The sequence below is a fragment of the Pararhizobium sp. genome, assembly GCF_035497515.1.
Taxonomy (GTDB): Bacteria; Pseudomonadota; Alphaproteobacteria; order Rhizobiales; family Rhizobiaceae; genus Pararhizobium.
Genome location: NZ_DATJDJ010000038.1, coordinates 1 through 54,430, shown reverse-complemented (window position 1 = coordinate 54,430; position 54,430 = coordinate 1). Strand labels below are relative to the sequence as shown.

The 54,430-nt window shown below is 62.0% G+C and carries 60 protein-coding genes, 1 tRNA gene, 2 pseudogenes and 1 riboswitch (1 of these 64 cut by a window edge); of the genes and pseudogenes, 29 read left to right on the top strand and 34 right to left on the bottom strand.

What is annotated here, in order from left to right; translation table 11 throughout:
• Positions 1-682, bottom strand: partial view of an MDR family MFS transporter gene (locus VL202_RS03875; protein WP_325462849.1) — the beginning only. The gene continues 821 nt to the left of window position 1, outside the view; only the first 682 of its 1,503 coding nucleotides appear in the window; it begins with the start codon at positions 680-682; the stop codon falls past the left edge of the window.
• Positions 683-816: 134 nt separating this feature from the next.
• Between VL202_RS03875 and VL202_RS03870 the strand changes: the two genes are divergently transcribed.
• From VL202_RS03870 to VL202_RS03860, 3 genes are read left to right on the top strand one after another with little or no spacing between them, the layout of a single operon-like run.
• Positions 817-1,335, top strand: a complete 519-nt coding sequence (locus VL202_RS03870) for a MarR family winged helix-turn-helix transcriptional regulator (RefSeq protein ID WP_325462848.1) — start codon at positions 817-819, stop codon at positions 1,333-1,335.
• 58 nt (positions 1,336-1,393) lie between these two features.
• The gene (locus VL202_RS03865) at positions 1,394-2,044 is read left to right on the top strand and encodes a thiamine diphosphokinase (protein ID WP_325462847.1); all 651 of its coding nucleotides are present in this window, start codon (positions 1,394-1,396) and stop codon (positions 2,042-2,044) included.
• 2 nt (positions 2,045-2,046) lie between these two features.
• Positions 2,047-3,876, top strand: coding sequence for an ABC-F family ATP-binding cassette domain-containing protein (locus VL202_RS03860; RefSeq protein ID WP_325462846.1), 1,830 nt, complete (start codon positions 2,047-2,049; stop codon positions 3,874-3,876).
• A gap of 19 nt (positions 3,877-3,895) precedes the next feature.
• Here VL202_RS03860 and VL202_RS03855 read toward each other — a convergent pair whose 3' ends face one another.
• On the bottom strand, positions 3,896-4,759 hold the full coding sequence (locus tag VL202_RS03855) for a DMT family transporter (RefSeq protein WP_325462845.1): 864 nt from the start codon (positions 4,757-4,759) through the stop codon (positions 3,896-3,898).
• A gap of 87 nt (positions 4,760-4,846) precedes the next feature.
• Here VL202_RS03855 and VL202_RS03850 point away from each other — a divergent pair, with 87 nt between their 5' ends.
• A complete protein-coding gene (locus tag VL202_RS03850; RefSeq protein ID WP_325462844.1) occupies positions 4,847-6,265 on the top strand; it encodes a PLP-dependent aminotransferase family protein in 1,419 nt (472 codons plus the stop codon).
• Here VL202_RS03850 and prmB read toward each other — a convergent pair.
• Positions 6,262-7,185, bottom strand: coding sequence for a 50S ribosomal protein L3 N(5)-glutamine methyltransferase (prmB, locus tag VL202_RS03845; protein WP_325462843.1), 924 nt, complete (start codon positions 7,183-7,185; stop codon positions 6,262-6,264). The genes VL202_RS03850 and prmB overlap by 4 nt on opposite strands.
• 163 nt (positions 7,186-7,348) lie before the next feature.
• Here prmB and VL202_RS03840 point away from each other — a divergent pair, with 163 nt between their 5' ends.
• Positions 7,349-8,140, top strand: a complete 792-nt coding sequence (locus tag VL202_RS03840; RefSeq protein WP_325462842.1) for a pseudouridine synthase — start codon at positions 7,349-7,351, stop codon at positions 8,138-8,140.
• Between the two features lies 1 nt (position 8,141).
• On the opposite strand, the gene VL202_RS03835 is transcribed toward VL202_RS03840, so the two are convergent.
• Positions 8,142-8,567, bottom strand: a complete 426-nt coding sequence (locus tag VL202_RS03835; RefSeq protein ID WP_325462841.1) for a DUF4345 domain-containing protein — start codon at positions 8,565-8,567, stop codon at positions 8,142-8,144.
• A gap of 143 nt (positions 8,568-8,710) precedes the next feature.
• Positions 8,711-8,788: riboswitch (SAM riboswitch) on the top strand.
• Between the two features lie 80 nt (positions 8,789-8,868).
• Between VL202_RS03835 and metA the strand changes: the two genes are divergently transcribed.
• The 5 genes from metA to VL202_RS03810 all read left to right on the top strand — a co-directional run bounded on the left by metA (position 8,869) and on the right by VL202_RS03810 (position 12,542).
• Positions 8,869-9,795 carry a homoserine O-acetyltransferase MetA gene (gene metA, locus VL202_RS03830; RefSeq protein ID WP_325462840.1) on the top strand — a complete coding sequence of 309 codons (927 nt, stop codon included), beginning with the start codon at positions 8,869-8,871 and terminating at the stop codon, positions 9,793-9,795.
• Positions 9,792-10,244 (top strand): GNAT family N-acetyltransferase, encoded by a 453-nt coding sequence (locus tag VL202_RS03825; RefSeq protein ID WP_325462839.1) that lies wholly within the window; start codon positions 9,792-9,794, stop codon positions 10,242-10,244. The genes metA and VL202_RS03825 overlap by 4 nt, the downstream gene beginning before the upstream one ends.
• 143 nt (positions 10,245-10,387) lie before the next feature.
• Positions 10,388-11,404, top strand: a complete 1,017-nt coding sequence (locus VL202_RS03820; protein ID WP_325462838.1) for an aldose epimerase family protein — start codon at positions 10,388-10,390, stop codon at positions 11,402-11,404.
• 40 nt (positions 11,405-11,444) lie between these two features.
• Positions 11,445-12,218 carry an SDR family oxidoreductase gene (locus tag VL202_RS03815; protein ID WP_325462837.1) on the top strand — a complete coding sequence of 258 codons (774 nt, stop codon included), beginning with the start codon at positions 11,445-11,447 and terminating at the stop codon, positions 12,216-12,218.
• A 51-nt stretch (positions 12,219-12,269) separates the two neighbouring features.
• Complete coding sequence (locus VL202_RS03810; RefSeq protein ID WP_325462836.1) at positions 12,270-12,542, top strand: terminase TerL endonuclease subunit; 273 nt, start codon at positions 12,270-12,272, stop codon at positions 12,540-12,542.
• 51 nt (positions 12,543-12,593) lie between these two features.
• Here VL202_RS03810 and VL202_RS03805 read toward each other — a convergent pair.
• Positions 12,594-12,668 (bottom strand) — tRNA-Gly (locus VL202_RS03805).
• Positions 12,669-12,919: 251 nt separating this feature from the next.
• On the opposite strand from VL202_RS03805, the gene VL202_RS03800 reads away from it, so the two are divergent.
• The 4 genes from VL202_RS03800 (at position 12,920) to VL202_RS03785 (ending at position 15,468) form a co-directional block, all read left to right on the top strand.
• Positions 12,920-13,429 carry a prolyl-tRNA synthetase associated domain-containing protein gene (locus tag VL202_RS03800; protein ID WP_325462835.1) on the top strand — a complete coding sequence of 170 codons (510 nt, stop codon included), beginning with the start codon at positions 12,920-12,922 and terminating at the stop codon, positions 13,427-13,429.
• Positions 13,430-13,486: 57 nt separating this feature from the next.
• On the top strand, positions 13,487-14,473 hold the full coding sequence (gene trxA, locus VL202_RS03795; protein WP_325462834.1) for a thioredoxin: 987 nt from the start codon (positions 13,487-13,489) through the stop codon (positions 14,471-14,473).
• Positions 14,474-14,588: 115 nt separating this feature from the next.
• Positions 14,589-15,269 carry an LON peptidase substrate-binding domain-containing protein gene (locus tag VL202_RS03790; protein WP_325462833.1) on the top strand — a complete coding sequence of 227 codons (681 nt, stop codon included), beginning with the start codon at positions 14,589-14,591 and terminating at the stop codon, positions 15,267-15,269.
• 10 nt (positions 15,270-15,279) lie between these two features.
• Positions 15,280-15,468 (top strand): Trm112 family protein, encoded by a 189-nt coding sequence (locus tag VL202_RS03785; RefSeq protein ID WP_325462832.1) that lies wholly within the window; start codon positions 15,280-15,282, stop codon positions 15,466-15,468.
• Positions 15,469-15,680: 212 nt separating this feature from the next.
• Here VL202_RS03785 and VL202_RS03780 read toward each other — a convergent pair whose 3' ends face one another.
• Positions 15,681-16,895 (bottom strand): ubiquinone biosynthesis hydroxylase, encoded by a 1,215-nt coding sequence (locus tag VL202_RS03780; protein ID WP_325462831.1) that lies wholly within the window; start codon positions 16,893-16,895, stop codon positions 15,681-15,683.
• A gap of 129 nt (positions 16,896-17,024) precedes the next feature.
• Between VL202_RS03780 and tesB the strand changes: the two genes are divergently transcribed.
• The 5 genes from tesB (at position 17,025) to VL202_RS03755 (ending at position 23,645) form a co-directional block, all read left to right on the top strand.
• The gene (tesB, locus tag VL202_RS03775) at positions 17,025-17,921 is read left to right on the top strand and encodes an acyl-CoA thioesterase II (RefSeq protein WP_325462830.1); all 897 of its coding nucleotides are present in this window, start codon (positions 17,025-17,027) and stop codon (positions 17,919-17,921) included.
• Positions 17,922-18,146: 225 nt separating this feature from the next.
• On the top strand, positions 18,147-18,497 hold the full coding sequence (locus VL202_RS03770) for a P-II family nitrogen regulator (RefSeq protein ID WP_325462879.1): 351 nt from the start codon (positions 18,147-18,149) through the stop codon (positions 18,495-18,497).
• 29 nt (positions 18,498-18,526) lie between these two features.
• On the top strand, positions 18,527-19,891 hold the full coding sequence (locus VL202_RS03765) for an ammonium transporter (RefSeq protein WP_325462829.1): 1,365 nt from the start codon (positions 18,527-18,529) through the stop codon (positions 19,889-19,891).
• 272 nt (positions 19,892-20,163) lie between these two features.
• Positions 20,164-22,830 (top strand): DNA translocase FtsK, encoded by a 2,667-nt coding sequence (locus VL202_RS03760; protein ID WP_325462828.1) that lies wholly within the window; start codon positions 20,164-20,166, stop codon positions 22,828-22,830.
• A gap of 146 nt (positions 22,831-22,976) precedes the next feature.
• Positions 22,977-23,645, top strand: a complete 669-nt coding sequence (locus VL202_RS03755) for an outer membrane lipoprotein carrier protein LolA (protein WP_325462827.1) — start codon at positions 22,977-22,979, stop codon at positions 23,643-23,645.
• A gap of 15 nt (positions 23,646-23,660) precedes the next feature.
• Here the strand turns inward: VL202_RS03755 and VL202_RS03750 are convergent, their stop codons facing one another.
• A complete protein-coding gene (locus VL202_RS03750) occupies positions 23,661-24,167 on the bottom strand; it encodes a GNAT family N-acetyltransferase (protein ID WP_325462826.1) in 507 nt (168 codons plus the stop codon).
• Between the two features lie 165 nt (positions 24,168-24,332).
• Here VL202_RS03750 and VL202_RS03745 point away from each other — a divergent pair, with 165 nt between their 5' ends.
• Complete coding sequence (locus VL202_RS03745) at positions 24,333-25,139, top strand: exodeoxyribonuclease III (protein WP_325462825.1); 807 nt, start codon at positions 24,333-24,335, stop codon at positions 25,137-25,139.
• A 27-nt stretch (positions 25,140-25,166) separates the two neighbouring features.
• On the opposite strand, the gene VL202_RS03740 is transcribed toward VL202_RS03745, so the two are convergent.
• From VL202_RS03740 to VL202_RS03725, 4 genes are all read right to left on the bottom strand, one after another.
• Entirely contained in the window at positions 25,167-26,330 is a 1,164-nt protein-coding gene (locus VL202_RS03740; protein WP_325462824.1) for an ATP-binding protein, read from the bottom strand.
• Between the two features lie 106 nt (positions 26,331-26,436).
• Positions 26,437-27,453 carry an LLM class flavin-dependent oxidoreductase gene (locus tag VL202_RS03735; RefSeq protein ID WP_325462823.1) on the bottom strand — a complete coding sequence of 339 codons (1,017 nt, stop codon included), beginning with the start codon at positions 27,451-27,453 and terminating at the stop codon, positions 26,437-26,439.
• A gap of 126 nt (positions 27,454-27,579) precedes the next feature.
• Complete coding sequence (locus VL202_RS03730; protein WP_325462822.1) at positions 27,580-28,035, bottom strand: cyclic nucleotide-binding domain-containing protein; 456 nt, start codon at positions 28,033-28,035, stop codon at positions 27,580-27,582.
• Between the two features lie 31 nt (positions 28,036-28,066).
• Entirely contained in the window at positions 28,067-28,750 is a 684-nt protein-coding gene (locus tag VL202_RS03725; protein WP_112406340.1) for a response regulator transcription factor, read from the bottom strand.
• A gap of 146 nt (positions 28,751-28,896) precedes the next feature.
• On the opposite strand from VL202_RS03725, the gene VL202_RS03720 reads away from it, so the two are divergent.
• The gene (locus VL202_RS03720) at positions 28,897-29,448 is read left to right on the top strand and encodes a L,D-transpeptidase family protein (protein WP_325462821.1); all 552 of its coding nucleotides are present in this window, start codon (positions 28,897-28,899) and stop codon (positions 29,446-29,448) included.
• 119 nt (positions 29,449-29,567) lie between these two features.
• On the opposite strand, the gene VL202_RS03715 is transcribed toward VL202_RS03720, so the two are convergent.
• From VL202_RS03715 to rplS, 10 genes are all read right to left on the bottom strand, one after another.
• Complete coding sequence (locus VL202_RS03715; RefSeq protein ID WP_414692798.1) at positions 29,568-30,101, bottom strand: SixA phosphatase family protein; 534 nt, start codon at positions 30,099-30,101, stop codon at positions 29,568-29,570.
• Between the two features lie 83 nt (positions 30,102-30,184).
• On the bottom strand, positions 30,185-30,997 hold the full coding sequence (locus VL202_RS03710; protein WP_325462820.1) for a class I SAM-dependent methyltransferase: 813 nt from the start codon (positions 30,995-30,997) through the stop codon (positions 30,185-30,187).
• Positions 30,998-31,136: 139 nt separating this feature from the next.
• On the bottom strand, positions 31,137-32,546 hold the full coding sequence (gene leuC, locus VL202_RS03705; protein WP_325462819.1) for a 3-isopropylmalate dehydratase large subunit: 1,410 nt from the start codon (positions 32,544-32,546) through the stop codon (positions 31,137-31,139).
• A gap of 73 nt (positions 32,547-32,619) precedes the next feature.
• Positions 32,620-32,961 carry a hypothetical protein gene (locus VL202_RS03700; protein ID WP_325462883.1) on the bottom strand — a complete coding sequence of 114 codons (342 nt, stop codon included), beginning with the start codon at positions 32,959-32,961 and terminating at the stop codon, positions 32,620-32,622.
• 223 nt (positions 32,962-33,184) lie between these two features.
• Positions 33,185-34,003 carry an amino acid ABC transporter permease gene (locus VL202_RS03695; RefSeq protein WP_325462818.1) on the bottom strand — a complete coding sequence of 273 codons (819 nt, stop codon included), beginning with the start codon at positions 34,001-34,003 and terminating at the stop codon, positions 33,185-33,187.
• Positions 34,004-34,013: 10 nt separating this feature from the next.
• Positions 34,014-34,826, bottom strand: coding sequence for a basic amino acid ABC transporter substrate-binding protein (locus VL202_RS03690; protein WP_325462817.1), 813 nt, complete (start codon positions 34,824-34,826; stop codon positions 34,014-34,016).
• A 171-nt stretch (positions 34,827-34,997) separates the two neighbouring features.
• Complete coding sequence (locus VL202_RS03685; protein WP_325462816.1) at positions 34,998-35,306, bottom strand: HigA family addiction module antitoxin; 309 nt, start codon at positions 35,304-35,306, stop codon at positions 34,998-35,000.
• On the bottom strand, positions 35,306-35,620 hold the full coding sequence (locus VL202_RS03680) for a type II toxin-antitoxin system RelE/ParE family toxin (RefSeq protein WP_325462815.1): 315 nt from the start codon (positions 35,618-35,620) through the stop codon (positions 35,306-35,308). The genes VL202_RS03685 and VL202_RS03680 overlap by 1 nt, the downstream gene beginning before the upstream one ends.
• A gap of 24 nt (positions 35,621-35,644) precedes the next feature.
• A complete protein-coding gene (locus tag VL202_RS03675; RefSeq protein ID WP_325462814.1) occupies positions 35,645-36,469 on the bottom strand; it encodes a class I SAM-dependent methyltransferase in 825 nt (274 codons plus the stop codon).
• 68 nt (positions 36,470-36,537) lie between these two features.
• Positions 36,538-37,080 (bottom strand): 50S ribosomal protein L19, encoded by a 543-nt coding sequence (rplS, locus tag VL202_RS03670; RefSeq protein ID WP_325462813.1) that lies wholly within the window; start codon positions 37,078-37,080, stop codon positions 36,538-36,540.
• 300 nt (positions 37,081-37,380) lie between these two features.
• Between rplS and VL202_RS03665 the strand changes: the two genes are divergently transcribed.
• Positions 37,381-38,127: a sulfite exporter TauE/SafE family protein gene (locus tag VL202_RS03665; protein ID WP_325462812.1), complete on the top strand. Its 747-nt coding sequence runs from the start codon at positions 37,381-37,383 to the stop codon at positions 38,125-38,127.
• A gap of 34 nt (positions 38,128-38,161) precedes the next feature.
• On the opposite strand, the gene VL202_RS03660 is transcribed toward VL202_RS03665, so the two are convergent.
• From VL202_RS03660 to ffh, 7 genes are all read right to left on the bottom strand, one after another.
• Positions 38,162-39,421 (bottom strand): RNA polymerase sigma factor, encoded by a 1,260-nt coding sequence (locus tag VL202_RS03660; RefSeq protein WP_325462811.1) that lies wholly within the window; start codon positions 39,419-39,421, stop codon positions 38,162-38,164.
• A gap of 223 nt (positions 39,422-39,644) precedes the next feature.
• The gene (locus VL202_RS03655) at positions 39,645-40,070 is read right to left on the bottom strand and encodes a YciI family protein (RefSeq protein ID WP_325462810.1); all 426 of its coding nucleotides are present in this window, start codon (positions 40,068-40,070) and stop codon (positions 39,645-39,647) included.
• Between the two features lie 106 nt (positions 40,071-40,176).
• The gene (trmD, locus tag VL202_RS03650; protein ID WP_325462809.1) at positions 40,177-40,857 is read right to left on the bottom strand and encodes a tRNA (guanosine(37)-N1)-methyltransferase TrmD; all 681 of its coding nucleotides are present in this window, start codon (positions 40,855-40,857) and stop codon (positions 40,177-40,179) included.
• A 3-nt stretch (positions 40,858-40,860) separates the two neighbouring features.
• Positions 40,861-41,424, bottom strand: coding sequence for a ribosome maturation factor RimM (rimM, locus tag VL202_RS03645; protein WP_325462808.1), 564 nt, complete (start codon positions 41,422-41,424; stop codon positions 40,861-40,863).
• A gap of 93 nt (positions 41,425-41,517) precedes the next feature.
• On the bottom strand, positions 41,518-41,880 hold the full coding sequence (gene rpsP / locus VL202_RS03640) for a 30S ribosomal protein S16 (RefSeq protein ID WP_325462807.1): 363 nt from the start codon (positions 41,878-41,880) through the stop codon (positions 41,518-41,520).
• A 110-nt stretch (positions 41,881-41,990) separates the two neighbouring features.
• On the bottom strand, positions 41,991-42,293 hold the full coding sequence (locus tag VL202_RS03635; protein ID WP_325462806.1) for a chorismate mutase: 303 nt from the start codon (positions 42,291-42,293) through the stop codon (positions 41,991-41,993).
• A 13-nt stretch (positions 42,294-42,306) separates the two neighbouring features.
• The gene (ffh, locus tag VL202_RS03630) at positions 42,307-43,878 is read right to left on the bottom strand and encodes a signal recognition particle protein (protein WP_325462805.1); all 1,572 of its coding nucleotides are present in this window, start codon (positions 43,876-43,878) and stop codon (positions 42,307-42,309) included.
• Between the two features lie 361 nt (positions 43,879-44,239).
• On the opposite strand from ffh, the gene VL202_RS03625 reads away from it, so the two are divergent.
• Positions 44,240-45,271: an MBL fold metallo-hydrolase gene (locus VL202_RS03625; RefSeq protein ID WP_325462804.1), complete on the top strand. Its 1,032-nt coding sequence runs from the start codon at positions 44,240-44,242 to the stop codon at positions 45,269-45,271.
• Here VL202_RS03625 and VL202_RS03620 read toward each other — a convergent pair.
• Complete coding sequence (locus VL202_RS03620; RefSeq protein WP_325462803.1) at positions 45,268-45,699, bottom strand: hypothetical protein; 432 nt, start codon at positions 45,697-45,699, stop codon at positions 45,268-45,270. The two genes, VL202_RS03625 and VL202_RS03620, sit on opposite strands and share 4 nt — an antisense overlap.
• Positions 45,700-45,837: 138 nt before the next feature.
• A pseudogene (locus VL202_RS03615) lies at positions 45,838-46,013 on the bottom strand (GFA family protein); the annotation flags it as partial.
• Between the two features lie 109 nt (positions 46,014-46,122).
• Between VL202_RS03615 and dapF the strand changes: the two are divergent.
• The 5 genes from dapF (at position 46,123) to VL202_RS03590 (ending at position 51,397) form a co-directional block, all read left to right on the top strand.
• The gene (gene dapF / locus VL202_RS03610) at positions 46,123-47,037 is read left to right on the top strand and encodes a diaminopimelate epimerase (RefSeq protein ID WP_325462802.1); all 915 of its coding nucleotides are present in this window, start codon (positions 46,123-46,125) and stop codon (positions 47,035-47,037) included.
• Positions 47,034-48,308: a tRNA (N(6)-L-threonylcarbamoyladenosine(37)-C(2))-methylthiotransferase MtaB gene (gene mtaB, locus VL202_RS03605; protein WP_325462801.1), complete on the top strand. Its 1,275-nt coding sequence runs from the start codon at positions 47,034-47,036 to the stop codon at positions 48,306-48,308. Before dapF ends, mtaB begins: the two co-directional genes overlap by 4 nt.
• A 16-nt stretch (positions 48,309-48,324) precedes the next feature.
• Positions 48,325-49,947: a signal recognition particle-docking protein FtsY gene (gene ftsY, locus VL202_RS03600; RefSeq protein ID WP_325462800.1), complete on the top strand. Its 1,623-nt coding sequence runs from the start codon at positions 48,325-48,327 to the stop codon at positions 49,945-49,947.
• 227 nt (positions 49,948-50,174) lie between these two features.
• Positions 50,175-50,807 carry a septation protein A gene (locus VL202_RS03595; protein ID WP_325462799.1) on the top strand — a complete coding sequence of 211 codons (633 nt, stop codon included), beginning with the start codon at positions 50,175-50,177 and terminating at the stop codon, positions 50,805-50,807.
• A gap of 5 nt (positions 50,808-50,812) precedes the next feature.
• Positions 50,813-51,397 (top strand): DUF2585 domain-containing protein, encoded by a 585-nt coding sequence (locus VL202_RS03590; protein ID WP_325462877.1) that lies wholly within the window; start codon positions 50,813-50,815, stop codon positions 51,395-51,397.
• Positions 51,398-51,412: 15 nt separating this feature from the next.
• Here the strand turns inward: VL202_RS03590 and VL202_RS03585 are convergent.
• From VL202_RS03585 to VL202_RS03570, 4 genes and pseudogenes are all read right to left on the bottom strand, one after another.
• Positions 51,413-52,119: pseudogene (locus VL202_RS03585) on the bottom strand (fumarylacetoacetate hydrolase family protein).
• A gap of 63 nt (positions 52,120-52,182) precedes the next feature.
• Complete coding sequence (locus VL202_RS03580; protein ID WP_414692799.1) at positions 52,183-52,788, bottom strand: DsbE family thiol:disulfide interchange protein; 606 nt, start codon at positions 52,786-52,788, stop codon at positions 52,183-52,185.
• A 2-nt stretch (positions 52,789-52,790) separates the two neighbouring features.
• On the bottom strand, positions 52,791-52,961 hold the full coding sequence (ccmD, locus tag VL202_RS03575) for a heme exporter protein CcmD (RefSeq protein ID WP_325462797.1): 171 nt from the start codon (positions 52,959-52,961) through the stop codon (positions 52,791-52,793).
• A gap of 4 nt (positions 52,962-52,965) precedes the next feature.
• The gene (locus tag VL202_RS03570) at positions 52,966-53,727 is read right to left on the bottom strand and encodes a heme ABC transporter permease (protein ID WP_325462796.1); all 762 of its coding nucleotides are present in this window, start codon (positions 53,725-53,727) and stop codon (positions 52,966-52,968) included.
• A gap of 311 nt (positions 53,728-54,038) precedes the next feature.
• On the opposite strand from VL202_RS03570, the gene VL202_RS03565 reads away from it, so the two are divergent.
• A partial coding sequence (locus VL202_RS03565; protein ID WP_325462795.1) for a hypothetical protein occupies positions 54,039-54,430 on the top strand: 392 nt, incomplete at its 3' end.

The window sequence follows — 54,430 nt, the reverse complement described above, 5'->3', positions numbered from 1 at the left end:
GTTCGGCGCTGTCGCCCAGAAGCACGATGCAGGTCACGGTGATGGCGAGCAGCAGCGCGCCGGCATAATCGATCTTCGGGCGGCGGGTCGGGCGACGATAGGGCAGGAAGAAGAGCAGGCCGGCGATCACGGCGGCGCCGATCGGGATGTTGATCAGGAAGATCGAGCGCCAGCCGAACAGGTCGCTCATCGTGCCGCCCAGTACCGGGCCGATGGCGCCGGATGCCATCAGCACCAGGCTGGAATAGCTCTGGTAGCGGGCGCGCTCGCGCGGCTCGAACAGGTCGGCATTGATGGAGAAGATCGACACCATGATGCCGCCGCCTCCCAGGCCCTGCAGCACACGCGCCGCGATCAGCGTGTTCATCGAGGTCGCCAGGCCGCAGGCGATCGAGCCCAGCGTGAAGATGGCGATCGCCGTGATCATCACATATTTGCGCCCGAACAGGTCGCCCAGCTTGCCGTAGACCGGCATGACCGCGCAGGTGGCGAGCAGGTAGGACGAGCCGATCCAACCGAAACGTTCCATCTCGCCGAACTCGCCGACAATGGTCGGTAGCGCGGTTGCGACGATCTGGTGGTCGAGCGTCGCCATGAACAGCGCCGTCATCAGGAAAAAGAAAAGCGTCAGGCGGAGCGCATGGCTCGAAACGAGCGGCGCCGGGGTCACGTGCATATCCATGGGAAAGGTTCCGGTTGGTTTCGGCAATTTATGTGCTGTCAGCATATAATTGTCAATAGCACATTTATGACAACAGCAGATCGCGCTTTCTAAGCGGCCAAACACTTGCTATGCTCGGCATCATGGAACATGCAATGACACAAACCGAACCTGACCAGTCCGAGATGGAGGCGAGCCGCGCCTCGATCGGCCAGTCGATGGGGCGCTGGCGGCTGATGGTCGGCCGGCGGGTCATGGCGCGGCTCGCCATCGACACCATCGCGCCAGGCCTGGAACTCACCCATCTCGACGTGCTCGACGCCGTCTGGCGCGCCCGGTCCGAGGGCGAGGTTACGGTCGGCACCATCGCCGAGATCATGCGCATCGATCCTTCCCGCGCCAGCCGCATCGTCGCCGACATGGTGGCGCGCGGGGCGCTCCGTCGCGAAGCCTCGCAAGCCGACGCCCGCCGCATCATCGTCGTCATGACCGAGCTTGGTACCAAGCTGATCGGCGAGATCAAGGCGGTCAAGCGCGGCGTCATAAAAAGCATTCTTGCCGACTGGCCCGAGGACGACGTCGGCGCCTTCGCCCACCTGTTCGACCGCTTCGTCAGCGATTTCGAGACGTTCTACCAGAACCGCGAAAATGCCGGGCGGGGGTCGGGGACGTAAGGCCAGACCAATTCCACCCCTTCCCCTCATCCCCTCATTTACGCTATGGCCTTGCGGCATGGACCAAAGGGCTTTTGCAATCTTGATGGGCGGCGCGCTGGTGCCGACGGGGCGGCTGGCGGCGCAGCTTGATGGCGTGCGCGTCATTGCGGCCGATGGCGGCATGCGGCATGCCCGGGCGCTGGGCCTGACGCCCGAACTCTGGGTCGGCGATTTCGACTCCACTCCGGATGCCCTGATTGCCGAATGGCCGGACGTGCTGCGCGAGCCCTACCCGCCCGCCAAGAACGAGACCGACGGCGAGATCGCGGTGGCGGCGGCACTGGAGCGCGGCGCGAAAAGGCTGATCCTCGCCGGCGCGCTCGGGGGCACACGCAGCGATCATGCCTTCATGCACCTGCTCTATGCCGCGAAACTGGCCGAAGACGGCATCGACGTGCTGCTCACTTCCGGCGATGAAGAGGCCTATCCGCTGCTTCCCGGCCACCGCGCGATCGACCTGCCCAAGGGCAGCCTGTTTTCCATCCTCGGGCTCGATACGCTGACCGGGCTGTCGATCAAGGGCGCCCGTTATCCGCTCGAAAATTTCCATCTGCCGTTCGGCTCCTCGCGCACGATTTCCAACGTCGCCGAGGGCGCCGTCCGCTTCACCCTTTCCTCCGGCCGGGCGCTCATTCTCGCCCGCCCGCAAGACCTTTCGGGAGCCTGACCATGGCGCCGCCCATTCTGAAACTCGACGACATCTTCCTGTCCTTCGGCGGCACGCCGCTCTTGGCCGGCGCAAACCTGCAGGTGGAGCCGGGCGACCGCATCTGCCTCGTCGGCCGCAACGGTTCGGGCAAATCGACCCTGATGAAGATGGCCGCCGGCCTGGCCGAGCCGCAATCCGGCGAGATCTTCCGCCATCCCTCCACCACCATCCGCTACCTGCACCAGGCACCGGATTTCGACGGTTTCTCTACCGTACGCGCCTATGCGGAAGCCGGCCTTGGCCCGAGTGACGATCCCTACCGCGTCGCCTACCTGCTCGAACATCTGGGCCTCACCGGCGACGAGGACCCGAACCAGCTGTCGGGTGGTGAATCCCGCCGTGCGGCGCTGGCCCGCGTCCTGGCGCCGGAGCCGGATATCCTGCTGCTCGACGAGCCGACCAACCATCTCGACCTGCCGACCATCGAATGGCTGGAGGGCGAACTGATCAAGAGCCGCTCGGCCCTCGTCGTCATCTCCCACGACCGCCGCTTCCTCGAGAAAGTCTCCAACGCCACCGTCTGGCTCGATCGCGGCCAGTCGCGCCGGCTGAACCAGGGCTTTGCCTTCTTCGAAGCCTGGCGCGACAAGGTGCTGGAAGAGGAAGAGATCGAGCAGCACAAGCTCGGCAAGGAGATCGAGCGCGAGGAACACTGGCTGCGCTATGGCGTCACCGCAAGGCGCAAGCGCAACATGCGCCGCCTCGGCGCGCTGCAGGATTTGCGGGCGAAACATCGCGGCCATAACGGCCCGCAAGGCTCCGTCCAGGCCACCGTCTCCGATGCCCGCCTGACCGGCAAGCTGGTGATCGAGGCAGACCAGATCACCAAGACCTATGGCGAGCGCTCGATCGTCGCCCCCTTCTCGATCCGCGTCCATCGCAGCGATTGCATCGGCCTCGTGGGCCCGAACGGTGCCGGCAAGACGACGCTGCTGAAGATGCTGACCGGCCAGATCAAGCCAGACAGCGGCTGGGTCAAGCTCGGCACCAACCTTGAGATCGCCACGCTCGACCAGCGCCGCGAGGACCTCAACCTCGACGATACGCTCGCCCATTACCTGACCGATGGCCGCGGCGACAACCTGCTGGTCAACGGCGAGCAGCGCCATGTCACCGGCTATATGAAGGAATTCCTGTTCCAGCCCGAACAGGCCAGAACCCCGATCAAGAATCTCTCCGGCGGCGAGCGCGCCCGGCTGATGCTGGCGCGCATCCTGTCGCGCCCGACCAACCTGTTGATCCTCGACGAACCGACCAACGACCTCGATATCGAGACGCTCGACCTGCTTCAGGAAATCGTCGCCGGCTTCTCCGGCACCGTCATCCTCGTCAGCCACGACCGCGACTTCCTCGACCGCACCGTCACCTCGACCATCGCGCCCGCCAACCCGGAGGCGCCGGACGGCCGCTGGATCGAATATGCCGGCGGCTATTCCGACATGATGGCCCAGCGCAAGGGCGCCGCTGACGAGAAGAAGCGCACCGAGAAGGCCGAAAAGGCAAAGATTGGCGACACCGGCCCAGCCTCTGCGTCCACCTCAAAGGCGAACAAGGGAAAGCTCTCCTTCAAACAGAAATTCGCGCTGGAAAACCTGCCGAAGGAAATGGAAAAAGCCGAGGCCGAGATCGCCAAACGCGAAAAGGAAATGGCCGACCCGAATTTGTTTGCAAAGAACCCGGCCCGGTTTTCGGCGCTGGCCGCGGAGATGGAGAAGTTGCGGGGGGCGATTGCGACGATGGAGGAGGAATGGCTGGAGCTGGAGATGCTGCGGGAGGAGATTGAGGGGTAGGGTCGAGAGGGCGATGAGGCTACCGCGCAAACCGCCGCGCGCCGGCCACGCACATGATTACGGCGGCGGTCACGCCAAGCATGCTCCATGTCACCGGCTCGTGTAGCAGCGTAGCCGCGAGCGCCAGGCCGAAGAACGGTTGCAACAGCTGCAACTGGCCCACGGCGGCGATGCCGCCCTGCGACAGGGCGCGATACCAGAAGATGAAGCCGATGAGCATGCTGAACAGCGAGACATAACCAAGGCTGACGAAGGCCGGTGCTCCGACATTGGCAAATGTAGGTGGCATGAGGAAAATCGTGATTGCGAGCATCAGCGGCAGCGACAGGACCAGCGCCCAGCAGATCACCTGCCAGCCGCCGATCGTCCGCGACAGCCTGCCGCCCTCCGCATAACCGAGACCGCAGACGATGACAGCCGCCAGCATCAGCAGATCGCCGACCGGGGATGCGCCGAGGTCGCGCGTTGCCGCAAAGCCGGCGACGAGCAAACTGCCGAGGATGGAGAAGAACCAGAAGGCCGGCTTCGGACGCTCGCCGCCCCGGATCACGCCGAAGGTCGCCGTGGCAAGCGGCAAGAGACCGATGAAGACGATGGAATGGGCCGAGGTTACATGCTGCAGCGCCAAGGCCGTGAGCAAGGGGAAGCCGACCACCACACCGCCAGCGACGACGACCAGCGACGCGATCTCCCCGCCGGTCGGCCGCTTCTGCTTCAGGAGGATCAGCAGGAGCAACCCGATGGTCCCGGCGATCGCGGCTCGGGCAACCGTGAGGAAGACCGGATCGAAATCCATCACGGCAACACGCGTGGCCGGTAGCGATCCGCTGAAAATCAACACGCCGAGAAATCCGTTGAGCCATCCGGCCGTCGATCGATCCATGTGTCCGTCCCCTGCTTCGATAGGTCAATATCCTCCTCGCCCCCTGTTCCCACCAGTGACAGTCTGATACAGTTTTGCAAAACTGTTATGGATCAGATGGCAATACAGATGATTGACGACAACAAGGGACGCACGCGGGTCGTGATGGTCATGGAGGCGATCCGGCAGCGTATCGCCGGACGCACGCTGACGCCGGGCGCCAAATTGCCATCCGTCAGGTCTCTGGCCGCCACGCTGAAAGTCTCGGTCTCGACCGTGGTCGATGCCTATGAACGCCTTGTGGCGGAAGGCGCGATCCTGTCGCGCCCCGGCTCCGGCTTCTACGTCGCCAACCACATCGCCCCTTTCGCGCTCTCGGAAACCGGGCCGAAGCTCGACCGCGCCGTCGATCCCTTCTGGGTCTCGCGCCAGTCGCTGGAGGCCGGGGAGGGTGACCTGAAGCCCGGCTGTGGCTGGCTTCCGCCCGCCTGGCTGCCCGAGGACAACATCCGCCGGTCTTTGCGAAACCTGTCGCGCGCGCCGGCATCGACCCTTGCCGACTACGCCACGCCGCTCGGCCTGCCATCCTTGCGGCAACTGCTTGCCCGGCGGTTTGCCGAGCGCAGCGTCGAAGCGTCGCCGGACCAGATCATACTGACGGATTCGGGCACGCAGGCGATCGATCTTCTCTGCCGTTTCCTGCTGGAACCGGGCGACACGGTTCTCGTCGACGATCCCTGCTATTTCAACTTCCACGCCCTGTTGCGCGCCCACCGGGCCAGGATGGTCGCCGTGCCCTACACGCCTGTTGGCCCGGATATCGAACTCTTTGCCCAGATCGTGGCCGAACACCGGCCCCGGCTCTACATCACCAATTCCGGCATTCACAATCCGACCGGCGCGACGCTGTCTCCGGTCGTGGCGCACCGGGTCCTGAAGATTGCCGAACAGTTCGACCTTACCATTGTCGAGGACGATATCTTCGCCGATTTCGAGCACATACCCGCCCCGCGCCTCTCGGCCTTCGATGGTCTGGAGCGGGTCATCCTGATCGGCAGCTTTTCCAAGACGCTATCGGCCTCGGCGCGCTGCGGCTTCATCGCCGCCCGGCCGCAATGGATCGAGGGCTTGACCGATCTCAAGATCGCCACCTCGTTCGGCGGCGGACGTCTGGATGCGGAACTGGTTCTGAACGTGCTGAGCGACGGCGGATATCGAAAGCATGTCGAGGTCCTGAGGACCAGGCTCGCGCAGGCGAGGGTCGAGGTGGCCGGCAAGCTGAAGCCGCTCGGCGTCACGCCGTGGATCGAGCCGCAGGCGGGGATGTTCCTGTGGTGCCGTCTTCCCGACGGGATCGACGCGACCGCTGTCGCCCATGCGTCGATCAAGAGGGGCGTCGTCATGGCGCCCGGCAATGCCTTCAGCCTGTCACAGGCCGCGACAGGCTTCATGCGGTTCAATGTGTCGCAATGCCTCGACCCCAAGGTCTTCGACGTGCTTGCCGACGCGTTGAGGGTCGCGCGTTAAACCTCCACGCCGAGCGATTCCGCTGATATCCAGAAGACGGATTCTTCCGCTTCCGCTGTCTGCAGCCAGAGGAATTCCAGATGCGGAAACTCCTCTTCGAGGATTTCGCGTCCGGTGCCGATCTCGCAGATCATGCCGCCGCCGGGATTGAGGTGATCGGCCGCCTGCGCCAGGATTGTGCGGACGAGATCGAGACCATCGACGCCGCCGTCATGGGCCATGGCCGGTTCGGCACGGAATTCCGCCGGATAGGCGTCCATCGCGGCATGATCGACATAGGGCGGGTTGGTGATGATCAGGTCGTATTTCTTGCCCGCCAGCGGCGCGAAAAGGTCGCCCTGATACAGGGTCACCTGGTGCTCGACCTCATGCTCGGCGACATTGATCTTCGCCACCTCCAGCGCGTCGGGAGACAGGTCGACCGCTTCGATCGCCGCCCCGGGAAAGAATTTCGCGGCAAGGATCGCGAGACACCCGGAGCCGGTGCAGATATCGACGGCGCTTTCGACGCTCATCGGATCGGGCAGGAAGGACGAACCCATCTCGCCACCATATTCGTTGAACAGGATTTCGCCGATATGCGAGCGCGGCACGATCACTCGCTCGTCGACATGGAAGCGGATGCCCTGGATATAGGCATGGCCGGTAATGTAGGAGGTCGGCTTGCGGGTGGAGACGCGTGCCTCGATCCGCTCGGCCAGCAGCTTGCGCTCCGGCGTCAGCAGGCGGGCGTCGAGAAAGGGGTCGAGCGTATCGATCGGCAGGTCGAGGCTGTCGAGCAGCAGGAACGCGGCATCATCGACCGCCGTCGTCGTTCCGTGGCCATAGCTCAGCTCCGCCGCGTTGAAACGGGAAATCGCATAGCGCCAATAGTCGCGCAGGGTGACGAGTTCACGCGCAATATCGTCGGTGTTCACCATGGTCTCGCTTCCAAACGTTCGCCGCGTCGCTTATTTGCCGTTGATGAACGGAAGGTGCGGCGATAACTGCACTCGGGTTAAGCTTCGCTCTAGAATGGCAAGGGCCGGCAGGTCAACAGCCGGCACGTTAACAGCTGGTAAGGGCGGGCTGGAAGGATAGTGGATGAAACAGGGTCGCAAAGGACGCAATGTCAGCGGAAACCGCAAGGCCGAGCCGGTTTCCGGCGGCAAAAGGGTGACGCTGCCCCGCGCCTTGTCGAAACTCGGCTTCTGCTCGCGCACGCAAGCGGAGGAGATGATCGCGGCCGGTCGCGTCACGCTCAGCGGACGGGTGGTCACCGATCCCGGCACATGGGTCGATCTTTCCAGCGCGACGATCGCCGTCGATGGCAAGACGGTGGTGGCGGAACAGCCGGTCTACCTGATGCTGAACAAGCCGCGCGGCCTTGTCACCACCCGCCATGATCCAGAAGGACGGCCGACGGTCTTCGATTGCCTGAAGGATATGGATCATACTTACCTCTCGCCAGTCGGCCGCCTCGACAAGGCGAGCGAGGGCCTGCTGCTCTTTACCAACGACACGGAATTTGCCCAGGCCCTGCTCGATCCGCAGACCCATGTCTCGAAGACCTATCATGTCCAGATCGACGAGATCGCCGACGAGGGTCTGATGGAGGCCCTGATGCGCGGGGTCCGGCAGGATGACGAATTCCTCAAGGCGAAATCGGCGCGCGTGCTGCGCGAAGGCGGCCGGAATTCCTGGCTCGAGATCGAGCTCGGCGAGGGACGCAACCGGCAAATCCGGCGCATGCTGGAAGCGGTGAATATCGCCTGCCTGCGCCTGGTGCGCGTCGCCATCGGTGGCCTTGTCCTCGGCGATCTGGAGAAGGGTGCCGTCCGGGCGCTGACGGATGATGAGATCGGCAATCTACGCCGGCTTTCCGGCATGAATTGACCTATCGACGGCCAAGCCGCGAGACACGACCGTGCCACAGCACGATGCATGGAACCACCAGCAGTTCCATGCCAAGCCCCAGCAGATGCCCGATCGAAGGCATGCCTGCGATGACCAGCGACGAGAGCCGCGCCAGTCCGCCGCAAAACGTCAGAATGGCCAGGAGCCGGATGCGCTCGGTCTTTTTCTCGATCGCAGGAATGCAGGTGTACCAACCGATGCCGAAGGCGAGGAACAGGCCGGACAGGAACCGAACGTGACTGTCGAGATCGGCAGGATCATTTTCGATGCCGAGAAAGCCGGCGCCGGTCATGACGCCGCAAAGGCCCGCAAACACCGGCAGGAGCGCGAGAACGGCGATCGTCACCTGCAACATCCGGCGCTGCCGGAAGTCCGCCGGGCTGATCTGATAGGCAAGACTTGTCATGGCATGTCCTCCTGAGACATCGGGAGTACGTGGCGCACTGACCTGGAGTTTCATCATGGAATTACACATCGGCGTGAACGCGGCGCCGGCAGGCAAACAGGTCGTGCGCACCGACATTGATTTTCGCGCCGGGTGGCGCTATTTAAGCATCTCGTGGTGATTTGGCCGGCCGGCTTGCAGCCACGTTAAATAAGTCGCTAAAGGGCCGTGCATGCGCAAGCAAGCGGGGCCGGTAGCGATTCATCGTTGCCGGTTTTTTTGTGCCGGCTTGTCCGCCTGTTCGTCTGACCGAGTGTTGTCCATGCCCATCAAGATTCCCGATACGCTGCCCGCCTTCGAAACCCTCGTCAAAGAGGGCGTGCGGGTGATGACCGAAACCATGGCGATCCGCCAGGATATCCGCCCGCTGCAGATCGGGCTGCTCAACCTCATGCCGAACAAGATCAAGACCGAAGTGCAGATGGCGCGCCTTGTCGGCGCCTCGCCGCTGCAGGTCGAGCTTTCCCTCATCCGGGTGGGCGGCCACAAGGCGAAGAACACGCCGGAAGAACACCTGCTGGCCTTCTACGAAACCTGGGAAGAGGTGAAGCACCGCCATTTCGACGGCCTGATCATCACCGGCGCCCCGGTCGAGATGCTGGAATACGAGGACGTCACCTATTGGGGCGAGATGCAGGACATCCTCAACTGGACGCATACCAATGTCCATTCGACGCTCAACATCTGCTGGGGGGCCATGGCGGCGATCTACCATTTCCACGGCGTGCCGAAGCATACGCTGCGGGAAAAGGCCTTCGGTGTCTATCGCCACCAAAATCTCAATCCGTCCTCGCCCTATCTCTCCGGCTTCTCCGACGATTTCCAGATCCCGGTGTCGCGGTGGACCGAGGTGCGCCGCGCCGATATCGAAAAGGTGCCCGCGCTCGAGATCCTGATGGAATCCGACGAAATGGGCGTGTGTTTCGTGCACGAGAAGGCGGGCAACCGGCTTTATGTCTTCAACCATGTCGAATATGACTCGACCTCGCTGTCGGACGAGTATTTCCGCGACATCAATGCCGGCGTGCCGATCAAGATGCCGCACAACCATTTCCCGCACAACGACCCGGACCTGCCGCCGCAGAACCGCTGGCGCAGCCACGCGCATCTGCTGTTCGGCAACTGGATCAACGACATCTACCAGACCACGCCCTATGATCCGGCGGATATCGGGAAGGACAGACGGTGAGCACACATCTTGTCATCCGGCCGGTCGAGAGCCGGGACGAAGCCGATTGGCGGCGTCTCTGGAAGGCCTATCTCGCCTTCTACGAAACCGTCTTGCCGGAAGACATCTATGCCCTCACCTTCTCGCGCGTCACGAGCGGCGCGGCGCATGAATATGCGGGTTTCCTGGCGGTGCTGAACGGCAAGCCGGTCGGCCTTGCGCATTACCTGTTTCACCGCTCGTGCTGGCATGAAAACGTGGTTTGCTATCTGCAGGACCTCTATGCCGATCCCGAGATACGCGGACAGGGCATCGGAAGGGCGCTGATCGAAGCAGTGTATGCACGCGCAGATGCAGAGCGGGCTCAGGACGTTTATTGGATGACCCAGGATTTCAACGCAACCGCGCGCAAACTCTACGATCGGATCGCAGACAAGACGCCATTCATCGTTTATCAGAAGACGTTTTGAAGCGAACCGGCAGTGTTTTTCAGGCAATGACGGGTGAGGATATGCCGCCAGCGGAAACGCTGCGGTGAATTGTATGACTTTTCGGTTGCCGACCCCGGCGAAATGACGCAGGTTGCCGCCGGGGCAGTGGAGGAAAAACGGCCGTGCAGACACAGACAGATATTTTCGGCCATCTGCCGTCCGGCGACGCCGTGCATCGCGTGGTCATTACCGGCGGCGGACTGACGGCACATATCCTGACCTGGGGCTCGGTCATCCAGGATCTGCGGCTCGACGGCCATTCCGCCCCGCTGGTGCTCGGCTTCGACAATCTACAGGATCATCTGGACCATTCCCCCTATTTCGGCGCGACGCCGGGCCGCAATGCCAATCGCATCGGCGGCGGCCGCTTTTCGATCGACGGCACCGAATATCAATTGGAAAACAACGAGAACGGCGTCACCCATCTGCACGGCGGCAGCGACGGTCTTGCCAAGCGCATCTGGGATATCGTCGAACTGGCCGAGAATCGCGTCGTGCTGCGCGTCGTCGATCCCGACGGCCGCGCCGGCTATCCCGGCAATTGCACGGTCACCTGTACCTATACGCTAAGCGACGGCGGCGTGCTCAATGTTCTCTACGAGAGCAGCACGGACCGTGCGACGATCTGCAATGTCTGCCAGCACAGCTATTTCAATCTCGACGGAACCGCCGATGCGCTCGGCCATGACGTGATGATCGCGGCCAACGACTATCTGCCGACGGACGAGCGGCTGGTGCCGACGGGCGAAGTCCGCCCCGTCGAGGGAACCGCCTTCGACCTGCGCAGCATGACGTCGATGCGCCGCCAGTTGGAAGGTGACAAGATCGGCTACGACCACAATTTCTGCCTGTCCGGGGCGCGGGGGCCGAAGCAGTCGGTCGCCCTGGTCCGCAGCATCAATTCCGGCGTCTCGCTGGAAGTCCGCACGACGGAACCGGGCGTGCAGTTTTACACCGGCTTCAAGATGAACGTGCCGGTCCCGGGCCTCGAAGGCCGCCGTTACGGACCGTTTGCCGGCTTCTGCCTGGAAACGCAGATCTGGCCGGATGCCGTCAATCATGCCAATTTCCCAAAGGCCGTTCTGCGGCCCGGTGATACGCTGCGGCAGGAAACGGATTACGTTTTCACCAAAAGCTGATTGCGGCACCGATCAGACGCGTTCAGAGAGGAAAGCGACGATGACCGACACGACAAAGAACCGCGGCAAGATCGCACTTGTGACCGGCGGCGGCACCGGCGTTGGCCGGGCCATTGCCCAGGCCCTTCTCGGCAACGGCTATACCGTGGTGATCTCCGGGCGCCGCTTCGACGTTCTCCAGGCGGCCGCGCATGAAATGTCGGCTTCGACAAGCGGGACGATCCGCGCCTTTGCCGCCGATGTCGGCGATCCGCAATCCGTCGCCACCCTGTTCAAGACCGTCGCCCATGATTTCGGCCGTCTCGACCTGCTCGTCAACAATGCCGGCATGGGCCTGCCGGCCGTGCCGATGGAAGACATCACCTTCGAACAGTGGAACGCCATCGTCGCGGCCAACCTGACGGGCGCCTTCCTCTGCACCCAGCAGGCGATGAAACTGATGAAGGCGCAGACGCCGCGTGGCGGCCGTATCATCAACAATGGTTCGATCTCCGCCTCGACGCCGCGACCGCTTTCGGCGCCCTATACGGCGACCAAACATGCAGTTGCCGGCCTGACGAAATCGACCGCACTCGATGGCCGCCCGTTCGACATCGCCTGCGGCCAGATCGACATCGGCAATGCCTCGACCGAGATGACCTCGCGGATGAGCGGCGGCGTGCTGCAGGCCAATGGCGAGATCGCCAGCGAGCCGACCATTCCGGCCAATCTGGTTGCCGACGCCGTGGTCTACATGGCCGGCCTGCCGCTGAATGCCAATGTTCTGACCATGACCGTGATGGCCACCCAAATGCCCTATGTCGGGCGCGGCTGACCGGAAATCCGGCCCGTCCAAAAATAGCACAAGCATATACAATAGATTAGCATGTCGGAGCCGCTGAAGGAAGTCGAAGGGCTGATCCGGTCGCGCAAGATTGCCCATGACGGCGACCCGGCTATGACGTGGATGCTATCGAACCTGGTCGCCAAGCCCGACGCGAAGGATAATGTCTATCCCCGGAAAGAACGGCCGGAAAACAAGATCGAGGGCCCGGTGGCGCTGGTCATGGCGATGGGCCGTCACCTTACCAGCGGTTGCGACCTGCCGGCTTCCTGTGCGTCTAACGGTTCCGCCGTGGTTCCGCCGAAACACCGATAGCAATACCGTGAAACGATACCACTAATAACCGCCTGAATTTCTTAGAAAAAATGGAGCGGGTGAGGCGATTCGAACGCCCGACCCCAACCTTGGCAAGGTTGTGCTCTACCCCTGAGCTACACCCGCTCATCAACCCCGGTCCGGGGGTAGTCGGTGGACCGTGGCGTCGCTGCGTTGTTGTTTGCGGCGACGGGCGCTATATGGCCCAGCCATTTTCCAAATGCAACAGGGAAATGACGCCGGATCCGAGAAATTTTTCGAAAATGTCGCAAGACCCTGAAAACAAGGCGTTTTACCGCCTTTGCAATCGACACGATTGCGCTTGTCTGGGCTTGGCCGTAAAGCAGACGGCACTTCTACTCGCCAAGGAACAGGCCATGAGCACCGCACAGCCGAAGACGCAAGACGAATTGTTCCAGTTTCTGGACAGCCTCGGTATCACCCACCAGACCAAGCAGCACGAGCCAGTTTTCACCGTGGCCGAATCGGTGGCGCTGCGCGACGAAATCCCGGGCGGGCACACCAAGAATCTGTTCGTGAAGGACAGGAAGGACAATTATTTCCTCCTGACCGTCGAGGAACATGCGACCGTGGACCTGAAGACCGTGCACACGATCATCGGCGCCGCCAGCAAGGTGTCGTTCGGCCGTCCGGAAAAGCTGATGGAATATCTGGGCGTCATCCCCGGCGCCGTCACCGCCTTCGGCGTGATCAACGACGCCGGGCAGAATGTGAAGATCATCATCGACCAGGACCTGATGCAGGACGAGATCGTCAACTGCCATCCGTTGTCGAATGACGCCACCACATCGATCGCGTCGAAGGACCTTCTGCGCTTTATCGAGGCGACGGGACATGAACCGCTTGTCTTGAAAGTGACGTCCTGACATACGATCTTTGACGCAAGAAAGTCAGACGGACGCCGATGTCCGCGAGGAGACACGATGAGCGGCAACGACAATCCCTATTCAGGCTCCTACGGCAGCCAGATGACGGCAACGGCAAGCTATGGCGGCGCGCCGGCGGCAACACCGACGGCAACCACGCCCGTTGCAGACCTGATCAAGGAAACGACAACCGCCAACTTCGCTCGCGACGTGATCGAGGCCTCCCGCCACCAGCCGGTGCTGGTCGACTTCTGGGCACCCTGGTGCGGCCCCTGCAAGCAATTGACGCCTGTCATCGAAAAGGTCGTGACGGAAGCCCAGGGGCGCGTGCGGCTGGTCAAGATGAACATCGATGACCACCCGTCGATCGCGGGCCAGCTCGGCATCCAGTCGATCCCCGCCGTCATCGCCTTTGTCGGCGGCCGGCCGGCCGACGGCTTCATGGGCGCCGTGCCGGAAAGCCAGATCCGCGATTTCATCGACAAGGTCGCCGGCCCTGCCGTTGACGATCAGGCCGCCGAGATCGAAGCGGCGCTGACTGAGGCCAAGAGCCTGCTCGAGCAGGGCGACCTGCAGAACGCGGCAGGCCTGTTCGGCGCCGTGCTGCAGGCCGAACCGGAAAACGCCGTCGCGCTCGCCGGGCTCGCAAATTGCCTGATCACCGCCGGCGACCTGGAGCAGGCGCGCGAAATGCTGACGGACCTGCCCGAGGCGCTCGCCAAGGATGCCGGGATTATCGCAGTGCTCAAAAAGCTCGACCAGATCGAGGAAGCCCGCAAGCTCGGCGATCCCAACGCACTGGAACAGGTGCTTGCCGCCAATCCGGACGATCACGAATCGCGCATCAAGCTCGCCAAGATCCGCAATGTCGAGGGCGACCGGGAGACCGCCGCCGACCATCTTCTGCGGGTGATGAAGCGTGACCGGACATTCCAGGACGACGGTGCCCGCCGCGAGCTTCTGCAGTTCTTCGACATCTGGGGACCGATGGATCCGGCGACGCTTTCGGCGCGGCGCAAGCTGTCGTCCATCCTGTTCTCCTGACGCCACGCACGCCCTCTCTTGAGTTTTCAGGCGTGCGCTCCATCTTTTGTCGATAGGCGACAGATTGGGCCGAAATCGCCGGGAAACGCCTGAGAGCAATGGGGTGTTGCAAGACATGCAAGTTGGAAATGCACGATATCTGAAGTCTCAGGACTTGCCGGAAACGCTTCCGGTCTTTCCGCTGACGGGCGTGCTTCTGCTTCCCGGCTCGCAGCTGCCGCTGAATATCTTCGAGCCGCGCTATCTGGCCATGGTCGATGACGCCCTGACGAAAAACCGCCTGATCGGCATGATCCAGCCGTCCTTCGGCGAAATCCGCGACGAGGCGGGCCAGGCGCATGTGCAGGCACTCTGCCAGGTCGGCTGCGTCGGCCGGATCACGTCCTTCGCCGAAATGGAGGATGGTCGCTACATCATTTCGCTGACCGGCATCTGCCGGTTCCGGCTGTTCGAGGAAATGCCGCAGGTGAAGGGCTACCGCTCCTTCCGCATCGTCCCCTTTGTCGCCGACTTGAGCGGCCCGGACGACGAGGCGCAGGTCGATCGCGAGGCGCTGCTCGCCGCCTTCAAAGCCTATCTCGACGCCAACAAGCTGGAAGCCGACTGGGAAAGCGTCGAGCGGGCGAGCAACGTCACGCTGGTCAATTCCATGGCGATGATGTCGCCCTATGGCCCGGCGGAAAAGCAGGCGCTGCTGGAGGCGCCGGATCTGAAGACCCGCGCCGAAACGCTGATTGCCATTACCGAGATCGTTCTGGCGCGAAATTTCGGCGACATCGAAACCATGCTGCAGTAACGTCCTGCCCATGGAAGATAGAACCAGCCGCGTTGACCCGAAACTGCTCGAACTGCTCGTCTGCCCGCTGACCAAGGGCCGGCTGAGCTACCACGCGAGCGACAACGAATTGATCTCCGAAAAAGCCCGCCTCGCCTACCCGATCCGCGACGGCATCCCGATCATGCTGATCTCCGAGGCCCGCAAGATCGAGGATTGAGGGACCGGTCGATCATCTTACGACCGAGTTTGGCGGCGCTTACCCCCTGTCACCTTCGGTGACATCTCCCCCACAGGGAGGGAGATTGTTCTTTTCCCCAATCGATCCGAAGACAGCGGTGATCTCCCCCTTGTGGGGGAGATGTCGGCGTCGCCGACAGAAGGGGGTAAACTTCCGCGCATTCAGATATTTCCGACCGAAATGCCTGACGATCAAATCGGCAAACCACTCAACAACTTCGGCTCGCTCTGCCCGCCAAGCCCCGAAGCCTGGCGGATGAAAAACGACTTTGCCGAGGGCAGGCGGTCGACGATGCCGAGGCCGAAATCGCGCAAGGCCCGGATGGGGGTGATGTCGTTGGAAAACAGCCGGTTCAACACGTCCGTCGTCACGCCCATGCGAAACGTGTCAAAGCGCCGCCAGCTCTGGTAGCGCTCGAGCACCGCAAGCGAGCCGATGTCGAGACCGAGACGGTCGGCATCGACGATGGTTTCGGCCAGCGCCGCGACATCCTTGAAGCCGAGGTTGAGGCCTTGTCCGGAGATCGGGTGAATGCCATGGGCGGCGTCGCCGGCAAGGGCGAAGCGCGGGGCGATGAAATCGCGCGCCAGCGTCAGGCCAAGCGGGAAGGCGCGACGGCCGCCGACGACCTTCAGGGCGCCCAGCTTGTGGCCGAACCGGCGTTCCAGTTCTTCCTCGAACACAAGGTCATCGCTGGCGACCAGGCGGTCCGCGTCGCGGGTTCGCTCCGTCCAGACCAGCGAGGAGCGATTGTTGCGGAGCGGCAGTGTCGCGAAAGGCCCGGCCGGCAGGAAATGTTCCTCCGCCGTGCCCTCGTGCGGGCGCTCGTGTTCGACCGTCGTGACGATACCCGACTGGCCATAGTCGAAATCGACGGTCTTGATACCGGCGGCATCGCGCAGTTTCGAGCGCACGCCGTCACAGGCGACCAGCAGCCTTGCATCCAGCACGTCGCCGCTCGACAGCGTCAGGGAGACCGCATGATCACCGCTCTTGAAATCCTGTGCGACGGCCGATTGCCGGATCTCGATGCCAAGTTCGCCGGCCGCCCTGCGCAAGGCGCCGACGAGCGCGACATTCGGCACCATATGGGCAAAAGGGCGACCCTCGACCGCCTCGTCCTCGAAGGTAAGGAAGACCGGCCGGACCGGGTCGGCGGTGTTCGAATCGGTAATGACCATGCGCTTGATCGGCTCAGCCTCCGGCTCGATCTCGCCCCAGAGCCCGAGCACGTCGAGCATCTGCGAGGCGGCGGCGATGATCGCCGAGGCGCGCTCGTCCTTCTTCCAGGCATTGTCCGGAGCGCCATCGATCAGCGTCACGTTGAGATGCGGCGCCGCCTTCTTGACGGCTACGGCCAGCGACAATCCGACATAACCGCCGCCAGCAATCAGCACATCGATCATCTCTCGTTCTCCCTTTGCCGACCTGATTGCCCGGCACCCGATTGGCCTTGAGCATTGCCTGCCTGCTATATAGATCAAGGATGCGCCCGTTCCTACCTCTGGAACGTCCGACCGCTGGAGATTGCCGAAATGTCGCGCCCCGATGAGACCCCCGCCCCGATGCCCGCCCCCATGGATGTGCTGTTGCAGACGCTGGATCTGGAGAAGCTGGAGGAAAACCTGTTTCGCGGTCTTTCCCCGCAGGTGGGATGGCAGCGGGTGTTCGGCGGACAGGTGATCGGCCAGGCGCTGGTGGCTGCACAGCGCACGGTGAGCGAAGGCCGCTATGTGCATTCGCTGCACGCCTATTTCATGCGCCCGGGCGACCCCACCGTGCCGATCATCTACGACGTCGACCGCATCCGCGATGGGTCGAGTTTCGCCACCCGCCGCGTCGTCGCCATCCAGCACGGCAAGGCGATCTTTTCCATGTCGGCCTCGTTCCAGTTCGACGAAGAGGGCTTCGAGCACCAGATCGCCATGCCCACGGTCTCCCCGCCGGAAACGCTGATGGGCGAGCAGGACATCAAGGAGAAATTCCTGGTCAATGCGCCGGAAGCCATCCGCCGTTACTGGGAACGCCCCCGGCCGATCGAGATTCGGCCCGTTTCGCTGAAACACTATTTCTCGCGCGACAAGCTCGCACCGCTGCAGGATGTCTGGGTGAAGGCCGTCGGCTCGGTTCCCGACGAGCGCCATATCCAGGCGGCGGTGCTCGCCTATATCTCCGACATGACGCTTCTCGACACAGCACTCTATGCGCATGGCACTTCGGTGTTCGACCGCGATCTGCAGGTGGCGAGCCTCGACCATTCCATGTGGTTTCATCGCCCGTGCAAACTGGACGACTGGGTGCTCTACACCCAGGACAGTCCCAGCGCCTTCGGCGCCCGCGGCATGACCCGTGGCAGCCTTTTCGATCGCTCCGGCGTGCTGATCGCCTCCGTTGCGCAGGAAGGTTTGATTCGGAAAAAGGCACCTGAATAAAAAAACGCCACTTTTTTATTTTTGCTTATTTTTTCATCGCTTAAATTGACGATTTTTTGACATTCCCATTCCGAGCCTCTGGGGAATGTGGCGTTTCCGTGTCTTTTCATAGGCTTACCGTCCCCGCCCCAAACTGGCACGCGCCTTGAATAGCAATGCGTGGTCGTTGGCGAATTGTGCTGAGCGGCAAGGAGAGACGGCCCCGCGCCGCAGATGAACACAAGGATGGGAAACCAGATGAAAATTGTGATGGCCATTATCAAGCCGTTCAAGCTCGATGAGGTTCGCGAAGCCCTCACCGCCGTTGGCATCCAAGGCCTGACCGTGACCGAAGTGAAAGGCTACGGGCGCCAGAAGGGTCATACCGAAATCTACCGCGGCACCGAATACGCCGTCAGCTTCCTGCCGAAGCTGAAAATCGAAATCGCCGTTTCTTCCGAGCTCGTCGACAAGACCGTGGAAGCGATCGCCGCGTCGGCCAAGACCGGCCAGATCGGTGACGGCAAGATCTTCGTCTATTCGATTGACCATGCCGTTCGCATTCGTACCGGCGAAACCGACACAGAAGCGCTGTAAGTCACGGCCGTTCAGGGAGCTATTTGACAATGTCCTCATTTAAACTTTCCACATCTCTCGGACGCGCGAGCGCTGCTGCCGCAGCTTTCCTTGCCCCAGCCATCGCGTTCGCGCAGGAAGCGGCACCAGCCGCGACCGAAGCCGCCGCCGCCGTGGCCCCGGTCCCGAACAAGGGCGACACCGCCTTCATGTTCCTCTGCACCATCCTGGTCCTGTTCATGCTGGTTCCAGGTCTCGGCCTGTTCTACGGCGGCCTTGTCCGCGCCAAGAACATGCTGTCGGTGCTGATGCAGTGCACCGTCGCCGGTGCAGCCGTCATGCTCGTCTGGGTCGTCTACGGCTATTCCTTCGCCTTCGGTGGCTCGACGTCCGCCTTCTTCGGCGGCACGGCCAAGCTTTTCCTAGCAGGCGTCACCCCTGACAGCACGGCTGCGACATTCTCCGACGCGGTCATTCCGGAATATATCTTCATCATGTTCCAGATGACGTTCGCGGCCATCACTCCGGCCCTGATCGTCGGCGCGTTCGCCGAGCGCATCAAATTCTCGGCCGCCGTCCTGTTCTGCATCCTGTGGGCCACTTTCGTCTACTTCCCGATCGCCCATATGGTCTGGGATGCAAACGGCCTGCTTTTCGGCTGGGGCGCACTCGACTTTGCCGGCGGCACCGTCGTGCACATCAACGCCGGCGTGGCGGGTCTGATCGGCGCGATCATGGTCGGCAAGCGCACCGGCTTCGGCAAGGACATGATGGCTCCGCACTCCATGACCCTGACGCTGGTCGGTGCGGCCATGCTCTGGGTCGGCTGGTTCGGCTTCAACGCCGGCTCCAACCTCGAAGCGTCGGGCGGCGCAATGCTGGCAACCGTCAACACCTTCATCGCAACGGCTGCCGCCATCGTTTCCTGGTCGCTGGTTGAAACCTTCACCCGCGGCAAGGCTTCCATGCTCGGCGCCGCCTCCGGCATGATCGCCGGTCTCGTCGCCATCACGCCTGCCGCCGGTATCGTCGGTCCGATGGGCGCGATCGTCATGGGCCTGCTGGTCTCGCCGCTCTGCTACTTCTTCGTCTCCGTCGTGAAGAACAAGTTCGGCTACGACGATACGGCTGACGTCTTCGGCGTCCACGGCGTGGGTGGCCTGTTCGGCGCCCTGGCAACCGGCATCTTCGCCTCGTCCTCGCTCGGCGGCATCGGTTATGCCGAAGGCGTTACCATGGGCGGCCAGTTCATGACCCAGGTCTACGCCGTTCTCGTCACCATCGCATGGTGCGGCATCGGCTCGGCGATCCTCTACAAGATCGTCGACCTGATCGTCGGCCTGCGCGTATCCGTCGAAGCCGAGCGCGAAGGTCTCGACCTCTCTTCGCACGGCGAAGCCGCTTACCATTCCTGAGCAATTTGCGGAGCCGGCAAACGGCTCCGCATCTCTTCCCGTCGCGGTTTTGCTTCCCGCAAGACCGCATTTGGCCCGGTGTTCGCATCGGGCCTTTTTCGTTTTGGCCTTCCTCCTGTCTACCGGGCCTCCCGATTTCTAGGGAGTGACCGCCCTCACGGCCATGTTTCCTGTAAACGAAGCATCAAGGTTAATACGGCTTTAACCCTCCCGAGCTTACGGTCGAAGCATGCGCGCATTGCGATTTGAAGAATAACAGGCAGCAGGTCACCATGAGCAGAAGCAATCAGGCGGTATATGACAACCGTTCCAACCGGTTTGTGCTTTCCACATTCGTCTGGAAACAGATCGCCGCGCTGGCCGGATTTGCGCTCTTCGTCGCCCTGGGTTTCGCCGTCGCGGCCCTGTCGACCTGGAACGTCAACGACCCGAGCTTCTCCTACGCGACCAACAACGCGCCGACCAACATTCTCGGATATACCGGCGCGGCCTTCGCCGATATCTTCATGCAGTTCTTCGGCATTGCCAGCGTCGTGGCGCTGCTGCCCGTCGTCGCCTGGGCCCTCGTATTGATCACCAGCAAGCCGTTCGGCCGCATTCACAAACGTGCCGCCGCCTGGTTCGGCGGTTCCGTGCTTGCCTCGGCGGCACTCAGCTGCCTGCCGGCTCCCGTCACCTGGCCGCTGCCCAATGGCCTTGGCGGCGTGTTCGGCGACATGATCCTGCGCTTTCCCGCGCTCTTCACCGGCGCCTATCCGGCCGGAACCTTCGGCATGGTGCTTGCCACGCTCTTCGCACTGCCATCGGCCTATTTCCTGATCTACAGCGCCGGCCTGATTGGCGTGCCGGATGACGACGAGGAAATCCCGGTCCCAGCGCCGGCACCGAGCAAGGCGCGCACCGTCAGCGACGAATCGGAGGACGACGAATCGGAAGGCCTGTTCATGGTTCTGGCGGGCGCCATCACCCACATGCGCTTCACGGCCCATGCCCGCATGCGCCGCCTGTTCGGCCTCAGCGGCCGTCGCAAGCAGGCGGAACGCCATTACGACGAGCCCTATGACTTCAATACCGACGAATTCGGCACGCTGAACGAGCCCGTTCGCCCGAAGGCCATGGTGCGCTCCGAGCGGGTCGAGCCGTCGCTGGATCGCAGCGAGCGCCGTGTCGTCGCCGCGCCGCCGATCTCCGCCGACGAGGATGACGACGGCCTGCACGATACCGGCCGCCTGCCCGCCGGCATCATGTCCGACGACGAGGATGACAATATCGACGGCCCTTCCCGTTGGGCACCGATCTCGGCACCGCGCAAGCAGCCCCCGGCGCAACCTGCCGCCACCGCACGCGTCGTTCCCGCAGCCCCGCGTCCGAAGAGCGGCCAGCGCATCGACCGCGAGGCGCAGGCATCGCTGGTTACCGACGACGACGATTTCACCCTGCCGCCGCTGCATTTCCTCGCCGAACCGAAGAACGTCACCCGTGACGCAACGCTGTCGGCCGATGCGCTGGAACAGAACGCCCGCATGCTGGAAGGCGTGCTGGAGGATTTCGGCGTCAAGGGCGAGATCATCCATGTCCGTCCAGGCCCCGTCGTCACCCTTTATGAACTGGAGCCCGCACCCGGCATCAAGTCCTCGCGCGTCATCGGCCTTGCCGACGACATTGCCCGCTCGATGTCGGCGATCGCCGCCCGCGTCGCAGTCGTTCCCGGCCGCAACGCCATCGGCATCGAACTGCCGAACCAGCGCCGCGAAACCGTCTATCTGCGCGAACTGATCGGCTCCAGGGATTTCGAGACCAGCAAGACCCGTCTCGCCATGGCGCTTGGCAAGACCATCGGCGGCGAGCCCGTCATCGTTGATATCGCCAAGATGCCGCACCTGCTGGTCGCCGGCACCACCGGCTCGGGCAAATCCGTCGCCATCAACACGATGATCCTGTCTATCCTCTACCGGCTGAAGCCGGAACAATGCCGCCTGATCATGATCGATCCGAAGATGCTGGAACTCTCCGTCTATGACGGTATCCCGCATCTGCTGACGCCCGTCGTCACCGATCCGAAGAAAGCCGTCGTCGCGCTCAAATGGACCGTGCGCGAGATGGAAGAGCGCTACAAGAAGATGTCGAAGATCGGTGTGCGCAATATCGACGGCTTCAACAGCCGCGTCGAGCAGGCGCTGGCCAAGGGCGAGGTGATGAGCCGCACCGTGCAGACGGGCTTCGATCGCCAGACCGGCGAAGCGACTTACGAGACCGAAGAATTCGATCTGGCGCCGATCCCCTATATCGTCGTCATCATCGACGAAATGGCCGACCTGATGATGGTCGCCGGCAAGGACATCGAAGGTGCCGTCCAGCGTCTGGCGCAGATGGCCCGTGCCGCCGGCATCCATGTGATCATGGCAACCCAGCGCCCGTCCGTCGATGTCATCACCGGCACGATCAAGGCCAACTTCCCGACCCGCATCTCCTTCCAGGTCACCTCCAAGATCGACAGCCGCACCATCCTTGGTGAACAGGGCGCCGAACAGCTGCTCGGCATGGGCGACATGCTCTACATGGCCGGTGGCGGCCGCATCCAGCGCGTCCACGGCCCGTTTGTTTCGGATACCGAGGTCGAGGACGTCGTCAAATACCTGAAAACTCAAGGCTCGCCGCAATATCTCGACGCGATCACCGAGGAAGATGATGAGGATGGCGAAGGCGGCGGCCCGGCCGGCACGTCCAACCTCTCCGAATCCGACGATCCCTACGACCAGGCCGTGGCCATCGTTCTGCGCGACGGCAAGGCATCCACCTCCTATGTCCAGCGCCGGCTTGGCATCGGCTACAACCGGGCGGCATCGCTGATCGAGCGCATGGAGCAGGAAGGCATCATCAGTGCCGCCAACCATGCCGGCAAGCGGGAAATCCTCGTCCCCACCGAAAACGACCACTGACCACTGGCAGCGGTCCCCATCGGAGGCACACGCGGCCCTGTGGCCGATGCGGAATCACGCGGACAATCGCAAAGAAGTGCGCAAGTCACGCCTTGAAGGCGCCGCACTTGCGCTCCACATCACACTTGGAAATGAAGGAGATCGCGATGACAGACACCGTAAACGGCCACCTTGGGCAGGACAGCATGCTTGCGCCCCTGTCGCGCCGCTCCTTTGTCGGTGGCCTCGCGGTTCTGACAGCGCTTGCCGTCATCGGGCTACCACTGAAACCCGTCCAGGCCCAGACGGCCGTCGCCCAGAAGATCGCCGATCATTTCGCTTCGGTGAAGACGATGAGCGGCGAGTTCGTGCAGTTCGGCCCGCGCGGCGAACAGACCGGCGGCAAGTTCTTCATCAGCCGCCCCGGCAAGATCCGCTTCAACTATGACGCCCCCTCGCCGATGCGGGTGATCGCCGACGGCAAGTCGGTCGTCATTGGCAACCAGAAAATGAAGACCTGGGACATCTATCCGCTGTCGAAGACACCGCTGAAGCTGCTGCTCTCCGACAATATCGATCTGTCCGGCAAGACGGTACGCGACGTCAAGGAAGAGGCCGACCTGATCACCATCGTGCTCGGCGACAGCAGCGTCTTCGGCGATTCGACGATTACGCTGATGTTCGATCCGAAGACCTACGACCTGCGTCAGTGGACGATCACCGACGCGCAGAAGAAAGACACGTCGGTGATGATCTTCAACGTCAAGAACGGCATCCCGATGGACGACAAGGTCTTCCGGATCCCCTATGACGACATCAACAATCGCGGCAAGTAAGCGCGGGGCTTTCCTTCATACGGATATCGTTTCGCCGTCGATGCGGCGCGCCATCAGAATCTCGTCGATCTCCCGCCCTTCGTGGCGCATGCCAGCCGGGATTCGTCCGACCTCCGTAAATCCCTCGCGCTGGTAGAACCGGAAAGCCGCCGGATTTTCGGCGCTCAGGGCCAGTTCCAGCTGGGCGATACCGCTTTCGCGGGCATGACCGACCAGCGCGTCGAGCAGCGCCTTCGCATGGCCGCGGCCGCGTTGATCCCTTCGCACATAGACCATGATGAGCGTAGCGCGATGCGCCATCTTGCTGGCGCCCTGCCGCATCATGCCCATGATGGCGACCGGCTCATCCGCCTCGAAACTGACGAAGACATAATTGGTGATGAGCCGTCGCATCCACTCGTCATGCGGCAAAAGCTCCCAATCCGCAGCGCTGCTGGCAAAGGCGGCGGGCTCCCGGCGCAGGGCCTCCATCCGGATCGTACGGAAAATGCTCACATCCTGTGGCCCGAGATGTCGAATCATGCGGCCAATCTCCAGCCTTGATATACGCGGCGCAAGGTGGGGTTGCCGCGCGCGGCTGTCAATATCGGCAACAAATCCAATGGCCAAGCCCTTGAAAAGCTCCTATGACGAACGCGCGGATCGTCTCCGTTTCATCAGAGCCTACCCAAGGAAAGAATCACGCGCATGGCCTTGTCGATCGCGACCTGGAACATCAATTCGGTGCGCCTGCGCATGCCGCTTGTCGAACATCTGCTGAAAACCTGGTCGCCGGACATTCTCTGCCTGCAGGAAACCAAGGTGGTGAACGACCTCTTCCCGTTCTCTCCGCTGAAGGCGCTCGGATACGAGCATATCGCCATCCATGGCCAGAAGGGCTATCACGGCGTCGCCACCATTTCGCGCCTGCCCCTGCACGAACTGACGGACCGGCGCGATTATTGCGGCGTCGGTGACGCCCGCCATCTGTCCGTGGTTTTCGAGAAATCGGGCAAAAAAATCCGCCTTCACAATTTCTATGTGCCGGCCGGCGGCGACGAGCCGGACCGGACGATCAACCAGAAATTCGGCCACAAGCTCGATTTCATCGAGGAGATGAAGCTGCTGCATGCCGAAAGCGAGGCCGGTGTCTCATCGGTGCTGGTCGGCGATCTCAACATCGCGCCGCTGGAGCACGATGTCTGGTCGCACAAGCAGCTCCTGAAGATCGTCAGCCATACGCCGATCGAGACCGAAGGCCTGACGGCGGTGCTTAACAGCGGCGCCTGGGTCGATCTGATGCGCCAGCACACGCCATCGCCGGAAAAGCTCTACACGTGGTGGAGCTACCGGTCGCAGGATTGGCAGGCGGCCAACAAGGGCCGCCGCCTCGATCACATCTGGTCCTCAGCCGACCTGTCGTCGCAGCTCACCCGAGTCGATATCCTGAAGGAAGCAAGGGGCTGGGAGCGGCCTTCGGACCACGTGCCGGTGATTGCGCATTTCGATCTGTAATATGATGGGCAGGAAGTTGGTACACTCTCAACCTTGGCGCCGCATGAACTCGGCAAAAAGCGGCACGCTGAAGTCCAAGTAACCATGATCACTGCTATAAATCATCCCCTTTGAAATGATATTTGCCCGTGTCGGTCCTAAAGAATTCTGTGTGCGGCCCATCGATTGGGCGATGTCCGCCATTGCATAGGGTCCATCTCCAAGTTCAGCCATGGCTTTTACAAACTGGATCTCGGCCCTCGTCAAGCGATCGATCCTCACTCTGAAAAAGCCTTCATCAAGCAAAGCGAGCGTCTCCGCGTAAGATTGGTTCGCATCGGAAAGGGTGACTTCCGGTCCTTGCGCATCATTCCACACGACAGAACCCCATTCCTGAAGAAAGAAGGGATAGCCTTTGGTGCGTTCGACAATGGTTTGCAGTGCATCCGCCGTAATGCTTGAACCCTCTTCAACAAACGGCTTCTCTATGGCCTGCGCGGCAGATGAGGGGTCAAGTGGTCCAACGGCAGGGTATTGAAACAGCCGTTCCGCATAGGATTTCGCCTCTCCCGCCAAGCGCGCAATTTGCGGAAGACCTGCGCCGACGAGAAGAACAGGCAAGCCATCCTGCGATATCTTGTGCATTGCTACTATCAATGCGGATAGATCCGCCTCGGACAGGTATTGAACTTCGTCGATCAGAAGTATCCAGCCGCGTCCTGCCGCTTGAGCAGCAGCGCCAATTAAACTGAAGAGATCTGGTAGATCATACTGAAGGTCCCCCGTGTCAGCCAGCCCAGGTTCAGGCTCCACTCCTACCTCTATGCCAGCCACCTCGATCTTGAATATTGAGGCGAAGCTCCGTAATCCTTTCAGGCCGCGGCTTGCCAATTGTTTGGCAGCTTCCGCGCCAGACAACGATCTGATGACCTTTCGCATTTCCGGATAGAGAAGGCGAGCGAGGCTCTCGCCTTCCGGAGACTCTACTTTGGAAACGAGTAAGCCTTCCTGCTCGGCAATTCGACCGATCTCGTTGAGTAACACAGTCTTGCCTGTACCGCGCAAACCCAGCAGCATAAACGAGCGGGCACTTCTTCCTTTCACGGCCCTTCCACAGGCGACCCTGGCCGCATCCAGAATATTATCTCTGCCCGCGAGTTCCGGGGGACGACTACCTGCTCCCGGTGCGAATGGGTTGCGATACGGGTCCATGCATTTCCCCCGATACCTGTGATGTCTAGCTGTTTCTAGTGAAGTCTAGCGAAAAACAATAGACCTCACTAGAGTTATCTAGAAGGAGCGGTGAATAAAGCGGTCCTCACCGCCAGCCAAGCGCGGGCGCGACATGCTTCAGGATCGCTTCGATGACATGGGCGTTGTATTCCACGCCCAGCTGGTTCGGCACTGTCAGCAGCAACGTATCGGCTTCCGCGATTGCCTCGTCCGCCTTGAGCTGTTCGATCAACCTGTCCGGCTCCGCCGCATAGGAGCGGCCGAACACGGCGCGCATGTTGTCGATGATGCCGATCTGGTCGCCGTTCTGACCCCGGCCGAAATAGGCGCGGTCGCGGTCATCCACCAGCGCGAAAATCGAGCGAGAGACGGAGACGCGCGGCGCCCGGCTATGCCCCGCCTCTGTCCAGGCTTCGCGATAGAGCCTGATCTGCGCTGCCTGCTGCACATGGAACGGTTCGCCCGTCTCATCCTGCTTGAGCGTCGAGCTCTGCAGGTTCATGCCCTGCTTGGCCGCCCAGGTGGCGGTCGCATTCGAGGCAGAGCCCCACCAGATACGCTCGCGCAGGCCTTCCGAATGGGGCTCGAGGCGCAGCAGGCCCGGCGGATTGGGAAACATCGGACGCGGGTTCGGTTGCGCGAAGCCTTCGCCCTTCAAGAGCTGCAGGAAGACTTCGGCATGCTGGCGGCCCATGTCGGCATCCGTCTCGCCTTCCTGCGGGTTGAAGCCGAAATGACGCCAGCCGTCGATCACCTGTTCCGGCGAACCGCGGCTGATGCCAAGCTGCAGCCGGCCGTTGGATATCAAGTCGGCACTGCCTGCATCCTCGGCCATGTAGAACGGATTTTCATAGCGCATGTCGATAACGCCGGTGCCGATCTCGATCTTTTTCGTCCGGGCGCCGATCGCCGCCAGCAGGGGAAAGGGCGAAGCGAGCTGGCGGGCAAAGTGATGGACGCGGAAATAGGCGCCGTCTGCGCCGAGTTCTTCCGCCGCAACGGCGAGATCGATCGACTGCAGCAGCGTGTCCTGCGCCGAGCGTGTCTGCGATTGCGAGGAAGGGGTCCAATGCCCGAAGGAAAGGAAGCCGATTTTCTTCATGATGTTCTACCTGCTGGTGGCAATGTGTTGCCCGATAGATGGGGACGCGGCGGGAGGCGGGAAAGAGCAAAGCATGCCCTGCATCGCTCTGATGTGCGAAACACAGCGTCCCTCTCAGGAAACGTTTTACCGGAACTTCCGCGCCAGCTTCTGCATATTGCTGATCATCATCTGCAGATTGGTCTTGATCCGGGTTTCGACGACGACGGCCACTTCCGGATATTCTTCCAGCATGCGGCGAAACAGCGGCCGGTTGATGCGGATCACTTCGCTGTCTTCCTCGGCCGTCGCGGTGAACTTGCGCTCGACGAAGGAGATCATCGCCAGTTCGGACAAGAGCGTGCCGCGTCCGACGGTATCAATGACCTCGGTGCTGCCGTCGACCTGACCGCGGGTGAGCGTGAAGGAACCATTCGCGACAGCATAGGCGCAATCGGCAGGCGCCCCCTCGCGAAACAGCTGCTGGCCCCGGTTGAGCCGCCGCCGCTCCGCCCCGAAGGCGATCAGCCGCAACTTGTCGTCATCGATGCCCGCAAAAAGCGGCACGAGGGACAGAAGAGCAATATCGTCGTTCAGCGCCAAGCGACTATCCTGGATTTAGCAAGCGGGCCGGTCAGGGCACGATCTTGTAGCCACCATTCTCTGTCACCAAAATCTCCGCATTGGAAGGGTCGCGCTCGATTTTCTGGCGCAGTCGGTAGACATGGGTTTCGAGCGTATGGGTGGTGACGCCGGAATTATAGCCCCAGACCTCTTCCAGCAGCACATCGCGGGTAACGACCTTCTGGTCGGCGCGGTAGAGGTACCGGATGATCGCCGCTTCTTTCTCGGTCAGCCGGATCTTCTGGCCGTTTTCCAGCGTCAGCAGTTTCTGCCCCGGCTTGAACGTATAGGGACCGACGGTGAAGGTCGCGTCCTCGCTCTGCTCGTGCTGGCGAAGCTGCGCCCGGATGCGGGCAAGCAGCACGGCGAAGCGGAAGGGCTTGGTGACGTAATCGTTGGCGCCCGCTTCCAGGCCCAGGATCGTGTCGCTGTCGGTGTCATGGCCGGTCAGCATGATGATCGGCGGCTTGAAGCCGCCCTTGCGCAGGAGCTTGACCGCCTCGCGTCCATCCATGTCCGGCAGGCCGACATCCATCACCAGAAGTGCGATCTGCTGGGTGCGGGCCGTCTGGATGCCCTTGGTGGCCGTCGGCTCCTGCAGGATGGTGAATTCCTCATAGAGCGAAAGCTGCTCCACCAGCGTTTCGCGCAGGTCCGTATCGTCATCGACGAGAAGAATGGTGCGGGCCGACATGGGTGAAATTCCTCCTTGCGTCCGGTTTGAAACACGCTCGATCGCAGCACTTCGCAAGCAAAACGGCAGTTCACCCGTTTGTTACATATTGTGCAGTGCTATGGTGAGCTTTCAGATCACGGGCAACGCAAAAAACTGTGAGTAAAATGCGCGCAAAACCGAGAAAGGCCGCAAAACCGGCCCGCACCATCACCGTCCGGCCCAAACCCGGAAACAGAACCGGCGCCCTGGTCACCTTTGCCGGTCGCACCGAGGAAGCCGCGATCGGTCGCTCAGGCATCACATCGCGCAAGCGCGAAGGCGACGGCGCAACCCCGATCGCACCAATGCGCCTGATCGGCGGTTATATCCGTGCCGACCGCGTCACCCGCCCGCAAACCGCCCTGCCACTGCGCTTCATCCCGAAAAACCTGCTCTGGTGCGACGACCCCCGCCACGCCCTCTACAATCGCCCCGTCAATGCACCATTCACGCCAAGCCACGAAAAGATGCGCCGCGACGACGGGCTCTACGACATCTGCCTGGTGATGGACTGGAACCTGAGGAGCCGTAAACGCAACGGCGGTTCGGCCATCTTCTTCCACATCGCCAAGTCCGGCTACAAGCCGACCGAGGGCTGTGTCGCGGTCAGCCTGCCGGCAATGAAACGGCTGTTGCGGTTCATGCGACGGGGAACGGTGGTGAGGGTGACGCGATAGGGTTGGGCGGGAGGCATTAAAGCATGTCGCGCAAAACGTGCAGCGGCTTTGCGCAAAAGACATGCGCCGAATCAAAGACCTAAAGCGCGGGAAGCGGACCTGAAAGAGCGCGACGCGCTTCAGGCCGACTTGGGCGTGACGAAACGTTCTAGGTAGCCGTTTTTCGGCGAAATATCCGCCCAGCGCGTGACCGTGAAATCGATGACGGCGAGCCCAGCGGTCGGGAATTTACCACTGAGCCGTGCCATGGCATCTGCCTCTCCCGTGTTGCAGAGCAGTGCCGCCGTCTCCTCCATCTCCGGATTGTGGCCGACGAGAACGATTGTCTTCACTTCGGGCCCGGCCTCGCGGATCGCGTTTAACAGCCTGTCGGGCGTGCTGTCGTAGAGAGACGCGACGTAGCGCTCGCGGATATCCGCAGAAAAGACCCCTTGCACCAGCGCCCAGGTCTCGCGCGTGCGCCGCGCCGGAGAAACAAGGGCCAGATCAGGAATAAGCCCCTCGCGCGCCATCAAGGCGCCCATGAACAGCGCGTCCTTGTGGCCACGCTCCGCCAGTGGCCGGTCCTTGTCTGCAACGCCTTCGGGACGGGCGGACTTCGCGTGGCGAAGGAGAAGCAGGCGGAGGGCGGTGCTGGATGTCATCATGGCCATTCGATCCTCTTGCCATAGGTGCGACAGCATCTGGAGTCTGTATCGTTGGCCGCACCGGATTACGAGGATCTTCCAACGGTTGCTCAGGGCAGTGCCGTAACGATATGAGCGCGGATGGAGCCTTCAATGGCTCCGTCACCGAACTGCCGCCTCAGCGCTCCGGCGACAGTTTCAGTCACATCCTGCAGTTTTCCGGGAGCACGCGCCTCGATTTCGCCCGCCAGCGGATTGCCCTGACAATAGGCCATCGCCGCATCGAGCGCCGATCTGGCACGGCCGACGCAGTCAATCGTCTCTGCTTGCACCGAAGAAAATCCTCCGGCCCGTACATCCGCCGCGATCGCCGAAAGGTCGTGGTACCCGTGCGGAGTCCGCTCCATGAAGCGCGGCGTATCGTTCGGAAACACATCCGCCAGCGTTTGCGCGACAGTCCTAACAAACGCGTTGTTCTCGATGGCATCCCAAACACTGAAGAGATAGCGCCCTTCAGGTCTGAGCACGCGCCGGGCTTCGCGGTAGCCGGCGATCCTGTCGGGGAAGAACATCACTCCGAACTGGCACACCACAACGTCGAAGGACTGGTTGTCGAACGGTAACGCCAGGCCGTCGGCCTGCTTCCATGTGACCGGGTCATCGACGCCCTGATTGGCTATCGCCAGGTCGAGCATCGGCTGGTTGAGATCCGTGGCGACGATCCGTGTGCCGGTGCCAAGCCGCGACGCCATGGCGCGTGTCAACGCGCCCGTGCCAGCAGCAATCTCAAGCACGTCACGCGGCGCAGACATCGCAATTCGCTCCGCCATCTCCCGCGCGTAAGGCTCGAAGATCATCGGCACGAAAAGCTTCTCGTAGATCGCCGGCATGCTTCCGGCAAAAACTTTGTCTGCACCGGTCATGATGAAACTCCAAACCGCGAGGCCGCAGCAGAGTATACGCGCCCAAACGAAAAGGCGGAAGCATTGCTTCCGCCTTCGCTGAATCTGAGATCATGCCACAAGGGCGCCGGGGTCTAAACCACGAAGTCCCCGCCGAAGCTTACTTCCAATCGCGGATATCGACGAAGTGGCCAGAGACGGCGGCAGCCGCTGCCATGGCGGGCGACACCAGATGGGTGCGGCCCTTGAAGCCCTGGCGGCCTTCGAAGTTGCGGTTGGAGGTCGAGGCGCCGCGTTCGCCCGGCTTCAGGCGGTCGTCGTTCATCGCCAGGCACATCGAGCAGCCCGGTTCGCGCCAGTCGAAGCCGGCCGCCTTGAAGATCTTGTCGAGGCCTTCGGCTTCCGCCTGTTCCTTGACGAGGCCGGAGCCCGGCACGATCATCGCCGAGACGGTCGAAGCGACGGTCCTGCCTTCGACGACCTTGGCAACTTCGCGCAGATCCTCGATGCGGCCATTGGTGCAGGAACCGATGAAGACGCGGTCGATATTGATATCGGTGATCTTCGTGCCCGGCTTCAGGCCCATATAGTCAAGCGCGCGCCATTTGGAGGTACGCTTGTTCTCATCCTGGATTTCATCCGGGTTGGGAACGATGCCCTGGACGGAGATGACGTCTTCCGGCGAGGAACCCCAGGAAACGATCGGCGGCAGGTCGGCGGCATTCAGGACGACGACGCGGTCGTAATGCGCGCCTTCGTCGGTCTGCAGCGTTTTCCAGTAGGCGATCGCCTTTTCGAGGTCTTCGCCCTTCGGCGCGCGCGGCTTGCCCTTGATATATTCGAAGGTCTTTTCGTCCGGGGCGATCAGGCCGGCGCGGGCGCCGCCTTCGATCGTCATGTTGCAGACGGTCATGCGGCCTTCCATCGACAGGTCGCGGATGGCTTCGCCGGCAAATTCGATGACGCTGCCGGTGCCGCCGGCGGTGCCGATCTCGCCGATGATCGCCAGGATGATGTCCTTGGCGGTGACATGCGGCGGCAGCTTGCCGTCGACACGCACCAGCATGTTCTTGGCCTTCTTCTGGATCAGCGTCTGGGTGGCGAGCACGTGCTCGACCTCGGACGTGCCGATGCCGTGCGCCAAGGCCCCGAACGCGCCGTGCGTCGAGGTGTGGCTGTCGCCGCAGACGATGGTCATGCCCGGCAAGGTAAAGCCCTGCTCCGGCCCGACGATGTGGACAATACCCTGGCGGATGTCGCTCGCCGAATAATATTCGACGCCGAAATCAGCGGCATTCTGGGCAAGCGCCTCGACCTGGATGCGGCTTTCCTCGTTCTTGATGCCGAGATGGCGATCCGGCGAGGTCGGCACATTGTGGTCGACGACAGCGAGCGTCTTTTGCGGAGCGCGCACCTGACGGTTCGTCAAACGCAGGCCTTCGAACGCCTGGGGGCTCGTCACTTCGTGAACGAGATGGCGATCGATATAGAGAAGACAGGTTCCGTCATCCTGTTGATCGACCAGATGGTCGTCCCAGATCTTATCGTAGAGAGTCCGCGGTGCGCTCATGGCTGTGCATCCATTTGAAGAGAAAGAAAATCAGGAGAATATCCGGCAAAAAGGCGCCGGCAACCAGCCGGGGTCAGGCCCCGGCGATCAGATAAGTCGGCTGCCGAGGGCGCCGGAAACGCACGCAAAAAACCGTGCCGGCAGACGCTTGTGGTCCTGCAGCACGACGATTTTCTGCTCGTGACATCCGAATTTGGATTCCATGAGCGCGGATATAGCAGTTTTGTGAAAGACCATCAATATTCATCGCACTGAACGCGAACATCGCAACCATGGCCAGCAACGCAGGCTGACATATTCTATGTTTCTGATAGAAATAAATCCCTCGGGTAGCGGAAGCAGAATGCGTGGTGCCAGCCGACGCGCCGATGAAATGGGCTTCATCGGCATTGGCGAGTGCCTCGCTCTCGAGCACGAAGGTGATCTATGTGGTATCTGCCATTTAGGATCACGCTGACACTAAGGAAAAACCGGACTGGCTGGCAAGCCACAGTCCGGTTCCAATTCCCTGGCTAAGCAGTAAAGAGGGGGGTGGAGTTACCGCTCCGGTCAATGTATTTGGAAACTCATTTTTTTCAAGTTTTACGCTGGGTGCCTGGACACGATCCGCAACTATCTGGAGAGCGCCAGCGTAAGACTTAGCTATCCCGGTGCCCTCGCCGCAGCCGCTGCTCCAGCCGCCTCAGCCCCAGAGACAACCCGATCGTCAGGATCAGGTAGACATAGGCGACGATCGAATAGGTCTCGAAGAAGCGGAACGAACCGGAGGCATAGACCTTGCCCATCTGGGTGATATCGGCGACGCCCAGCACCGACACGAGGGAAGAATCCTTGACCATGGCGACGAAATCATTGCCGAGCGGCGGCAGGATGACACGGATCGCCTGCGGGAACACCACCAGCCGGAAACGCTGGTATGGTGAGAGACCAAGCGCCTTGGCCGCCTCAATCTGCCCCTTGTCGACCGACAGGATGCCGGCGCGAAACACTTCGGCGATGAAGGCGGAGTAACCGATCATCAAAGCGAGGATCGCCCGCCAGACCAGCGAGAGATCGCGCACAAGCATGGGCTCCATCACTCCCGCGGAAATCAGCGGCGAGCAGATGGCATTGATCAGCCAGACAAGCCCCGGTGCGCCGACGAAGGCGATGTAGAACAGGAGAACGAGGATCGGGATGCCGCGAATGATTTCAGTGTAGAATCGGGCGATCTGGCGCAGAACGTTATGTTCCGACAGCGCCATCAGCGCGATGCCGAGACCAAGCGCTGTCGCCAGTGTGAAACCGACGAGTGTGACGAAGATCGTCACCCACAGGCCGGCCGCGACGATGCCGAATACTTGGCGATAGATCCCATTGGTCGCGATGACCACGGCGAGCGCCACGGCAATCAGGGCGAGGGCGACCAGCCACCAGGGATAGTCGCCCTTCGTCGTTTGCGGAGATGCAGGCATCATCGGGCGGCGATCATTCGCCCATCTTGTAGTCGACGAACCATTTCTGGTTCAGCTTGTCGAGCGTGCCGTCGGCTTTCAACACGGCAATGGCGGCGTTGACCGGCGCGACGAGGTCCGAGCCCTTCTTGAAAATGAAGCCGAAATCCTCGGTGCCGAGCGGGCCGCCGACAACCTTCAAGCCACCGTTGGACGCATCGACATAACCCTTGGCCGCGACGCTGTCGGTCAGCACCGTGTCGACGTCGCCGGTCTTCAGCGCCTGCACGGTTGCACCGAAGGTTTCGAACAGCTTGATGCGCGGGTTCTGTTCGTTGCCGTCGAGGATTTCATAGACGGCGGTGTAGAAGGGCGAGGTCCCCGGCTGCGCGCCGACCAGCCCGTCAGCAAGGGCGCCAAACGTCTTGGCGTCGGTGAAGCGGCTTTCGTCGCCGCGCACCAGCATGAACTGTTGCGATCGCATATAGGGATCGGAGAAATCCACCTGGGTCTTGCGCTCGTCCTTGATGGTAATCCCGGTCATGCCGATATCATACTGGCCATCGGAGACCGCCTGGATCATCGCGTCCCAGGAGGTGTTCTGGATTTCCAGTTTAAAATTCAACCGCTTGGCAATCTCTTCCATCGCATCATATTCCCAGCCGATCGCCTTGCCGCTCTTCGGATCGACGAATTGAAGCGGCGGGTAGGCATTCTCGGTCACGACAACGACGGTGCGGCCCTTGAGGTCCGGCAGGTCGGCGGCGACAGCACTTGCGGACGCAAGGCCAAGCGGCGCGAGGACAAGGGCGGCGAGCCCGGCGAGAACGGTGCGGCGGGTAAACATGGATGGCTCCTGAATTGTGGCGAATGAACCTGTCACAGAAGCCGCTTAACTGGCAAGAGCACCTGCCGGGACCCCGGCTGCAAAAATGGAAAAGGCGCAACCCGCACTGACGATTCGGCGAAAAATCCTGCTCCGCCGCCGCAGAACAGCTCACGCCGTTACCCGCCCCGCTTAATGTTCGGGGCTATAGCGCTCCACCCGGATTTCGTCCGCATGCTGGCGCATGGTCACCGTGTCGTACCAGACTTGCATTTTCAGAAGCGTATCCATTTTGACTCCGAATGCTTTCTCGATCCGCAAAGCCATTTCAGGCGACAGGGAAGCCTTCTCATTAACGAGATCCGACAAAGTCGCGCGGCGCACGCCGAGAATTTCTGCGGCCTTCAGAACCGACAGATCGAGTTCATCTAGGATTTCCTCACGAATGAAAGCTCCCACATGCGGCGGTGTCATACCGATTTTTTCCATGGCTTCGCTCATCAATGATAGTCCTCCAGGTCGAGATTCGAGATTTCACCGCCTTCGAGCTCGAACGTGATGCGCCAGTTTCCAGATGCGGAAATGCTCCATGTTCCTATTCGATCGCCTGTCAGGCGATGGATGCGCCAACCCGGTGGGCCGCTTATGCCATCCATATCTGCAGCAGAAATCAGCATAGCCAGAATGTTACGCACTCGGTTGATGAGATCCGGGCGGATGCCTTTCGCATCATCGTCTTCGATGTAGCGTTTCAATCCTTTGTGTCGGACGGAGCGAATTTTCATCGCAAACAAATGTACGGTAAAGCCGTACACACATCAAGCCGGTTTTCCGGCCGATCACGCCGCCCTGTTTGCCCCGATCGAGAACGACAACGGGATGCGCGGCAATCCCGGCCCCTGTTCGAACTGCTCCTCGCCGGTTTCGATCATGCCGGGATAATGCCGCCAAGTCAGGACCTCGTGCTCGTTGAGGAAATCGAGTCTCATCCCAGCCTTCAGGAGTGCGTTGACGATATCGCTGAGCGGATGCAGCCATTCATACATGCGCTGGTGGATCAATGGCCGCTCGTCGCCGGTATAGGTATGCGTCTCCTCGAACAGCAACGGCGCCTCGACCGGCGTGCGCCAGCCATGGGTCAGTGTCAGGCGGCCATCGCTTCCGCCCTTGCACTGGAACATCTGCGGATGCCCATCGAGCAGGTAAAGACGGCCGCCGGGACGCAGGAGGTCGACGACCACTCTCGCCCATCGAAAAATGTCCGGCAGCCAATGGATCGCGCCCCAGGTGACATAGACCATGTCATAGGTGCGGTTCTCGAGCGCCGCGACTGCGTCATAGACCGACGCCTCGACGAAACGCGCCTCTGTTCCAGCTTTCCTTGCAAAATCGCGTGCGGACGCAATGGCGATGGGTGAGAAGTCGAGCCCGGTGACCGAGGCGGCGCCAAGATGCCGGAGGCTGAGCGTATCAAGCCCGATATGGCATTGCAGATGGACGATGTCCTTATCCGCGATATCGCCGATCTCGCGTGCCTCCAGCGCATGCAAGGAGGAGCCGCCGGCAAGAACCCGCTCGATCCGGTATCGGTCGGTCGGATCAGTCGCGTGCAATCCTGCCCGGTCGTCCCAGTTGAACCGGTTGGTCTCCAGATAATCGTCCATGCTTCCCCCCAAACGAAAAAGGCGGCCCGAAGACCGCCTTTGTCCAACAATTCCGAAGGAATTGAAACTTATTCTGCTGCCGGCTCGGCTGCTGCTGCAGCGGCTGCTTCTTCAGCGGCCTTGGCTGCTGCGGCTTCTGCTGCTGCCTTTTCGGCGGCCAGAGCCTGGGCTGCTGCGACCTTTTCAGCTTCCAGACGTGCCTTTTCTTCGGCAACGGCGGCCCGCTCGGCGTCGTTCAGCTTGCGGGCGCGAACGCCGGTGTCTTCAACGATACGGGCCGACTTGCCGCGACGATCGCGCAGGTAGTAGAGCTTGGCGCGACGAACCTTGCCGCGGCGAACGATCTCGACGCTCTCGACGAGCGGAGAATAGACCGGGAATACGCGCTCGACGCCTTCGCCGTAGGAGATCTTGCGAACAGTGAAGCTCTCGTTGATGCCGCCGCCCGAACGAGCGATGCAGACGCCTTCATAGGCCTGGACACGGGTACGGGTACCTTCCGTCACGCGGACATTGACGCGAACGGTGTCGCCTGCGGAAAATTCCGGCAGGGTGCGCTTGGCTTCGATCTTGGCAACCTGTTCGGCTTCCAGCTGCTGGATGATGTTCATATGTCTAACCTTCTCAAGTTCTTCTGAAACAGCCAGAGCGCCCAGCCTACCTTTTGGACCGGCCCCATGGGGCGCCGCCAGGTTTTGTTCCTCGTCGAGAAACAGGAGCGAATTCACTATTCTTTGTTTTCAGGTGACGGGATTTTTCCCGAACCGGTCGGGCGAATACACCAAACGACGGTGTTTGTCATCCCCGGGCGGCAAAAAATCGACGTGCCGCAAACCTGCGAGTGATGATTTCCGCGTCTTGCCGCTGATCGCCCCCCGGGCTATGTCCGTCGATACCATCGGGGAGGCCACATGTCCATATCGACCGCCATCATGCTGTTTGTCGCCGGCTTCCTGTCGAGCGCCGTCAACGCCGTGGCAGGCGGCGGCACGTTTCTCACCTTCGGCGCCATGACGCTGGCCGGCCTGCCACCGATCGTCGCCAACGCCACCTCCTCGATCGTGCAGTTTCCGGGCTACGTCACGTCCGCGCTTGCCTATCGCAAGGAGATCAGCGCCGACCGCCGCGAGGCGACCGTGCTTGGCATCCTGTCGCTGGTCGGCGGTCTTGCCGGCGCGCTGATCCTGCTCTCGCTCTCCAATCCGTCCTTCCGGGCGATGGTGCCCTGGCTTTTGATCGCCGCCACCGCGATCTTCGCACTCGGCCCGCTGTTGCGCCCGAAGGCGTCCATGGATGGCGCGCCCGTCGGGCCGCTCGGCATGGTCGGCCAGTTCGTCACCGCCATCTATGGCGGTTTCTTCGGTGCCGGCATGGGCATCATGATGCTCGCCGTATTGGGGCTTTCGACCGGTGGCGACTATCATCGGGTGAACGCGCTGAAGAATTTCCTCGCCATGGTCATCGCCGCCGTCGCCATCGCCGTCTTTGCCAGCGGCAATGTCGTCAGCTGGCTGCATGCCGCCATCATGATCCCCGGCGGGGCGCTGGGCGGCTATGCCGGCGTCTGGCTCGCCCGCCGCGTACCGCAAGCGCTCATCCGCGGCCTCGTGGTTGCGGTTGGGCTGCTGCTGGCGGTTTATTATTTCGTGACGGGGTGAAGGGCCTGTTGCAAAGCGGGGCTAAACCGACCCTTCACCCACACTCCCCCGCCCTCTTCAAGAGAAACGCCCGTTCCCGCTCGTTGCGGCTCAGCGCCGCCGCCTGCTCGAATGCCGCCCGAGCCTCGACCATTCGTCCCGCCCGAAACAGGAAATCGCCCCTGGCGGCCGGCAGGAGCGCATATTTCGCAAGAGCCGCGTCCTCTTCGATCCCGGCCAGCAAAGCCAGCCCGGCATCCGGGCCGAAGGCCATGCTGTGGGCGACGGCGCGGTTGAGGTCGACGACTGGCGACGGCATGATTTGGCGCAGGCGGTCATAGAGGGCGGCGATGCGGGGCCAGTCGGTCTCCTCGGCCTTGCGCGCGCGGGCATGGCAGGCGGCAAGGGCGGCCTGCAGGGCATAGGGACCATTCGCGCCGCCCAGCGCCTCCGCTCTTTCCAGTGCTGCAAGGCCGCGCCGGATCAGCAACTGGTCCCAGCGACCGCGATTCTGTTCGGTCAGTGGAATGGGCGACCCGTCCGGCGCGACACGGGCATGGAACCGAGATGCCTGGATTTCCATCAGCGCCAAAAGACCGAAAACCTCCGGCTCGTCCGGCGTCAGCCGCACGAGGATGCGGCCGAGCCGCTGGGCCTCGGCGCAGAGTGCCGGGCGGATCAGGTCCTCACCGGCGGTGGCGGCATAACCTTCGTTGAAGATGAGATAGATGACTTCAAGCACGGAGGCGAGACGCTGCTGCCGCTCCGCCCCGCGCGGCACTTCATAGGCGAGACCGGCATTTCCAAGTGTCTTCTTGGCGCGCACGATGCGCTGGGCGATGGTCGTCTCGCTGGAGAGAAAGGCCCGCGCGATCTCGTCCGTCGAGAGCCCGCCGATCAGCCTGAGCGTCAGCGCCGCCCGCGCCTCCTGCGACAGGATCGGGTGGCAGGCGGTGAAGATCAGGCTCAAGAGTTCGTCACCGACATCGTCGTCCATGGCCGCCTCGATATCCTCGATACGGGTTACGCCGTCTTCCTCGATCTCCCGGCCGATCTCCGCATGCTTGATCGCCATCATCTTCCTGCGACGGAAGCCGTCGATCGCCCGCCTTTTGGCAGCCGCCATCAGCCACGCGCCGGGATTGCGCGGCACGCCGGATTTCGGCCATTCGGACAAGGCGGTGACCAGCGCGTCCTGCGCCAGCTCTTCGGCCAGCCCGACGTCATGCACCATGCGGGCCAGGCCGGCAATGAGCCTGGCCTGTTCGATCCGGAACACCGTCTCGATCGCATGGTGGACTTCGTCTGGCGCCATGCTCCCAGCTTGGGCGTGGAACACGTCTCGCGTCAAGTCCAGTCGGGATGACTGGTAAGGCCGGAATTTGGCTGTTGAAGCAAGACGATCCTCCACACTCCGTCATACTCGCCCTTGTGTCGGGTATCCAGCGACCCGACGTCCGTCGGGTCAAAAGACTTCTTTCAGCTCAATGACTTGAGCTGGCTGGATTCCTGTGACAGGCACAGGAATGAGGGAGGTCTTAGGAGCGGCTCGCAGCCTTGTCGCGCAGGCGCTGTTCCTGCTCCGCCAGTTCCGGCGTGAACGCTTCGCCGAAATCGGCGGCCTCGAAGACCTGGCGGATTTCGATCTCGCTTGGCCCCAGCATCGGGTTCGGGCAGCGCTTGACCCATTCGACCGCCTCGGCCATGTCCTTGACGTCCCACAGCCAGAAACCGGCGACCAGTTCGCGGGTTTCGGTGAAGGGGCCGTCGATGACGGTACGGCTGGCGCCTTCGAAGGCGATGCGCTTGCCCTTGACCGAGGGATGCAGGCCCTCGCCGGCCATCATGATGCCGGCATTGACCAGTTCCTCGTTATACTTGCCCATGGCTTCCAGAAGCTCGGTCGTCGGCATGACGCCCGCTTCGCTGTCCTCGGTTGCCTTGACCATCACCATGACACGCATCGTCTTGTCTCCTCTGATTGACGGAAGCCAACGGCCTTCCTGATCATACGACGAACGGATGTCAGCGAAATCGACACGGCATCGATTTTTTTCAAAAAAGTTTTGGTCAGGATTGCAAGAGGTCCGGCCGACGCTCGACCGTCAGCCGTCGCGCCTCCGCTTCACGCCATTTGGCGATGTCGCCATGATGGCCGGAGGTGAGGACGGCCGGGATTTCCCGGCCTTCGAAGACCTGCGGCCGCGTGTAATGCGGATGCTCCAAGAGCCCGCCTTCGAAGCTTTCATGCACGCCGGAGAGATCGTTGCCCATCACACCGGGCAGGATGCGGACGATGGCGTCGAGCAGGGTCAGCGCCGCCGGTTCGCCACCGGAGAGGATATAGTCGCCGATCGACACTTCCTCGAGCGCGCGCCCATCGATTACCCGCTGGTCGACACCCTCGAAACGGCCGCAGACGATAATGGCACCGGGACCAGCGGCCAGTTCGCGCACCCTTGTCTGCGTCAGCGGTAGTCCACGCGGGCTCATCAGCAGGCGGGGGCGGTCGTCTCCGGCCGAGGCATGGTCGATCGCCTTGGCCAGGATATCGGCCCTGAGCACCATGCCGGCGCCGCCGCCGGCCGGCGTGTCGTCGACGGTCCGGTGCCTGTCCTTGGCAAAATCGCGGATCTGCAGCGTATCGAGCGACCATTGTCCGCGCTCCAGCGCCTTGCCGGATAGCGAATGGCCAAGATGGCCGGGAAACATGTCCGGATAAAGGGTCAGGATCGTCGCGCGAAACGGCACGGCCTACTTCGCCTTCGGCTTGAACTGACTGGTTGGATCCTCTTGTTTGTCGTCGGTGAGGCCGGCCGCGCGCGCGTCGACCAGAAGCGTACCGGCTTCGAGATCGATTTCCAGCACCGACCATTCGGTGAACGGGATCAGCACCGGGCGCTTGCCGGGGCCTTTCAGCTCGAGCAGGTCGCCGGCGCCGAAATCGAACACGCCGGTCACGGTGCCATAACTCTTGCCGTCGGCATCAAGCGCTTCCAGCCCTTCGAGATCGGCATAGAAGAATTCGTCCTCGTCGAGATCGTCGTCCGGCAGGTTGTCGCGTTCGACGTAAAGCTCAAGGCCGTTCAGAGCCTCGGCGGCGTTGCGGTCGTTGATGCCGCGGAAGCGGACGATGACGACATTCTTGGATTCGCGCACTTCCAGGACTTCGAACGAACGTCCGTCCTGCGCATGAAGATGACCGTAGTCGCCGATCGCCGCCGGCTCTTCCGCGAATGACTTGACGCGAACCTCGCCGCGCAAACCCTGCGCACCGCCGATCGTCCCCATATGGACAGGATTGTTGAGTTTGCTCATCGCCGGCTCGATCTCCAGAGTGTGCCATCCAAATAAACGAAAACGGGCGGCATGGAAACGCCGCCCGTCTTGAAAGATGCAGTGTCGCGCAGCTTATTCGGCAGCAGCAGCAGCGGCGTCTTCGGCCTTCTGCTTGGCTTCGGCGGCGCGCTCCTGGGCCTTCTTGCCCGGCAGGCCCTTGGTCGGGTTGCTGCGGGTTTCGCGGGTTGCGATGCCGGCTTCGTTGAGGAAACGCAGGACGCGGTCGGTCGGCAGGGCGCCGTTCGACAGCCAATGCTGGATGCGCTCGTTGTTCAGTTCAACGCGCTTGGCATCGTCCTTCTTGAGCATCGGGTTCCACGAGCCGACCTTTTCCAGGAAACGGCCATCGCGCGGCGAACGGACGTCGGCGATAACGATCTGGTAGAACGGGCGCTTCTTGGAACCACCGCGGGCGAGACGAATTTTCAGTGCCATGTCATTTACTCCTTGAGAATTTCAACCGCCCGAGGCGGCCTTTTTGTGTATTTTTAAAGCTGCTTCCTTGGGATTGATCTGGTCCGAAAACCGGTACCCACTTTTCGGGATCAATCCTTGAGATCGGCAGCGATGGCTTCATGATGCCGGATGACTTCGTGGATGATGAAGTTCAGGAACTTCTCCGCAAAATCCGGGTCCAGATTGGCATCCTTCGCCAGATGGCGGAGGCGTTCTATCTGGTATTCCTCGCGCGCCGGATCCGCCGGCGGCAAACTGTGTTTGGCTTTCAGCACGCCCACCGCCTGGGTGCAGCGAAACCGTTCGGCCAACATGTGCACGAGCGCCGCGTCGATATTGTCGATCGACTGACGGTAGCCCGAGAGTTCCTGTCTGACTGCTGGATCAACCATAAAGATCCAATCCTCACTTCTTCTTCGGCAGACCGGGTAGGCCCGGGAATCCGCCACCGAGGCCCGGCAGCTTCATGCCGCCGCCGCCCAGACCCGGCAGACCACCGGGCATGCCGCCCTTGCCGAGGCCGGCGGCCTCCGCCTGCTTCTGCAGGGCCTCGAGCTGCTTGGGGTCCATCTTCGACAGGTCGGGCATGCCACCCATACCCCCAAGCCCCCCCATGCCACCAAGGCCCATCTTGCCGGCAAGGCCGCCCATCATCTGCTTCATCATGCCGCCCTTGCCCTTGCCGCCCATCATTTTCATCATGTCGGCCATGGAACGGTGCATTTTCAGCAGTTTATTGATTTCGGCGGCATCCGTGCCGGAACCCGCCGCGATGCGCTTCTTGCGGGAATGCTTGAGAATATCCGGGTTGGCGCGCTCGGCCTTGGTCATCGAGGAGATGATGGCCATCTGGCGGCCGAACATCTTGTCGTCGAGACCGGCAGACGCCATCTTGTCCTTCATGCCGGCCATGCCGGGCATGAGACCCATGATGCCGCCCATGCCGCCCATCTTCTGCATCTGGCCCAGCTGGTCGGCGAGATCGTTGAGGTCGAACTTGCCGGTCTTCATCTTGGCGGCCATGGCCGCCGCCTTTTCGGCGTCGATGTTCTCGGCGGCCTTCTCGACCAGCGAGACGATGTCGCCCATGCCGAGGATACGATCGGCGACGCGGCGCGGATGGAACTCCTCGAGTTCCGACATCTTTTCGCCGACGCCGATCAGCTTGATCGGCTTGCCGGTGACGGCGCGCATCGACAGGGCAGCACCGCCACGGCCATCGCCGTCCATGCGGGTCAGCACGAGGCCGGTGATACCGACGCGTTCATCGAAGTTGCGCGCCAGGTTGACGGCGTCCTGCCCGGTCAGCGCGTCGGCGACCAGCAGGATTTCATGCGGGTTCGAACGCCGCTTGATCTCGGCCATCTCGATCATCAGCGGCTCGTCGATATGGGTACGGCCGGCGGTGTCGAGGATGACGATGTCATGGCCGCCCAGCTTGGCAGCCTGCACGGCACGCGCCGCGATATCGGTCGGCGATTGCCCGGCGATGACCGGCAGCGTATCGACGCCGGTCTGGACGCCCAATTGGCGAAGCTGCTCCTGCGCTGCCGGACGGCGCGTGTCGAGCGACGCCATCAGGACCTTCTTCTTGTCCCGCGTCTTCAGGCGAAGGGCGATCTTGCCGGTCGTCGTCGTCTTGCCCGAACCCTGCAGACCGACCATCATGATGACAACGGGGGCGGCGGCATTGAGATCGACCGGCACGCCTTCCGAGCCGAGCATGGCGATCAATTCGTCATGGACGATCTTGACGACCATCTGGCCGGGCTTGATCGACTTCAGGATTTCGGCGCCGACGGCCTTTTCGCGCACCTTGTCGGTGAAGGAACGGACGACTTCCAGCGCGACGTCGGCTTCCAGGAGCGCACGGCGAACCTCGCGCAGGGCAGCCGCAACATCGGCTTCCGACAGCGCGCCACGGCCGGTCAATCCATTCAGGATTGACCCAAGGCGGTCCTGGAGACTTTCAAACATCGCTTCATCCTTGTCGTTTCATGGCTTCTTGTTCTGCGCCTGTCTTTCTCGGCTTCGCCTCGAAAGGGACATGCGCGGATGCCCGAAACGTTGTGCTTTTCCTTGACGAAAACAAGACGCAAAGCCAAAAAGCACCCGAGGGCGCAACGCGCTGTCGGGTGTTGACCTCCGGGATCTCCGCGAGGGGTCCGGGTCGGCGGCTACAAGTCTTGTTCTTGTCGCAGATTGCGGGCGGTAAACACGATATGGCCGGGAAAGTCAAGGATCGCGGCTGATTTTGCGGCACTCGCGGCCGGATGCCCTTACAAAGACTGGTAATGCACACCAGATCACCTCGACAGCTTCCATCGATCGGTTCCCCATGACACTGACCCCACCCAGCCGCAAACCGCGCAACCCCTATTACACCGGCTCTGTCTCCGATCATTTCGACGGCACATATTTCTTCAATCCCGGCGGTGTCGTTCCGGCCGGCTTTCGCGATCTCATGCGCTGGCAGTTCGGTGGCGGCCGGGTCGCCTGGCCGAAGCGGGCGCCGAGCCCGTTTCCAGCCGCGAAGCCCGACGACCGTGTCGATGGCGAAGGCCTGCGCGTCACCATGGTCGGCCATGCCTCGCTGCTGATCCAGGTCGCCGGCCTCAATATCCTCACCGACCCCGTCTGGTCGCCGCGCACCAGCCCGTTTTCCTTTGCCGGGCCGAAACGCGTGGTCGGACCGGGCATCGCCTTCGACGACCTGCCGCCGATCGATATCGTGCTCGTCACCCACAATCACTACGACCATCTCGACTTGAGGACGTTGAAACGGCTGCACGAGGAGCATGGTCCCCACATCGTCACCCCACTCGGCAACGACACGATCATCCACCGCGCCATCGCCGAGGCCAAGATTTCCGACATGGACTGGGGTGAGCAGATTGCCTTCTGGGATGACGTCACCATCGACTGCGAGCCCTGCCATCACTGGTCAGCACGCGGCACGCGAGACCGGCGCATGGCGCTCTGGTCCGCCTTCGTCATCACCACGCCTGCCGGCAAGATCTACCATATCGGCGATACCGGCTTTCACGATGGCGTCAACTACCGCACCGTGGCCGAAAAACACGGCGGCTTCCGCCTCGCCAACCTGCCGATCGGCGCCTATGAGCCGCGCTGGTTCATGAAGGGGCAGCACCAGAACCCCGAAGAGGCGGTCAAGGGCATGCGGCTCTGCAACGCGGCTTATGTCGCCGGCCACCATTTCGCGACGGTGCAGCTCACCAACGAGGGCATCGAGGATCCCGTCCGGGCACTGGCGGTGGCATTGAAAGAGGACGGCGTCGATCCCGACCGGTTTCACGCACTCAGGGCCGGCGAGGTTTTCGACGTGCCAGTGGTTTCGCCGGTTACCTAATCACGCGAAGCAAGACACGGATCGAGAACCGCATGTTTCCGATCCTGCACTTGCAGCGCGCCCGCCAGAACCACCTGGTCGCCGACCTTCATGCCATTGTCCGAATAGGTGACGCACATGACACGAATGTCGGTGTCCGGACAGACCGCGAGATACCAGAGGACCTTGTCGGTGTGAACAAGGGTCAGCGGTCCGGAAATCCAGAGATCGACCCGGTCGCGCGAGGGCTTGAAGCCATCCAGAGTCTTGCCGATGGTCTCGCAGGTCGCGATTTCGGGCGGCGTCCCTTCGGGCCCGACAAGTCCCGGCCGGCCGGGATAGAGATCGTCCTGCGAAAAAGCCGGGCTGCCGAGCGCCGACACGGCGGCAGCCGCGACAAGGGCAATCACAGCACGGCGGCGCCCCGCCTGCTCAAATCGATCATTCATCTATGATTCTCTTCCCAGAAAACTGTTCCGCTCGCGTCTCTAGGAAACCAAAGTGGCAAGATTATTCCGCAGCTCTTGACGGCCGAGCATCAACGACGCCGCATTCTCCCTCGTCCCCAGCGAGGAGACGTGCGCCCCTCACCCCTCCGGAAACTCCCGATACTGCGTCAGATCGTCAGTAATCTCGTACCGGGGCGCCTTGGAGCCGACGAAAAATGGGCCGTCGGGCGGATCGTCGGCGCATCCACAAGTCTCCCCATCGGGACATGGTCATAGGCCCCGTCCCTCACCACCGAATGGACCAGTGCCCCGCAATGACCACCGCTGGGCAGAAGAGGAACCCCCTCCGATGCGAGATCACCCCCACTGGTAATTTCCCCCCGTTTCCGCCATATACAGCGCACAAACGATGGAATGGACGTCATGAGCAACACGGTCGAATTCGCTGTCATGAACGGGCTTGGCAACAAGATCCTGGTCGTCGACATGCGCGGTCGTGCCGACAAGGTGACGCAGCAGGCCGCGATTGCGCTGAATGCGCATCCCGACACCGCCTTCGACCAGATCATGGCGATCCACGATCCGAAGACCGAGCGCACCGACGCCTGGATCGACATCCTCAACTGCGACGGCACCAAGGCGCAGGCCTGCGGCAATGGCACGCGCTGCGTCGTGCAGGCGCTGGCCGCCGAAACCGGCAGACGAACCTTCACCTTCCAGACCGTCGCCGGTATCTTGAATGCCCAGGAACATGCGGACGGGACGATCTCCGTCGATATGGGCATGCCGGTCTTTGCCTGGGACAAGATCCCGCTTTCGGAAGAGTTTTACGATACCAGCCGGATCGAACTGCAGATCGGTCCGATCGATGCGCCGATCCTGCATTCGCCCTCGGTCATGTCGATGGGCAATCCGCATGCGATCTTCTGGGTCGACCGCGACGTCATGTCGTTCGACCTCGAACGTTTCGGACCGCTTCTCGAAAACCATCCGATGTTTCCCGAGCGCGCCAATATCACGTTGGCTGAGGTCACTTCGCCGTCATCGCTGCGGACCCGCACCTGGGAACGCGGCGCCGGCCTGACGCTCGCCTGCGGCTCGGCCGCCTGCGCCGCCGCCGTTTCGGCCGCCCGCACCGGAAGGACCGGCCGCACCGTGACCATCGATGTCGCCAGCGCCACCCCGCCCGGCATCCTCACCGTCGAATGGCGCGAGCGTGACGATCATGTCGTCATGACCGGGCCCGCCGAATGGGAATGGTCCGGCATGGTTGATCCGGCAACCGGCCTCTGGTCACGCGACCCCGACAGCCAGCAGGCGGGAAGCGCCGCGCTTTGAGCGGCGTCGATGTCATAACCTTCGGCTGTCGCCTCAACACTTACGAATCCGAAGTGATGCGGGGAGAAGCCGAAAAGGCGGGGCTGAACAACGCCATTCTCGTCAACACCTGCGCTGTCACGGCGGAGGCCGTGCGCCAGGCCCGCCAGGCGATCCGCCGTGCGCGGCGCGACAATCCCCATGCCCGCATCATCGTCGCCGGCTGCGCCGCGCAGACGGAAAAGCAGGCCTTTGCCGAGATGCCCGAGGTCGATGCCGTGCTCGGCAACGAGGAAAAGCTGAAAAGCGCCTCCTACCGATCCCTGCCGGATTTCGGTGTTTCGGCCGAGGAAAAACTGCGCGTCAACGACATCATGAGCGTGCGCGAAACAGCGCCGCAGATGGTCAAGCTGATCGAGGGCCATGTGCGCGCCTTCATCCAGGTGCAGAACGGCTGCGACCACCGCTGCACCTTCTGCATCATTCCCTATGGCCGCGGCAATTCGCGCTCGGTGCCGATGGGCGCCGTCATCGACCAGGCCCGCAAACTGGCCGAAGGCGGCTATCGCGAGATCGTGCTGACCGGCGTCGATGCGACCAGCTATGGCGCCGACCTGCCCGGCATGCCGACGCTCGGCCTCCTGGCCAAGACCTTGCTGAAGCAGGTCCCCGAAATCCGGCGCCTGCGCCTCTCGTCGATCGACAGCATCGAGGCGGACAGTCACCTGATGGACCTGATTGCCGACGAGCCGCGCTTCATGCCGCATCTGCACCTGTCGTTGCAGCATGGCGACGACATGATCCTGAAGCGGATGAAGCGCCGGCATTCGCGCGCCGATGCGCTGGCCTTTATCGCGGATGTCCGCAGGCTCCGGCCGGACACGAGCTTCGGCGCCGATATGATCGCCGGTTTTCCGACCGAGACCGAGGATATGTTCGCCAACGCGATGAGCCTCGCCGAAGAAGCCAACATCGCCCATCTGCACGTCTTTCCCTATTCGCCGCGCGAGGGAACGCCGGCTGCCCGCATGCCGCAGATCGACCGGGCACTGGTGAAGGAGCGCGCCGCCCGGCTGCGCGCCACTGGACTTCGGCTGCACAAGACCCATCTTGACAGCATGATCGGAACCCAGCAAAGCCTGCTGGTCGAGAACAATGGCTTGGCGCACACGGAAAACTTCACGCTCGCCGCAGTCCCCGGACTCAAGCCAGGCGATATGATCGAAGCCGTCATCACCGGCCACGACGGCAGGCATCTCACTCTTCAACTGACGGCCGCCAGAGCGGCCTGACTTTTACGGATACCCAATGGCGCTGAGCTTTCTGAAAAAGGTCTTCACCTTCGGCAAGGACAAGCCGGTGGAAGACGCGCCCGCGGCCGATACGGCTGCCGAACAGGCTGCGGCCGCATTCAGCCCCGAGGAAAACCGGGCGATCGACGCCGAACTCGAGCCGCATTCGCGTACCGAAGACTTGCCGCTCGCCACCGACCCTGTCCTGCCGCAGGAAATGGAAACCGCCGGCGGCCCCGCCGCCGATACGGCCGACACGCTGGAATTCGAGACGGAAGCGGCCGACGGCGAGGACGAGGCCGCCGCCATCCTGCCCGCCGTCGAAGAGACCGGCGATATCGGCTTGGTGCCACTGTCGCTGCTGGAAGCGGAAGCAGCTGCTGAAAGCGAAACGTCCGAGGCGGTCGAAGCTGCGATACCCCCCTCTGTCCCTTCGGGACATCTCCCCCAAAAGGGGGGAGATCAGGTGGAGGCTGACGTCGCTTCAACGCAAACTGACACAATTGATGAAGCGCAGGAACCTTCCGCGAGTCTAATCTCCCCCCTTGAGAGGGAGATGCCCGACAGCGCAGAGGGGGGTAAGCCTGCCTTCGTCGCGGAAGCCAATGAAGAGCTCCCGGCAAAGACAGAACCAGAGACGACGGCCGAAATTGCCCTCCCCAAGGGCTTCGCCACCGGCCGCGCCGCGCCAGAGCCGCAGCCGGAAACGCCGAGGCAGAAACTCACCTGGTTCCAGCGCCTGCGCCAGGGCCTGTCGCGCACCTCGTCGCAGCTCACCGGCCAGATCACCGCGCTCTTCACCAAGCGCAAACTGGACGACGAGACGCTGCAGGATCTGGAAGACCTGCTGATCCAGGCCGATCTCGGCGTCGAGACGGCATTGCGCGTCACCGACACGCTGGCCTCCGAACGCTACGGCAAGGACGTGACCGGCGAGGACGTGACCCGCATCATGGCCGCCGAGATCACCAAGGTTCTGGCGCCTGTCGCCAAGCCGCTGCAGCTCGATCTTTCCCACAAGCCGCATGTCATCCTCGTCGTCGGCGTCAACGGCACCGGCAAGACGACCACGATCGGCAAACTTGCGGCAAAACTGTCAGGCGCCGGCCTCAAGGTCATGCTCGCTGCCGGCGACACGTTTCGCGCAGCCGCTATCGAACAACTGAAAATCTGGGCCGAGCGGACGAAATCCGACATCGTTTCTTCGAAGCTCGGCGCCGATGCGGCAGGCCTCGCCTATGAAGCTTTCGAGCAGGCCCGCCTGAAGAAGGCCGATGTGCTGATCATCGACACCGCCGGTCGCCTGCAGAACCGCACCGAACTGATGGCCGAACTGGAAAAGATCGTGCGCGTGCTGGGCAAGCTCGATCCCGATGCGCCGCACACCGTGCTGCAGACGCTGGACGCCACCACCGGCCAGAACGCGCTGAACCAGGTGGAAATCTTCCGCAACGTCGCTGGCGTCAACGGCCTGATCATGACCAAGCTCGACGGCACGGCGCGCGGCGGCATCCTTGTCGCGATATCGGCCAAGCACAAGCTGCCGGTCTATTTCATCGGCGTCGGCGAGGGGGTCGACGACCTTGAGCCGTTCGAGGCCAAGGACTTCGCCGAGGCCATTGCCGGAATTGCCCATTGACCCCCGTAGTTTTGCCTTTTTGCTGATGTTATAGAGGCGGAAGGGTTGTCAACACTCCCCGTCATCCTCGCCCTTGTGGCGGGGATCCAGTGCGGCGCGTCCGCGCCGCGAGAGACTCTCTTTGACGCGGCAGACGCCGCGTCGCTGGATTCCTGTGACGGGCACAGGAATGACGGCGTAGTTGGCCACACGAAAACATTGGTGCAAGGCACTTTAGGGACGACAGCATGTCATCGATCGAGGCGGCCAAGCCGCGCAAGGAAATCAGCCCGCTGCTCAAGATGGTGCTGGAACTCGGGCCGCTGGTGGTCTTCTTCTTCGCCAATTCGCGCGGCGAATGGCTGGGTCGGCATTTTCCGGCACTGACCGAACTTGGCGGCCCGATCTTCATCGCCACCGGCCTGTTCATGGCGGCGACCGCGATCGCGCTGACGGCCTCCTGGCTTCTCACCCGCACCTTGCCGATGATGCCGCTGATCTCCGGCGTCGTCGTCTTCGTCATGGGCGCCTTCACGCTCTATTTGCAGAACGACACGTTCATCAAGATCAAGCCGACCATCATCAACACGCTGTTCGGCGTCATCCTGCTCGGTGGCCTGCTGTTCGGAAAATCGCTGCTCGGCTATGTCTTCCATACCGCCTTCAAGCTGGACGAGGACGGCTGGCGCAAGCTGACCATCCGCTGGGGTATCTTCTTCCTGTTCCTCGCGGTGCTGAACGAAGTCGTCTGGCGCAATTTCTCGACCGATTTCTGGGTCGCGTTCAAGGTCTGGGGCACGATGCCGATCACCATTCTGTTCACGCTGTCGCAGATGCCGGTGATCATGAAACATTCGCTGGAACAGGACACGCCCGCGTGACGACACTGATCCCGGCGGAAAATCGCGCGCCTCGCGCAACGACGATCTGGCTGATCGCCTGCGCCGCCGTCGTGCTGGCGCAGATCATCGCCGAATACTGGGCCGGCCGCACGCCGATCTGCACCTGCGGTTATATCAAGCTGTTCGAACCTTTGGTGAACAGTCCCGGCAATTCCCAGCACCTGGCCGACTGGTACACGCCGTCGCACATCATCCACGGCTTCCTGTTCTATGGCCTTGCCCATTTGACGATGCGGCGCAAGCCGCTGGCGGCCAAGCTTTTTCTGGCACTGGTCATCGAATCCGGTTGGGAAATCCTTGAGAACTCGCCCATCATTATCGACCGCTACCGCACCGCGACGATCTCGCTCGACTATTACGGCGACAGCATCCTCAATTCGATGATGGATACGGTCTTCATGGCGCTCGGCTTCCTCTTCGCCGCCCGCGCACCGGTCGTCGTCACCGTCGTCATCGCCATCTTTTTCGAACTTTTCACCGGCTGGCTGATCCGCGACAACCTGACGTTGAATGTGCTGATGCTGGTCTATCCGCTGGATGCAGTGAAAGCCTGGCAGGGCAATCTCTGATCCCTCCTCGTGGGATCAGGAAACCCGAACGGTAATCGTATCGACGCCATCCACGTGCCCGACCATTTCGTCGCCCTTGACGACGCGCCGACGCCGGCGGGCGTGCCGGAGAAGATCACGTCGCCAGCCTTCAGTTCGAACAGGCGCGAGAGATAGGCCACCATTTCCGGCACTTTCCAGAGCATCTGGTTGAGATCGCCGCTCTGGCGCAGCTCGCCATTGACCTTCAGCCAGATGGCACCAGCGGCCGGATGTCCCACCTCTGATACCGGATGCAGGACGCTGCAGGGCGCCGATGCCTCGAAAGCCTTGGCCGTTTCCCAGGGACGTCCGGCCTTCTTGGCCTCGGCCTGCAGGTCGCGGCGGGTCATGTCGAGACCGACGGCATAGCCGAAGACATGGTCGAGCGCGCTTTCGACGGGAATGTCGATGCCGCCCTTGCCGAGCGCGACGATCAGTTCGATCTCGTGATGCACGTCGCTACTTGCGCTGGGATAGGGGAAATCACGTCCCGGAGGCACCAGCGTATCCGGGTTCTTCTGGAAGAAGAACGGCGGCTCCTTGTTGGGATCGTGCCCCATCTCGATGGCGTGATCGGCGAAGTTGCGGCCGACACAATAGATGCGGTGAACCGGAAAGAGTGCATCCGTCCCGGCGACCGGCATGGTCGGGGTCGGCTCGGGCGCGAAGACATAGGCGGTATTGTGGGTGATCTGGTTCATTCTCGCATTCTTTTCTCGGCCATCCTTCCAAGGCGGAACTCAGGCCTTCGGTTGTGTCCGGCCTCAGTTGGTGACGGCCATGGCCTTTTCGATTGCAGGGTAAAGGCCGTTTTTCAGGCTGCGGTCGTCGAACGGCCCGACGCGCTTGTAGACGATGGTGCCGCTCGCATCGACGAGATAGGATTCCGGAATGCCATAGACGCCCCAGTCGATCGCCGCCTTGCCGCGCGGATCGACGCCGATGGCGGAAAAGGGATTGCCGAGTTCGCCGAGGAAGCGCAACGCGTTCTCCGTCTTGTCCTTGTAGTTGATGCCGACCACCGTCAGACGAGGATCCTTGGACAGTTGGAGGATGAGCGGGTTTTCCTCGCGGCAGGGCACGCACCAGGACGCCCAGACATTGACCAATGTCAGCTTGCCCTTGATGGCGGCATCGGTAAGCGGCGGCATGGCGGCGCCGTTGAATGTCGCGCCCTCGAGCGGCGGCATGGCAAGCGCCGGCGCCTTGGTGCCGATCAGGGCGGAGGGGATTTCGCTGATATTGCGGCCCGAACCCAGCTGGCTCCAGAAGATCGCCGCAAGCGCCGCGAAGATGACGAGCGGCAGCGCCGCAAGGATGAACCGCACCTTGCCCGGGCGGGCGCGCTCCGGCTCAACCGGCGTTTCCATACTCATTGTGCATCTCCGGATGGCGCCGAGCGGCGGCGGATGCCGGCTGATTCGAGCGCCTGCAATTCACGGCGGCGCGACCGGCCATCGACCAGCACCCAGAGGATAAGGGAAAGCACGGTCACCGCGGCAATGCCGTAGCTGACAAGGACATAGGCCGTATGGGTCATCATGGCGTCAGGCCTCCCGGCCGGCGCTGCGGGCCGCCTGCCGGCGCATCGAGGTCACCCGGCGACGCCAGATCTCGTTGCGCATGGCGGCGATATGCAGGGTGAAGAACAGAAGCGTGAAGGCGATCGCCATCACTAGGAGCGGCCACAGAAATTCCGGATCGATCGTCGGGCCATCCAGCCGCATGACGCTGGCCGGCTGGTGCAGCGTGTTCCACCATTCGACGGAAAACTTGATGATCGGGATATTGACGAAACCGACAAGGATCAGCACGGCCGAAACCTTGGCCGCCCTGGCCGGCTCGTCGATCGCCCGGTTGAGCGCAATCAGCCCGAGATACATCAGGAAGAGGACGAAGACCGAGGTCAACCGCGCATCCCAGACCCACCAGGTGCCCCACATCGGTTTGCCCCAGAGCGAACCGGTGACCAGAGCCAGGAACGTAAACGCAGCACCGATAGGTGCCGCAGCGCGGGCGGAAACGTCGGCCAGCGGATGGCGCCAGACCAGCGTGCCGAGCGCCGAGATCGCCATCACCGTGTAACACATCATCGACAGCCAGGCGGACGGCACATGCACATACATGATGCGCACCGTTTCGCCCTGCTGATAATCGCCCTCCGTGGTGAAGGAGAGATAGAGGCCGACGGCAAACAGCAGCGCCGTTACCCCGGCAAACCATGGCAGGACACGTCCGGCCAAGGCCAGGAACCGGGTGGGATTGGCAAGATCGCTGAACTTGCGGATGGCCAGACTGTTTTCGCTCATGATGGTTCTTTAACGCGTGGCGCCATTGGCTTCAACGTCCACATTTCGTCTGCGGCCCTTGGTCACTCATGAAAAAGTTGTGAATGACAAATTCACAACCAAAAACACCCTTTCAGATTGCACGATATATGATTGTATTAGCGAGTTATTAACCCATAATAATACTGAGAGGGCAAAATTCCATGAGGCGATTGTTCATTCTATTTCCACTTTTGCTGACCGCAAGCTGCACAATCACAGAAGACGATTTTCCAGCAACACTTGAATCCATGAATAGCTCATTGGCCTCAGATAGGGCAGCCGAAGTCCGGATGATCACCGACATACAAGACGCCGATCGGCGCCTGCTTTTTCTATCGGCCGGAGAGTATAGTTGCGGTGATCCGCAAGATACGCGCCTGAAAGAATTGGTGAGGTCCGAATTTCCCGACACTTATGTCAATAAGCACTACAACACAGCATGGAATGAAAGCATCGCCTTCATCAGCACATATGCCGACTTCCTGGATAATTTCGCCAAAACCAACGCCGCGAGCCAGGCGAAGTTAACCGCCGTCAACGAGGCCGCCGACTCTCTCGCTGCGATCATACCGGCCGCCGCGCCGTTGGCGACGTTGGCGAAGCCGGCGGTCACGACCGCAGGCGCTTTCCAAGGCGCGGTTGCTGCGGCTCAGGTCCGCAACGAAGCCGCCCGGTTGAGTAC

What these genes read in the sequence shown, in the direction of transcription:
- VL202_RS03870 (WP_325462848.1), top strand. Translation starts at nt 817, where the DNA reads ATGACACAAACCGAACCTGACCAGTCCGAGATGGAGGCGAGCCGCGCC.
- VL202_RS03865 (WP_325462847.1), top strand. Translation starts at nt 1,394, where the DNA reads ATGGACCAAAGGGCTTTTGCAATCTTGATGGGCGGCGCGCTGGTGCCG.
- VL202_RS03860 (WP_325462846.1), top strand. Translation starts at nt 2,047, where the DNA reads ATGGCGCCGCCCATTCTGAAACTCGACGACATCTTCCTGTCCTTCGGC.
- VL202_RS03855 (WP_325462845.1), bottom strand. Translation starts at nt 4,759, where the DNA reads ATGGATCGATCGACGGCCGGATGGCTCAACGGATTTCTCGGCGTGTTG.
- VL202_RS03850 (WP_325462844.1), top strand. Translation starts at nt 4,847, where the DNA reads ATGGATCAGATGGCAATACAGATGATTGACGACAACAAGGGACGCACG.
- prmB (WP_325462843.1), bottom strand. Translation starts at nt 7,185, where the DNA reads ATGGTGAACACCGACGATATTGCGCGTGAACTCGTCACCCTGCGCGAC.
- VL202_RS03840 (WP_325462842.1), top strand. Translation starts at nt 7,349, where the DNA reads ATGAAACAGGGTCGCAAAGGACGCAATGTCAGCGGAAACCGCAAGGCC.
- VL202_RS03835 (WP_325462841.1), bottom strand. Translation starts at nt 8,567, where the DNA reads ATGACAAGTCTTGCCTATCAGATCAGCCCGGCGGACTTCCGGCAGCGC.
- metA (WP_325462840.1), top strand. Translation starts at nt 8,869, where the DNA reads ATGCCCATCAAGATTCCCGATACGCTGCCCGCCTTCGAAACCCTCGTC.
- VL202_RS03815 (WP_325462837.1), top strand. Translation starts at nt 11,445, where the DNA reads ATGACCGACACGACAAAGAACCGCGGCAAGATCGCACTTGTGACCGGC.
- VL202_RS03810 (WP_325462836.1), top strand. Translation starts at nt 12,270, where the DNA reads ATGTCGGAGCCGCTGAAGGAAGTCGAAGGGCTGATCCGGTCGCGCAAG.
- VL202_RS03800 (WP_325462835.1), top strand. Translation starts at nt 12,920, where the DNA reads ATGAGCACCGCACAGCCGAAGACGCAAGACGAATTGTTCCAGTTTCTG.
- trxA (WP_325462834.1), top strand. Translation starts at nt 13,487, where the DNA reads ATGAGCGGCAACGACAATCCCTATTCAGGCTCCTACGGCAGCCAGATG.
- VL202_RS03790 (WP_325462833.1), top strand. Translation starts at nt 14,589, where the DNA reads ATGCAAGTTGGAAATGCACGATATCTGAAGTCTCAGGACTTGCCGGAA.
- VL202_RS03785 (WP_325462832.1), top strand. Translation starts at nt 15,280, where the DNA reads ATGGAAGATAGAACCAGCCGCGTTGACCCGAAACTGCTCGAACTGCTC.
- VL202_RS03780 (WP_325462831.1), bottom strand. Translation starts at nt 16,895, where the DNA reads ATGATCGATGTGCTGATTGCTGGCGGCGGTTATGTCGGATTGTCGCTG.
- tesB (WP_325462830.1), top strand. Translation starts at nt 17,025, where the DNA reads ATGTCGCGCCCCGATGAGACCCCCGCCCCGATGCCCGCCCCCATGGAT.
- VL202_RS03770 (WP_325462879.1), top strand. Translation starts at nt 18,147, where the DNA reads ATGGGAAACCAGATGAAAATTGTGATGGCCATTATCAAGCCGTTCAAG.
- VL202_RS03765 (WP_325462829.1), top strand. Translation starts at nt 18,527, where the DNA reads ATGTCCTCATTTAAACTTTCCACATCTCTCGGACGCGCGAGCGCTGCT.
- VL202_RS03760 (WP_325462828.1), top strand. Translation starts at nt 20,164, where the DNA reads ATGAGCAGAAGCAATCAGGCGGTATATGACAACCGTTCCAACCGGTTT.
- VL202_RS03755 (WP_325462827.1), top strand. Translation starts at nt 22,977, where the DNA reads ATGACAGACACCGTAAACGGCCACCTTGGGCAGGACAGCATGCTTGCG.
- VL202_RS03750 (WP_325462826.1), bottom strand. Translation starts at nt 24,167, where the DNA reads ATGATTCGACATCTCGGGCCACAGGATGTGAGCATTTTCCGTACGATC.
- VL202_RS03745 (WP_325462825.1), top strand. Translation starts at nt 24,333, where the DNA reads ATGGCCTTGTCGATCGCGACCTGGAACATCAATTCGGTGCGCCTGCGC.
- VL202_RS03740 (WP_325462824.1), bottom strand. Translation starts at nt 26,330, where the DNA reads ATGGACCCGTATCGCAACCCATTCGCACCGGGAGCAGGTAGTCGTCCC.
- VL202_RS03735 (WP_325462823.1), bottom strand. Translation starts at nt 27,453, where the DNA reads ATGAAGAAAATCGGCTTCCTTTCCTTCGGGCATTGGACCCCTTCCTCG.
- VL202_RS03725 (WP_112406340.1), bottom strand. Translation starts at nt 28,750, where the DNA reads ATGTCGGCCCGCACCATTCTTCTCGTCGATGACGATACGGACCTGCGC.
- VL202_RS03720 (WP_325462821.1), top strand. Translation starts at nt 28,897, where the DNA reads ATGCGCGCAAAACCGAGAAAGGCCGCAAAACCGGCCCGCACCATCACC.
- VL202_RS03715 (WP_414692798.1), bottom strand. Translation starts at nt 30,101, where the DNA reads ATGGCCATGATGACATCCAGCACCGCCCTCCGCCTGCTTCTCCTTCGC.
- VL202_RS03710 (WP_325462820.1), bottom strand. Translation starts at nt 30,997, where the DNA reads ATGACCGGTGCAGACAAAGTTTTTGCCGGAAGCATGCCGGCGATCTAC.
- leuC (WP_325462819.1), bottom strand. Translation starts at nt 32,546, where the DNA reads ATGAGCGCACCGCGGACTCTCTACGATAAGATCTGGGACGACCATCTG.
- VL202_RS03695 (WP_325462818.1), bottom strand. Translation starts at nt 34,003, where the DNA reads ATGATGCCTGCATCTCCGCAAACGACGAAGGGCGACTATCCCTGGTGG.
- VL202_RS03690 (WP_325462817.1), bottom strand. Translation starts at nt 34,826, where the DNA reads ATGTTTACCCGCCGCACCGTTCTCGCCGGGCTCGCCGCCCTTGTCCTC.
- VL202_RS03685 (WP_325462816.1), bottom strand. Translation starts at nt 35,306, where the DNA reads ATGAGCGAAGCCATGGAAAAAATCGGTATGACACCGCCGCATGTGGGA.
- VL202_RS03675 (WP_325462814.1), bottom strand. Translation starts at nt 36,469, where the DNA reads ATGGACGATTATCTGGAGACCAACCGGTTCAACTGGGACGACCGGGCA.
- rplS (WP_325462813.1), bottom strand. Translation starts at nt 37,080, where the DNA reads ATGAACATCATCCAGCAGCTGGAAGCCGAACAGGTTGCCAAGATCGAA.
- VL202_RS03665 (WP_325462812.1), top strand. Translation starts at nt 37,381, where the DNA reads ATGTCCATATCGACCGCCATCATGCTGTTTGTCGCCGGCTTCCTGTCG.
- VL202_RS03660 (WP_325462811.1), bottom strand. Translation starts at nt 39,421, where the DNA reads ATGGCGCCAGACGAAGTCCACCATGCGATCGAGACGGTGTTCCGGATC.
- VL202_RS03655 (WP_325462810.1), bottom strand. Translation starts at nt 40,070, where the DNA reads ATGCGTGTCATGGTGATGGTCAAGGCAACCGAGGACAGCGAAGCGGGC.
- rimM (WP_325462808.1), bottom strand. Translation starts at nt 41,424, where the DNA reads ATGAGCAAACTCAACAATCCTGTCCATATGGGGACGATCGGCGGTGCG.
- rpsP (WP_325462807.1), bottom strand. Translation starts at nt 41,880, where the DNA reads ATGGCACTGAAAATTCGTCTCGCCCGCGGTGGTTCCAAGAAGCGCCCG.
- VL202_RS03635 (WP_325462806.1), bottom strand. Translation starts at nt 42,293, where the DNA reads ATGGTTGATCCAGCAGTCAGACAGGAACTCTCGGGCTACCGTCAGTCG.
- ffh (WP_325462805.1), bottom strand. Translation starts at nt 43,878, where the DNA reads ATGTTTGAAAGTCTCCAGGACCGCCTTGGGTCAATCCTGAATGGATTG.
- VL202_RS03625 (WP_325462804.1), top strand. Translation starts at nt 44,240, where the DNA reads ATGACACTGACCCCACCCAGCCGCAAACCGCGCAACCCCTATTACACC.
- VL202_RS03620 (WP_325462803.1), bottom strand. Translation starts at nt 45,699, where the DNA reads ATGAATGATCGATTTGAGCAGGCGGGGCGCCGCCGTGCTGTGATTGCC.
- dapF (WP_325462802.1), top strand. Translation starts at nt 46,123, where the DNA reads ATGAGCAACACGGTCGAATTCGCTGTCATGAACGGGCTTGGCAACAAG.
- ftsY (WP_325462800.1), top strand. Translation starts at nt 48,325, where the DNA reads ATGGCGCTGAGCTTTCTGAAAAAGGTCTTCACCTTCGGCAAGGACAAG.
- VL202_RS03595 (WP_325462799.1), top strand. Translation starts at nt 50,175, where the DNA reads ATGTCATCGATCGAGGCGGCCAAGCCGCGCAAGGAAATCAGCCCGCTG.
- VL202_RS03580 (WP_414692799.1), bottom strand. Translation starts at nt 52,788, where the DNA reads ATGGAAACGCCGGTTGAGCCGGAGCGCGCCCGCCCGGGCAAGGTGCGG.
- ccmD (WP_325462797.1), bottom strand. Translation starts at nt 52,961, where the DNA reads ATGATGACCCATACGGCCTATGTCCTTGTCAGCTACGGCATTGCCGCG.
- VL202_RS03570 (WP_325462796.1), bottom strand. Translation starts at nt 53,727, where the DNA reads ATGAGCGAAAACAGTCTGGCCATCCGCAAGTTCAGCGATCTTGCCAAT.